Origin of the sequence: uncultured Sphaerotilus sp., from assembly GCF_963924895.1 — a bacterium.
Taxonomy (GTDB): domain Bacteria; phylum Pseudomonadota; class Gammaproteobacteria; order Burkholderiales; family Burkholderiaceae_C; genus Sphaerotilus.
In genome coordinates, this window is record NZ_CAWURG010000021.1 from 1 (window position 1) to 54,914 (window position 54,914).

A 54,914-nucleotide genomic window follows, 5' to 3' on the forward strand; every position below is an offset into this window, starting at 1 on the left:
CAAGCAGCTCCAGATCGGCGGGCGCGTGCGCCCGGCCCTGGTGGCCAAGGTGATCGGTCTGTTCCTGGCCGACACGCCGCCGATCCTCACCGAACTGGCCCAGGGCCTGGAGCGCAGGGACCAGCGGGTGGTCGAGCGTGCTGTGCACACGATCAAGTCCTCGGCCAACTCGGTGGGCGCGTTCGCGCTCTCGGAATTGGCCGGACTGGCGGAGGGCCACGCCAGGCGCGGATCGCTGGATGCCGTGCATGCGCATGTCAGCGAACTCCATGGGCTGTTCGACGCTGCGGCCGCGCAGCTGGAGGCTCTGCGCGGCGAACTGCTCCAGTCTCAAACCGACGCCGTCGCATCATGAAACCAGCAGACCGCTGCCAGACCGTGTTGGTCATCGACGACGACGCCATCGTCCGCCTGATGGCGACAGAGGCGTTGGGTGACGCTGGATATCAAGTCGTCGAAGCGCCCGACGCCGAGCGCGGCTTGGAGCAATTCGCCCGCGGTGGTGTCGACCTCGTGCTCTTGGATGTGATCTTGCCGGGGATGAATGGCTTCGAGGCCTGTGCCAAGCTGCGCGCGCATGTCGCGGGCGCGAATGTCCCGATCATCGTGATGACCGGGCTGGACGACCGGGGCTCCATCGCGAGCGCCTACGATTCCGGGGCAACCGATTTCATCACCAAGCCCATCACCTGGGATCTGCTGCCCTACCGCGTGCGCTACGCCCTGCGCGCCAGCGATGCGTTCCAGGAGACCTTGCGCAGCCGATCGCTGCTGAGCCGCTCGCAATCCATGGCCAACATGGGCAGTTGGGAGTGGCGCCGCGCCGACGACAGCATGGCTTGGTCCGATGAAATGCACCGCATCATCGGCACGACGTCCGGGTCAGTGGACGCGCCGGCTCGCACCATCCTGTTGACGCATGTGCATGCCGATGACCGGATGCTGGTCGAGCGGGCGATCGCTGGCGCCATGGACCACGGGCTGGCTTTCAGCATCGAGTTTCGAATTGTCCAGCCGAACGGGATGGTGCGCCGCTTGCTCGAGCAAACCAGCATCGAGCGTCTCGCCGACGAAACCATCGTCGCCGTGCACGGAATCCGTCGCGACATCACCGAGCAATCCGATGCCAATGAGCGCATCCGGTCCCTGGCGTTCTTCGATCCCCTCACGGGTCTGGCCAATCGATCGCTGTTTCGCAACATGGTCCAGCACCGGCTCGCCAATGGTTCGGGGCAGGGCACACGCTGTGCGGTGCTGATCGTGGACATTGATCGGTTCAAGCTGATCAACGAGACGCTTGGCCCGCAGATCGGCGACGAAGTCCTCAAGGCCGTCGGACTTCTGCTTCGCGACTGCCTCAGGGCGGCCGATCTGAAGGGATCGACCCGACAGGCACCTGCCGAGGAACGCATTGCCCGGTTGGGTGGCGACGAGTTCACGATTCTGTTGGGGGACATCGTCGATCCGCAGCAAGCCAATCAGGTCGCTCAACGCATTGTTCGCGTGCTTGGCGAACCGATCGTCGTTGGCGGGCATGAATTGACCGTGAGTGCGAGCATCGGCATCAGCATGACCCCCAACGACGGGCATGACACGGACTCGCTGCTGAGAAACGCCGGCACCGCGATGCACGCGGCCAAGCAGGACTTGCAACATCGAATCCGGTTCTACGACGGCGCCATGAGCGCTGCGATCAGCCACAAGGTCCTGATCGAGACGGAACTGCGTCGTGCCATTCCCCAAGGGCAATTGCGGGTGTACTACCAAGCGAAGGTCGACGTCCGATCTTCGCGTGTGGTGGGCGCCGAGGCGCTGCTGCGCTGGATGCATCCGGACCGAGGATTGACCGGACCGTTCGAGTTCATTCCGATTGCCGAAGAGTCCGGGCTGATCGTGCCCCTCACACAGTGGGTGATCAACGAAGTCTGCCGACAGTTGGCCGCATGGCGCACAGAAGGCCGTCGACTCGTTCCCGTATCGATCAATCTGGATGCGTCGAGTTTGCAGAGTCCGGTGCTGGTCGACGCCGTCGCGGCAACATTGAAGGAGCACGGCCTGCACGCATCGGCCATCGAGTTCGAGGTCACCGAGAGCAGCCTCATGCGTGACCTCGACCAGGCCAGCAGGACCTTGCAGGCACTGCGCGACATCGGCGTGAAACTGTCGATTGACGACTTTGGGACCGGTTATTCGTCGTTGACGTATCTGAAGCGCTTCCCGGTCGACGTCCTCAAGGTCGACCGAAGCTTCGTCAAGGATTTACCCGCCAACACCAGCGATGCGGCACTGACGACGGCCATCATTGCGATGGGCCACAGCCTCGATCTGGAGTTGGTCGCCGAGGGCGTGGAATCCTGGGAGCAGGTGGACTTCCTGGCAGCACGTCGCTGCTTCCTGGTGCAAGGGTTCTTGTTTGCAAAGCCATTGCCGCCGGCGGAGTTTGCCAACCTGGTCCAGTCGGGACCACTGGCACGTCGGGCGCCGAGATAGCGGGCACGCTCAACCGCGGTTCGCGGTGCTTGTCTGGCAACTGAGTTCCGCATGAGGCCAAAGGACGGCCAGGACGCCAACAACAAAAAGCCCCAAGCGACAACCACTTGGGGCTTTTTACTGACCAGTCCGACGCAGCCAGATCGTCAGAACGGAATATCGTCATCCATGTCATCAAACCCCGTCGACGACTTCGGCGCCGGAGCCGGTGCCGGCCGCGGCGCGGGCGCCCGCGGCGGCGCAGCCGGACGGGGTGCCGCCGCACGCGGAGCCGGGGCGGGCGAGTAACCGCCACCGCCACCACCACCACCACCCATGTCGTCGCCGTACTCGGTGCTGCCACCGCTGCTACGACCACCAGCACCGCCGCCGCCATCCTCGCGGCCACCCAGCATCTTCATCTCTTCCGCGACGATTTCAGTGGTGTAGCGGTCATTGCCTTCCTTGTCCTGCCACTTGCGGGTCTTCAGGCGACCTTCGACGTAGACCGGACGGCCCTTGCGCAGGTACTCGCCCGCCACTTCGGCCAGACGGTCGTACATGACCACCGAGTGCCATTCGGTTTCTTCGACGCGTTCGCCGCTGTCCTTGTTCTTCCAACTGCGGGCGGTGGCGATGCGCAAGCTGCAGATGGCCGAGCCGCTGGGGGTGTAACGCATCTCGGGGTCGCGCCCGAGGTTGCCGATGAGGATGACTTTGTTGACGGAGGCCATGGCCGCTCGCTCCTGTGGGTGCTGTGCTGTCCGGCGGCAGGACGCGGGGTCCGGGCCGGAATGTGTGACAAGTTGGGGGACAATTGTGCCGCACAGGGCGCCCGTGGCGCTCTCCCTCCGACTGGTGATGCCACCCCCCGACCGAACTTCCCTCTGGCGCACGCTGCGCGATGCGCTGTTGCAGGGGCGCCCCTGGATCGACCGCGCCGTCGTGCTGACCTATGCCGTGCTGACCGGGCTGGCGGTGGTCGGCTTTACGCTGCTGACCGAGCTGGCGACCGCGACCCATCTGCAGCTGCGCGGCATGGGCTGGTTCGGCGCCGGGCTGGCGCTGGTCTGGACGCCGCTGCTGACGGTGGCGGTGCTGATGTGGACCCGCCGCTTCGCCCCCGAGGCAGCCGGCTCGGGCATCCCGCAGGTGATCGCTGCGCTGCACGACGACATCGCGCCCGCACGCGCCTCGGCCCTGGTGTCGCTGCGGCTGGCGCTGCACAAGGTGGCGTTGACGAGCGCGGGCCTGCTGGCCGGCCTGTCGATCGGCCGCGAGGGGCCGACGGTGCAGGTCGGCGCGGGTGTGATGCAGCACGCGCGGCGCTGGCTGTCGCCCGCCAGCGGCATCGACGCGCACGATCTCATGGTGGCCGGCGCCGCCGCGGGCGTGGCCGCCGCGTTCAACACGCCGCTGGGCGGCATCGTCTTCGCCATCGAGCAGCTCACCCGCCGCCGCGACCTCCAGCACAGCAACCTCACCATCGCCGCCATCGTGCTGGCCGGTCTGGTGTCGATCTCGGTGTTCGGCAACCACAGCTACTTCGGCGCGCTGGTCGTGCCGCGGCTGGACTGGTCGCTGCTCGGGCCGGGACTGGTGGTGGCGCTGGCCTCGGGACTGGCGGGCGGGCTGTTCGCGCGGCTGCTGGTGGTCTGCGCGCAGGGCGGTGACCGGATCAGCCAATGGCGCGGGCGGTTTCCGCTGCGCTTCGCCGCAGCGTGCGGGCTGGCAGTGGGCGTGATCGGGCTGGTGACCGGCGGCGCCACGGCCGGCGCGGGCTACCACCCGACCCGCGCGCTGCTCGAATTCGGCGAGGACGGCCTGCCGCCGCTCTACACGCTGCTGAAGTTCGTGGCGACCTGGCTGTCGGCGTGGAGCGGCGTGCCGGCGGGGGTGTTTGCACCGTCGCTGGCGATCGGCGCCGGAGTGGGGCACGACGTGGCGCGGCTGGTCGGGCTGGCCGGGCGGCCGGAGGCGGTGGCGCTGGTGGCGCTGGGCATGGTGGGCTTCCTGTCGGCCTCGACGCAGGGGCCGATCACCGCGTTCATCATCGTGATGGAGATGGTCTCCGGGCAGGCGATGGTGCTGAGCCTGATGGCCTGCGCGCTGCTGTCGAGCGGGGTGGCGCGGCTGGTGAGTCCGTCGATGTACCTGGAGCTGGCGGTGCGCTGGGGGATGCCGGCGGTGGCGCCCGGCCGGGTGTCTCCCCAATCAGGGTGAGATCCGGCGCGGTGGGGCTCGCGTACCATCGGCGCCACCCATGAACGCCCTTGCCACTCTTTCCCCCGTCGCCCGCCAGGTCCTCGCCGAAGTCTTCGGCTACCCCGCCTTCCGCGGCCAGCAGCAGGCCATCGTCGACCAGCTCATCGGCGGCGGCGACGCGCTGGTGCTGATGCCCACCGGCGGCGGAAAAAGCCTGTGCTACCAGATCCCCGCCATCGTTCGCCACCGCGCGGGGCAGGGCGTCGCGATCGTCGTCAGCCCGCTGATCGCGCTGATGCAGGACCAGGTCGGCGCGCTGGACGAGGTGGGTGTCGAGGCCGCCTTCCTCAACTCGACGCTCACGCCGCAACAGGCTGCCTCGGTCGAGCAGGGCCTGCTGTCTGGCCGGCTGACCATGCTCTACGCCGCGCCGGAGCGGCTGCTGACGCCGCGCTTCCTCGCGATGCTGGAGTCGCTGCACGAGCGCGGCCAGCTCTCGCTGTTCGCCATCGACGAGGCGCACTGCGTCAGCCAGTGGGGCCACGATTTCCGCGAGGAATACCTGGGGCTGTCGGCGCTGCACGAGCGTTTCCCCGACGTGCCGCGCATCGCGCTGACCGCGACCGCCGACGACCACACCCGCGCCGACATCGTCGAGCGGCTGCAGTTGCAGGACGCCAAGCTCTTCATCAGCAGCTTCGACCGCCCGAACATCCGCTACACCATCGTCGAGCGCGACAACGCCCGCACGCAGCTGCTGCGCTTCCTGCGCGACGAGCACGAGGGCAATGCCGGCGTCGTCTACTGCGGCAGCCGCAAGAAGGTCGAGGAAACCGCCGCGTGGCTGCAGGACGAGGGCATTCCCGCGCTGCCGTACCACGCCGGTCTGGACGCCGGGGTGCGCAAGCGTCATCAGGACCGCTTCCTGCGCGAGGAAGGGCTGGTGATGGTGGCGACCATCGCGTTCGGCATGGGCATCGACAAGCCGGACGTGCGCTTCGTGGCCCACCTCGACCTGCCCAAGAACATCGAAGGCTATTACCAGGAGACGGGCCGCGGCGGGCGGGACGGCGCACCGGCCGATGCCTGGATGACCTACGGCCTGGCCGATGTCGTCAACCAGCGCCGCATGATCGACGAGAGCCCGGCGGCCGATGACTTCAAGCGTGTGCAGCGCGGCAAGCTTGACGCGCTGCTGGCGCTGGCCGAGGCGCACGACTGCCGGCGCGTGCGGCTGCTGGCGTATTTCGGCGAAGACAGCCAGCCCTGCGGCAACTGCGACAACTGCCTGCACCCGCCCGTCACCTGGGACAGCACCGACGCGGCGCGCAAGGCGCTGTCATGCATCTACCGCTTCGCCCAGCATGGCCGCGAGCACCACGGTGCGCGCAGCTTCGGCGTGGCCTACCTGATCGACGTGCTGCGCGGCAAGCGCACCGAGAAGGTCGAGCAGTACGGCCACGCCTCCTTGAGCACCTTCGGCATCGGCGCGGACCTGAGCGAGCAGCAGTGGCGCGCGGTGCTGCGGCAACTGGTGGCGCTCGGGCATGTCGTGACCGAGGGCGAGTACGGCACGCTGGCGCTGACCGACACGGCGCGCACGGTGCTGCGCGGCGACGTGCAGCTGCGCATGCGCACGCCGGCCGAGGCGCCACGCCGCAGCCGCTCGCGCACCCGCGGTGGCCCGGCCGCAGGCACCGACGCCGCGCCGCGCGGACCCAAGGTGGCACCCGCCGATCTGGACGAGCGGCAGATCGCCAGCTTCGAGGCGCTGCGCCAGTGGCGCGCCGACGTGGCGCGCGAGCACAACCTGCCCGCCTACGTCGTCTTCCACGACGCCACGCTGGCCGAGATGGCGCGCCGCCAGCCGGCGTCGCTGGCGGAGCTGGGCGGCATCAGCGGGGTCGGGGCGAAAAAGCTCGAGGCCTATGGACAGGCCCTGCTGCAAGTGCTGCAGCAGCAGCACGCGGGAGAAGCGTGATTTATTGGGGAATCCACACCCCTTGAATACGGGTTCCACGCGGTATCAATTGTTTCAAATGAAGTAGAAAGAAGGCTGTATTTCACGTGACTGCAAGGTCGCTCCGTGCACATGCCCAGCCGTACCAATCCGCCGTTTCTTCCCGCCGTGGTGCTGTCCTGCCTGGGCGCGCCGGAGGCTGATCTGAACCTCGTCCGCTCGCTGGGCGAGCAGGGCGTGCCGGTGATCGTGGTCTCCGAGGAGGTGCAGCCGCCGTCCAGCCGCTCCCGCCACTGTGTCGCCTTCCACCATGTGCCCGGCTTCAGCCGCGAGCCGGCGCGGCTGCTGGCGACGCTGGTCGCGTTGCAGCGCGAACACGGCGCGTTGCTGCCGGTGTTCCCCTCCGCCGATCCCGACCTGACAGCCTTGCTGGCGCTGGAGCAGGAACTGGCAGCGGTGTGCCGCTGCATCACGACGCCGGTCGAGGTCGCGCGGCTGCTGATGGACAAGAGCGCCTTCGGCGAGGCGGCCGAGCAGCTGGGCCTGCCGGTGCCCCGCACCTACAGCCCGCGCACGCTCGTGGAGGTCGAGGCGCTGAGCCGGGTGGTCGACTATCCCCTGATCCTCAAGCCGGCGCACCCGGTCGCCTGGAAGCACCCGGACGTCGAGCCCGCCGTGGCGCGGGCCAAGGCGCTGCTGGTGGACGAGCCGCGGGAGCTGATGCGGCTGTGCTGCATGCTCGCCCCGCACGGGCTGGAGGTGCTGCTGCAGGAATACATCCCCGGCCAGGACGAGGAGCACTACAGCGTGCACGCCTACATCGACCCCGATGGCCGCGCGCGCGCGAGTTACACCGCGCGCAAGTGGCGCACCTACCCGGTCCATGCCGGCAGCGGCTGCCATGTCGAGAGCGTGCACCAGCCGGCGCTGGAGGCCGAGGCGGTCGAGATCCTGCAGATGCTCGACTTCCGTGGCATCGCGAACATGAATTTCAAGCGCCACGCCCGCAGCGGCCGCTTCATGCTCATCGAGATCAACCCGCGCATCAGCCAGACCAGCCTCCTGGCGGCGCGGGCCGGGGTCAACCTGGCGTGGCTGGCCTACTGCGCCGCCTGCGACCGGTCACCGCTGCCGGTGCCTCCGAGGCGCTTCGGCCTGCGTTACCTGAATGCCGGGCTGGACTACCGCGCCTTCCGCACCTACCGCCGCCTGGGGGAGTGGAACTGGGGCGAATACCTGTCGACCGTGCTGCGGCCGGGGCTGGTCTACCAGTACGCCAGCGTCCGCGATCCGCGACCCTTGCTGCATCTGGTGCGGGCCTCGATCACCCGCCGGTTTTCCAGGCCGGCCGCGCCACAGCGCCACACGGCACCGGACAGCCACGCGCACCCGGGCCCGGTCGGCGATCTGCCCGGGATGATGGACCGGCCGGGATAAGCCGAAACGCTACTTGCGGATCTCGGTCACCGCCCCGCTCGCCGCCGCACCGACGGCCTGCGCGCCCTGGCGGGTGGTTTCCCAGGCACCGACCGCAGCGTCCTTCACCGTGCGGCCGATCTCGCGCCCGGTCTGACCTGCCGCCGCACCGACCTCGCGTGCACCGTGGGCCACGGCAGCGCCAGCCTCCTTCGCGTCCTTGGCCACCACCTGGCCGGAGGAGCGCGCCTGCTCGGTCATGCCCGGCCCGGACGGCTGCTGGGCACAGCCCGCGCAGAGCGCAAGCAGCAGCGCCGCGGCCAGGGCGGAGGTGAGGGCGGTGTGTGGTCGCTTCATGGGATTCATGTCCAGGGGAGGAGTCGTTCGATGGGGGTGTGCCACACCGGGTCAGCGCTGCACCAGCACGCTCACCCAGGCGCTGTCGGTGATCTGTCCTGCGTCGTCCACCGCCCGCGCGAGGTAACGCACGACGCCGCTGGGGCTGTCCGGCAGCACGGTGTCCCAGGCGTAGGGCAGGAAGGTGTCCGTGCCCAGCCGCACGACGGCGCCGTTCGGCTCGACCCGGTAGAACTCGACCCGCGCCACGGCGTAGTCGTCGCTCGCCGCGGCCGACAGCCGCACCGGATCACCGGCTCGGGCCGAGGTCACGCTGGTCACCAGCCCCACGCTGGGCGGCAGGTCGTCGTAGCCGCCGCCTTCCCAGCCCAGATAGAGGCCGCCGCCACAGCCGACCAGTGCGGCGGTGCTCAGAAGCAGCGCCAGAGCGGCGCCGCGTAGGGGAGGAAGCAGGGTTGACATGCGCCCGCATGCTACGCCCTGGCCTGCGGGCGGGCAATCAGACCGGCTGAACCCCAGTGTCAGTCCGCGTACCGGGTCTGCACGTACTCACCCGGCGCGGCAGCGACCACTGCGGCCGGTTCGATCGCCCGGGCCGGCACCGTGCCGCGGCTGTGCGTGCCGAGCCAGTCGTTCCACGCCGTCCACCAGGAACCCTCGTGGGGCACCGCGGCGGCCTGCCAGTCCTCCGGGCTTTGCCACGGGTCGGTGGCTGCGGTGACCCGCAGCGCGTAGTGGCGGTGCGGGTGGCCGGGTTCGCTGACGATGCCGGCGTTGTGGCCGCCGCTGGTCAGCACGAAGGTGACTTCGGTGTCGGACAGGCGCAGCAGCTTGTAGACGGACTTCCACGGTGAGACGTGGTCCTTTTCCGTGCCGACGGCGAAGATCGGCACGCGAATGTCGGACAGCGAGACCGGCGCCCCCTCGACGAGGTAGCGCCCCTCGGCCAGCTCGTTGCGCAGGTAGCAGCGGCGCAGGTACTCGCTGTGCATGCGCGCCGGCATCCGGGTCACGTCGGCGTTCCAGGCCATCAGGTCGTTGGACTGGGTGCGCTCGCCGAGCAGGTACTCGTGCATCTTCGTCGACCAGACCAGCTCGCGGGCGTGCAGGAACTGGAACGATCCCGCCATCTGCTTCCCGGTCAGGAAGCCCCGGTCGGCCATCATCGCTTCGAGCAGCTGCACCTGCGACTCGTCGATCAGCGCGCCCATCTCGCCCGGTTCGGTGAAGTCGGTTTCCGAAGCCAGCAGCGTCACGCTGGCCAGCGGCGCCTGCTGCACTGCGCTGGCGACCTGCTGCGGGCGGGCCAGCGCGGCAGCGGCCATCGACAGCAGCGTGCCGCCCAGGCAGTAGCCGCAGGCGTGCACGGGCTGGTCGGGGACCAGTTCGCGGATGCGGGCGAGGCTGTCGAACACGCCCCACTGCAGGTAGTCGTTCAGGCCGATGCCGGCGTCGCCCCGGTCGGGGTTCTTCCAGCTCAGGATGAAGACGGTGTGGCCCTGGCCGACCAGCCAGCGCACCAGGGAGTTCTCCGGGCTCAGGTCGAGGATGTAGTACTTCATGATCCACGACGGCACGATGAAGACCGGCGCGGCCTGCACCACGTCGGTGGCGGGCGCGTACTGGATCAGCTCGACCAGCCGGTTGCGCATCACCACCGCGCCGGGCGTGAGCGCCACCTCGGTGCCGGGGCGGTAGCTGTGTTCGGGCAGCGCCAGGGGCGTCAGGCCGTGCTGCAGGCGCCAGTCGTCGGCGGCGTTCTGCGCGCCCTCGACCAGATTGGCGCCGAGGCGCTCGCGGGTGACCTGCACCACCTCGGGGTTGAAGGGCAGGTTGCTCGGGCTGAGCGTGTCGAGCCACTGCCGCGCCATCGTGCGCACGACCTCGCTGTGGTGGCGCGTCAGGCCGGGCAACTGGGTGGCGTCGTCCCACCAGCGGGCGCTCTGCTGGTAGGCGTGCACCACACCCGGCCACGGCCACTGCTGCCACGCCGGACTGGCGAAGCGGGGGTCTGCGGCCTCGGTGCTGCCCTCGGGCGGGCATCCGCCGCTCGCGCAGTGGCCCAGCCACTCGACCACGCCGGCCTGCGCCTGCGCGGCGAGCCGCAGCGCCTGGCCGGGCTGGCTCATCAGGTGCTGGGCCCAGTCCTGCCAGGCCAGCGACAGCGAGATCGGCGACAGGCCGCTGGTCAGGGCTGCCGAGCGGGCATGGACCAGCTGGTCAAAGGCGGCAGCGGCTTCGGCCGGGGTCGGGCTGGCCGGTGCAGTCGTGTGGAGGCCGGGAAGGGCCGATTCAGGCAAGGAACGGGTGGCTTGCAGCACGGGGCATCCTGTGGCGGCAGTGGGAACAGGGTTGATTGAACCGCTTTGCGGCGCCCGTGGCATGACATCGCGCCACTTGCTTGAGCGAAGTCAACTCCGGGCCTCCCCGCGGACCCGTGCCACGCAACGGTCACAGACGCCGCCCAGACTGGTCGGCACAAGACCGGCAGGGCGCCCAGCTCCGCCGCAACCTGGGGATCTCCTTCCATGGACAAGCAAGCTGCCGTCGCTTCACTCGGCCAGACCTCCCTCCTGCGGCCCGCCTGGGTGCAGGCGGCGCTGGCGGCCAACGACCGGCTCAAGCTGGCGCTGACCCTGCTGCAGGCCGCCGCGGCCCATGCGCAACAGCCGGCCGAGCCGCTGCAGGACCTGCGCGCCGAATGCGCCGCGGCCGGTCTGAAGGGCCGCTGGCTCGACGAACTCCAGGCCGGCGCGACGCTGCAGGGCGAGGACCTCCTGCTGCCCGAGGCCGCACGGCTGGCGGCGTTGCTCCACGAGGAGCTGACCACCATGGCGCGGCCGGTCACGGGGCTGCCGGGTGAGGCGGACGCGGCCACCGATGCCGAGGCCACCGCCTTGCGCCAGCGCCGCGACCACTGGCTGCAGGACCTGGCCCGCTGGAAGGCGGACTGCGCACACGGCAGCGCCGCCCTCGGCCCCGACCACCTGCGCGCGCTGACCCACGGCCACCGCGGCAAGCGTGGCCAGCACGCCGACGACAGCCTGCACCTGCTGGTGATGGACCTGCACAAGGCGCTGAACCGCCTCTCGGCCACGCTCGCCAGCGAGGTGATCGACGGCGCCCACGCCTGGCAGATCGGCCCGCAGGACCGCCCGCGCATCGCCGCCTTCATGCGCGGTCTCGGCCGCACCCGCGCCCTCAAGCTCGACCACCCCGGCCTCGACACCGCCGCGACCCGCGACGGCGCGCACCTGCTGATCCAGAACGACATCGGCACCAACGACGCGCACGTGCTGGTGGTCCAGGTGGTCGATGGCGAGACCGTCGACGGTGCCTCTGCGACCCCCGGCATCCGCCTGACCTACTCCGACCTGCACAAGCCGCGCTTCGCCTTCTTCCAGGCGCGGCTGGCCGAGCTGGGCGCGCAGTGGTCGGCGCCGCAGTCGCAGGTCCGCGCCGATCTCAACGAGGGCGCGGCCTACCAGCTCGGCACGGCCACCTTCACCTGCGCCGACGAGGCCGCGCTCGCGCTGGCGCTGGAGGGCATCGGCGCCCGCATCGTCTTCCTGATCGACTGGAACCGCGCCCGCAAGCGCCTGCAGGCCTTCGTGGCCAAGCCGCTGGCGGTCGAGGTGCTGCGCGAGGCGGTGCAGCGCGAGGTCGGCCACCGCGCCTGGCTGGAGGCGGGCGGCGAGCAGCTCGTCTTCGACGCGATGCAGGACCTCGGCCCCGGCGCCTTCCGCATCGGCGACCGGCTGGACGCCGTGCTCGGCGAGGCGGCGGCGCAGGCTTTCCTGGTGGACGTGCTGGCGCTGGCCTGGCGCGCCCATGCGGCCCACCAGCCCGCCGCGCTGGTGGCCGACGAGACCCGGCTGCTGCTGACCCGCCAGATGCAGCAGCACCGCACCGAGTTCGATCTGCTGACCGAACACGCCGCCTGGGTGCAGGCCCTGGCCGAAGCGGTCCACGAGGCGCTGGCCGATGGCACGGTCGATGGTGGCGACGACCGCACCGAGGCCGCCGCCCGGTTGGGCGCGCGGGCCAAGACCTGGGAACGCCAGGCCGACCACCTCGTCATGCGGGCGCGCACCCAGGCCGAGCGGCAGCCGCGCTGGCGTTCGGTCGTCGCGCTGATGGAGCTGGCCGACGATGTGGCCGACGCGCTGGAGGAAGCCGCCTTCCTCATCACGCTGCTGGCCGAGCAGCGCCGCGGACACAGCCGCAAGCCCCTGCACGGCGAGGTCCGCGCCGCGCTGCAGGCGCTGGCCGAGACGGTGCTTGGCGCCACGCAGGACCATGTGCGGGCGCTCGCCATCCTCTGCGGGCTGGGGCAGGGCAGCGACGCGACCGACCAGGACGCCTTCGTCGCCGCGACCTGGCGCGTGCTGCAGGCCGAGCGGCGCTGCGACGAACTGCTGCGCGAGGCCCGCCGCGCGCTGTGCCGCCATGTGCCGGAGCCGGCCGTGCTGATGCTGGCCAGCGACCTGGCCGCCAGCCTGGAGCTGGCCTCCGACCGGCTGCTGACGCTGGAGTACCGCCTGCGCGATCTGGCCTTCCGCCGGGTCGAGTCCCCCAGCGTGCTGGGCTGAACCGGAGTTCGCCATGCCCACCCCCCTTGTCCCCAACCCTGTCCCCAACCCTGTTCCCACCCCTGCCTCCCCGCTGCCGCCGGAGGTCTATACCTTCGGCACCGCCGATGCCAGCCGCGCCGAAACACTCAGCCCTGCCCAGCTCGGCTTCAAGGCCTGGAACCTGCTGCGCATGGCCGAACTCGGCCTGCCGGTGCCGCCGGGGCTGGTGCTCGGCACCGCGTGGTGCCAGGCCGCGGCCGCCGCGCGCACGCCCGCGGTGTGGCGCGAGGCGCTGACCCGGCTTGAACAGGCCAGCGGGCTGCGCTTCGGCGACGCCCGCCAGCCGTTGCTGGTGTCGGTGCGCTCGGGCGCGCCGGTCTCGATGCCGGGGATGATGCAGACCCTGCTCGACATCGGCCTGTGCGAGACGACCCTGCCCGGCTTCCTGCGCCAGACCGGCCACCCGCGTCTGGTCTGGGACGCCTACCGCCGCCTGGTCGCCACCTACGGGGAAACCGTGGCCGGGCTGGACGGCGAGCTGTTCGAGACCGAGCTGCGCACGCTCGCCGGCCACCGCGACGAGCGCGACCTCGATTTCTCGGAGCTGCGCACCCTGACCCGGCGTTACCTCGCGCTCTACCGCGACCACGCCGGTCAGCCCTTTCCGCAGGACCCGCAGGTCCAGCTCGCCGGGGCGATCGAGGCCGTGTTCGCCTCCTGGCAGTCGCCGCAGGCGCAGGCCTACCGGGCCATGCACGGCATCGATGCCACGGTCGGCACGGCGGTCACCGTGCAGCAGATGGTCTTCGGCAATGCCGGGGGCGTCTCCGGGGCCGGCGTCGGCTTCACCCGCGACCCGACCAGCGGCGAGCCGGTGCCCTGGGTCGATTTCCTGCTCCACGCCCAGGGCGAGGACGTCGTCTCCGGCCGCCGCAGCGCGCACGGCCACCAGGGTCTGGCGGAGCGTGCGCCCGCGGTGTGGCAGCAGTTGCTCGCGGCGACCCGGCGGGTCGAGTCGGCGCTGGGCGACATGCAGGACTTCGAGTTCACGGTCCAGGACGGCCGGCTCTACCTGCTGCAGACCCGCACCGGCAAGCGCAGCGCCCGCGCCGCCGTGCGCATCGCGCTGGATCTGGTGGAGGAGGGCGTGCTCAGCGCGGCACAGGCCGCCGAACGGCTCGGTCCGGTCCAGGCGGCCGCCTGCGGCTGGACCCGGATCGTGGCGGCGACGCCGGGGGCGACCACCGCCGCCGCCGAGCCGCTCGCCCGCGCCGCCAGTGCCCAGGCGGGTGTCGTCAGCGGCGAGATCGCGCTCGACGAGGCCCGCGTGCGCGAGCGCCAGGCCGCGGGCGTGCCAGTGCTGCTGCTGCGCCGCGATGCCGAAACGCGCGACCTGTCTGCGCTGGAGCTGGCCGGCGGACTGCTGACCAGCCGCGGCGCCCGCACCGCGCACGCGGCGGTGGTCGCCCGCCAGCTCGGCAAGGTCTGTCTGGTCGGCTGCGAGGCGCTGCAGATCGACGAGGCCGCCCGCACGGTGCGCCTCGGCGAACGCAGCTTCCGTGAGGGTGAGGTGCTCACGCTCGACGGCAACGAGGGCGCGGTCTACGCCGGCGAGGTGCGCACCGAGACGGTCACCGACGCCAAACTGCTGGCGCGCTGGAAGCGGCTCGGTGCGGCTCAGCCCGCGGCCAGCAGCGCCCAGGCGGCCTGAGCGGCGACCCGGCCCTCGTCGGTCGGCACGACCCAGACCTCGACCGCGCTGCCCGCCGAGTGGATCGGCGCGATCTCGTCGCCGCGGGCCGCCGCGTTGGCCGCGTCGTCCAGGTCCACGCCGAGGTAATGCAGCGCCTGCGCCAGTGCCGCGCGCGTGGCGGCGTCGTGCTCGCCGATGCCGCCGGTGCAGACCAGCACGTCCACGCCGCCCAGCACCGCCGCCAGCGCACCGGCCTCGCGGGTCAGCCGGTAGGTGAACAGGTCGATCGCGGTGCGGGCCTGCGGGTTGCCGTCGTCCGCGGCGCGGCGCAGCAGGCGCATGTCGGCGGACAGGCCCGAGACGCCGAGCAGGCCGCTTTCCTTGTAGAGCAGTTGCTCGACCTGCGCCTCGGTCCAGCCCTCGCGCCACAGGTGCAGCACGACGCCCGGGTCGAGCTGCCCGCAGCGGCTGCCCATCATCAGCCCGTCCAGCGCCGAGAAGCCCATCGAGGTCGCCACGCTGCGCCCCTCGCGCGCACCACACAGGCTGGCGCCGCTGCCCAGGTGCGCCATCAGCAACCGGCCCCCGGCGCGCAGGCTGCAGCCGTGCAAGGTCTGCATCACGTAGTCGTACGACAGCCCGTGGAAGCCGTAGCGGCGCACGCCCTCGTCGTACAGCGCCTGCGGCAGCGCGAAGCGGGTTTCCAGCTCGGGCATGTCGGCGTGGAAAGCGGTGTCGAAGCAGCCGATCTGCGGCAGTGCCGGAAACGCCTTGCGCAGCGCCCGCACGCCGGCGAGGTTGTGCGGCTGGTGCAGCGGCGCGAGCGGGTTCAGGCTCGCCAGCAGCATCATGGCCGTGTCGTCGAGCCGGGTCGGCGCACGGTAGTAGCGTCCGCCATGCACGATCCGGTGCGCCACGGCGACGAGGTGCGCGTCCGGCGCCACGGCCGCGACATGCACCTGCACCGCCTGCAGCGCCACGTCGAAGCGCTGCGCCTCGTCCGCCGGCTCGGCCAGATCGACCGGGTCCGCGCCCGATGGACACAGCCGCAGCCGCCCGCCTGGTTGCAGGCCGTCGATCTGGCCCGCAGCGAAGGACGGGTGCGCGGCAATCTCGCCGGGCGTGTCGCCGCAGCGCGGGTAGAGCGCGAACTTCAGGGTCGAGGAGCCGGCGTTGATGACGAGGATGGAGTCCATGGCCGATTCTGTTCCTTTGCCGTTCAAGGTTCCGCTCAAGGATGCTGCGTGCGCCACGCCAGCGCGAGCCGCGCCGCCAGCGCCGCCGAGGCCAGCCGCGACGCTGCGCCCTCGGACCGGCTCGTCAGCGCGATCGGCACCCGCACGCCCAGCACGATGCCGCAGCTCGCCGCACCGGCCAGGTAGTCGAGCTGCTTGGCCAGCATGTTGCCCGCCTCCAGGTCCGGCACCATCAGGATGTCGGCGTCACCGGCCACCTCGGAGCGGATGCCCTTGATGCGCGCCGCTTCGGCCGAGATCGCGTTGTCGAAGGCGAGCGGGCCGTCGAGCAGGCCGCCGGCGATCTGGCCGCGGTCGGCCATCTTGCAGAGTGCGGCGGCGTCCAGCGTCGAGCCCATCTTCGTGCTCACCGTCTCGACCGCCGCCAGAATCGCCACCTTCGGCCGCGCCACGCCCAGCACCCGCGCCAGGTCGATGGCGTTGCTGATGATGTCGGCTTTCTCTTCGAGCGTCGGGGCGATGTTGATGGCCGCGTCGGTGATGAGCAGGGGCTTGGGGTAGGCGGGCACGTCGAAGCGGAAGACGTGCGAGATGCGGCGCTTGGTGCGCAGCGCGGGGGTGGCGATGACGGCGTGCATCAGCTCGTCGGTGTGCAGGCTGCCCTTGATGAGCATCTCGACCGTGCCGGCCGCGGCCAGTTCTGCGGCCCGTGCGGCGGCGGCGTGGCTGTGCTCGACCGCCTCGATGTGGACGCCGCCCAGGTCCAGCCCGAGTCCGGCCGCGACCGCCCGGATGCGCGCTTCCGGCCCGATCAGCCACGGCACGATCAGCCCGCGCCGCGCCGCCGCCATCGCGCCCCCGAGCGAGGCCTCGTCACACGGATGCACGACGCCGCAGGCGATCGGCGGCTGCCCGGCCAGCCCGGCGAGCAACTCAGTTGCCCAGCCATCCACCCACTCGGCCAGCCGCGCTGCGGGGTCGAACAGGTGCATGGTGGGCATTGCGGTGCGCGGGCGGCTGATCTTCTGCAGCGGCGCGCGCACCATCGCCTCGCCGCTGACGACCACCGCGCCGGCCTGGTTCGTGACGGTGCAGTCGAGCGTGAGGCGGTGGTGCTCGTCGTCGCGGGCGGTGACGGTGGCCTGGATGGTCAGCGTGTCACCGGCGCGCACCGGCAGGTGGAAGCGCAGCATCTGCGCCTCGTAGATCGTGCCGGGGCCGGGGAAGTGGGTGCCCAGCAGCGTCGAGATCAGTGCGCCGGCCCACATGCCGTGGGCGATGGTGCCGTGGAAGCGGGTGGCGTTGGCGTACTCGGCGTCGACGTGGGCCGGGTTGACATCGCCCGACACCAGCGCGAAGGCGAGGATGTCGTCCTGCGTCAGCGTGCGCACGATGCTGGCGCTGGCGCCGAGGGGCAGCTCGTCGTAGGTGCGGTTGGTGATCATGGTGTCGTTCATGCTGGTTCAGCGCACGGCGTGGAAGCCGGCGTCCACATAGATCGTCTGGCCCGTCATGCCGCTGGCGCCCGGGCCGACGAGGAAGGCGGTCAGCGCGCCGATCTCGTCGAGCGTGACCAGCCGCCGCAGCGGTGATTCGGCGGCGGCGGTCGCCAGCAGGCTGTCGAAATCCTCGATGCCCGAAGCGGCACGGGTCGGCACCGGCCCCGGCGAGACGGCGTGCACCCGCACCCCCTTGGCGCCGAGTTCGACCGCCAGATAGCGCACGGTCGATTCCAGCGCCGCCTTCACCGGGCCCATCAGCCCATAGTGCGGAATGGCCTCTTCGGCGCCGTGGTAGGTCATCGTCACCAGCGCGGAGCCGGTGCCCAGGTGCGGCTCGCAGAGCTTGGCGAGGGCTGCCAGCGAGTGGCAGGACACCGTCATCGCCCGGGCGAAGCCGGCGGCGCTGCTGTCCATGACCCGGCCGTGCAGCTCGGCCAGCGGCGCCCACGCGATGGAGTGGATGACGAAGTCGAGTCCGCCCAGCGTCTCGACCGCCTGGGCAACCAGATGCGCCAGTTCGCCTTCGATCTCGACGTTGCAGTCGATCAGCGGTGCGCCGAGCGTGTCGGCCAGCGGCTGGACATAGGGGCGGGCCTTCTCGTTGAGGCAGGACAGCACCAGCGCGGCGCCCTGCGCGTGGAGCGCCCGGGCACAGCCCCAGGCGATGCTGTGTTCATTGGCCACTCCGAGGACCAGACCGCGGCGGCCTGAAAGGGGAAGCAGGGATTCAGTGCGGGAAGTCATGGACATGTCGGCGTCCTCCTGAGCGAGAGCATGCACGCAGCGTTCCTGATCACCGTGACCACGCCATGACGCAGTGCAGCATTCTTGATGCAGCGCAATCTTCAGGCCGGTGTCCCACGGGCGGGTTTCAATGTGACACCCCGGTGACACGCTGGCTCACGGGGTGAGTTGTCACGAGATTGACACATGGCCGTTCCACAGTGGCGCCGGCGTCGGGCCCGGCAACGGGCGGGCGCTCCCTTCACTGTTTTCTCTCCCCGGGCGCTTCCCCTCCATGCACCACATCTTCATCGGGCTCGGTGGCACCGGCGTGCGCGTCTGGCAGGCGATGGAACGCCGCCGCCAGATCGATGCCGCCAGCGCCGCGACCCCGGGTCTGGCCCGTGCCCGCGCGCCCGCTGCCACCCCGGCCGCGCCCCTGCTGCTGATCGACACCGACGCCAGCCTGCACGACGACGAGGCGCCCGGCTGGAGTCTGGCCGGGCGCAGTCTGGCGCCGCAGCGGGCGCAGCGCCTGCTGCTGGCCTCGCCGCAGTTCGAGGCCCGCCGCGCCGACATCCTCGCGGCGCTGGCCACCACCACGCACCTGCCCGGAGACACCGGCCGCCCGTCCACCGTCCACCTGGTCGCCCATCCTGGCGAGCCGGTGGGCGCCGGGCTGCTGCTCGGTGTGCTGGACGCCTTGCGGGACCTGGTGCCCCCCGCCCACCTCCAGTTGCACCTGACGCTGTCGGAGCCGACGCCCCTGCTGGCCGCGCTGCAACAGCGCGCCGAGGCCGAGCCGCCGGGCTTCGACCGTTGCTGGCTGTCCACGCCGGTCGACGAAATTGGCGCGCGCACGACCGACGCTGCCCTGCGCCAGGAACGGCAGGCGCAGTGGCTGTTGCAGGCCTGGGCCGACGACACGCCGGTCGCCGATGGGCGGGCGGAAACCCCGCGCGGCGAGTTCGCGCTCTGGGGTCTGGCGGAGTGGCGCAGCGACCTGGTCGCGGTGCAGCGCCACCTCGGGCACGAACTGCTGTTGCGGCTGCTGGCGCAGTTGCGCTTCGACCACTGGCGGCCGAGCCTGGGCTATGTCCCGCATCCCGCCGCACTGCGTTCGGCGGCGGAAACCGTGCTGTCGGAGGATCCGCTGGCGTGGCCGGGCATGTCCGCCGACGACGCGGCCGGCCCGCAGGCGCCGACCCTCGCCGCCGCGCAACAGGAGTGGCAGCGCCTGGCCGCCCACTACCTGCAACTGGTGCAGCACTGCGCGCCGGCGCAGCGCCGGGCGGAGCTGCGCCAGCTGTTTGCGCTCGGCATTTCGGAGCGCTTTGGCGGGGCGGGGATCGCCGCGGCCTTCGAGGTGCCGGCATCCACCTTGCGCCAGCGCGCGGCGGGTGTGCGAACGCATGTCGAGACAGCGCTGTGGCAGGACTGGCGACTCGGCAGCGTGGCGCTGCGGGACGGCGTGGCGCGGGTCGCGGCCCTCGTCGCGCAGGTCGGGGCACGCCTGCACGACCTCGACCTCCGGCAGGCCCGCGACGACCAGCTCGTGGCCAGCCTGCGGCAGCAGGTGGACGCCGAAGCGGCACCGGCGCCCACGGCGGGCCGGTGGTTCGGGCTGCGGGACGAGGATCTGCGCCCGTACGCGCTGCGCCTGCAGGCCTGGGCGCAGGCGAGCACCGCACAGGCGCACACCGCGCTGCTGTGCCGGCAGTGGTCGGCGCTGCGCACGGAGGCGGCCGACCTGCACGACATGCTCGAAGCCGCCGATCTGACGCTGGCCGCGCTGGCCGGCGAGGCGGACGAGACGGCGGCGTCCGCGCTGGCTCCTCCCGCTTCAGGCGACGGGTTGTCGCTGCGCCTCGACACCCGCGAGCAGGTGCGCGCGCTGGGCAAGACCTGGGTGCTGGCGGAGGCCGCGCAGCGCGAGTCGGTGGCCTATCTGCGCGCTGATCTGTTCACGCGGCTCGGCGATGGCGCCAGCTTCCGCCTGTTCGCGCAGCACCTGGGCGAGCGGGCCGGCTGTGCCCGCCTACTGGCCGCCAGCACCCAGCGGCTGGCGCCGTCGGTGGTCGCGTCCGCCGCGCAGAGCGCCATGCTGGCGCTGGCACGGGCCTGGCAGGACGACCCGGCCGCCCGGCCCGTGGCGCTGCAGCGTCTGCGTGCGCAGGCGGTCGGCGGGGCGTGGTCGGTCGAGCCGGTCGGTACCGACAAGGCTGCCGGGGCGGCACCCATCATCGACGAAACGCTGACCTTGCCGCTCCCGCTGTTGCCTGCGCTGCCGGTGTTGCCGGACGCGGATGCGGCGGATCCCGTCGATCCGGCCGTGGCGCAGCGGGCCGCGGCCGATGCGCTGCGTGAGACGCTGCAGGCCGAGCCGGTGCCGTGGCCAATCGGCCGTCTGGACGTCCGGCTCGCGGCACCCCACAGCCCGGCCTCGAACAGCCTGGTGTGGCGCCGCCAGATTGCCCCGGTGCCGCTGGCCGCCCTGCGCGGCCTGCAGACCCCAGAACCCGCCGCCGCGGACCACGCGCCCGACCGCCGCCCCGGCCTGCTGCTGCTGGGCGAGGCACTGGGCCTCGTGCGCGAGGACCTCGGTGCCGGCGTGGTGCTGGTGCGGCTGGATGCGGACGGTTTCGAGGCCGACCGTGTGCTGCTGGGCGTGGACTGGAACACCGCGGCGACCGACATGCCTGAGCCCGTGCGCTGCTGGCTGCAGGAGGACGTGGACGCCGCGCTGCGCGCCGCCCCGGTCCGCCCGGACCGGCTGCGCGACGTGATGCAGCGCCGCGTGGCGCAGTTGCTCGCCGCCGCCGCACCCGAAGACGCCGACGGACTCCGCCAGCGCTGGACCGCGGCCGTCCAGACCGCCATGAATCTTCTTCCCACAGGACCCACCCCATGACCCAGATCCAGACACACGGTGTCTGCACCAACCTCCCCGAGTCCTGCCGGCTCGCCGCCAGTGGCCAGCCGCAGGCGCTCGACGCCAGCGGCGGCCGCTGCAGCGAGTGCGGTGCCACGCTGATGGCGCCTGCGGGCGCGCTGCGGTCCGCGTCGCCGCTGAAGTGGCTGCTGCCGCTGCTGGCGCTGCTGCTGGTCGGCGCGGCGCTGTGGTGGTGGCTGCACCGCGCCCCGGCGACCTCGGCCGCACCGGCCGTGGTGGCCAGCGCTGCGGCGGTGGTGGCTGCGGTGCCAGGCTCGGGTCCGCCCACCACCGGCGGTGATGGCGGCAGCACGGTCCGCCTGCACGGCTCCAACACGGTCGGCGCTGCGCTGGCCCCGGCCCTGGTCAAGGCCTTCCTGGCCCGCGAGGGCTACACCAGCGTCGAGCGCCAGCCCGGCGCCAACGCCGAGGAAAGTGTCCTGACCGGCCGCCGCCCCGATGGCGCCAGCCTGCGCGTCGAGCTGCAGGCCCACGGCACGGCGACTGCCTTCCAGTCGCTGGCAGCGGGCACGGCCGACATCGGCATGGCCTCGCGCGCCATCAAGGCCGACGAGCTGACGTCCACCAGCCAGCTCGGCGATCTCGCCGCCGAAGGCAGCGAGTACGTCATCGCGCTCGACGGCGTGGCGGTCATCGTCCACCCGAGCAACCCGCTGCAGCGCCTGTCGATCGCGCAGATCCGCGACCTGTTCAGCGGCCGCGTCACCGACTGGGCGGCCGTGGGCGGCCCGGCCGGCCCGGTCACCGTCTACGCCCGCGACGACAAGTCCGGCACCTGGGACACCTTCCGGGCGCTGGTGCTCGACAAGCAGCCGCTGCTGGCCTCCGCCCGCCGCCTCGAGGACAGCCGCGAACTCTCCGATGCCGTTGCCGCGGACCCGCAGGCGATTGGTTTCGTCGGGCTGCCTTATGCCCGCCAGGCCAAGACGCTGGCGGTGGCCGACGGCACGGCCAACGCGCTGCGCCCGAGCCGCTTCACGGTCGCGACCGAGGACTACGCGCTCTCGCGCCGGCTGTACTTCTACGTGGCGCGCAACGCAGCGCCGCTGGTGCGCAAGCTGGCCGACTTCGCCGTCTCCGACGAGGCCCAGAAGATCGCGCAGGCCGAGGGCTACATCGGCCAGATCCCCGAGGCCGACGAAGGGGTCGGCGCTGCGGCGGTCGACGCACTGCCGACCGAATACGTCCGGCTGACCCGCGGCGCGCGCCGGCTGGCGGTCAACCTGCGCTTCAAGCCCGGCGTGGACCAGCTCGACAACAAGGCCCTGCGCGACATGTCCCGCATCACGCGCCTGCTGGAAAGCCGCCTCGGCCCCTCGCAGCACCTGATGCTGCTGGGCTTCTCGGACGGGCAGGGCGATCCCTGTGCCAACCTGACGATCTCGGTGCAGCGCGCGCAGTCGGTGGCCCGCGACCTGGGCACCTACGGGCTCAAGGCCGCCGCGGTGCAGGGCTACGGCTCGGCCGCACCCGTGGCGACGAACGACACGCCGTCCGGCCGTGAGCGCAACCGCCGCGTCGAGGTGTGGATGAGCGAGCGGGCGGTCGAGCCGGTGGCGCCGGCCCGCTGCCAGAGCGGCACGCGGGGCGGGTAGTCGCGGGCGTCGAACGCACCCCCGCGAACAGGGGGGTGTGCGGAGGCCGTGCACCAAGGCTGGCGGGCCTCGTCAGTGGTTCAATCCCGTACCTCGCGCCGTGCTGGATCCGGGGGAGTTTTCCTCCCGGATCTGGCTGCGGTGCGACGACTCTGGGAGATTCCACAACATGACAATCAATGGTCAAGAACAAGACCATGCGTACCCGCCGCTGCCGCCAGGGCGCCCGGGCTGGGCATCCGCCTTCGGCCACGACCGCTGGGGCCACTGGGCCGACCTGACGGTCGGCGCGGTGTCGCAGCGGCTGCGCTACATCGCGGCCGGTGTGTTCCGCATGGGTTCGCCCGCGGGCGAGCCGGGCCGCAAGCAGGATGAAGTGCGCCGCGAGGTCTGCATCGAGGCGCCGTTCTGGATGGCGGACACCACCTGCAGCCAGGCCTTCTGGCAGGGACTCACCGGCCAGCAGCCGGGCTGGTTCCGTGGCGACGACCTGCCGGTGGAGCAGGTGAGCTGGGATGTGGTGAACGCCCGTTTTTTCTCCGAACTCAACCGCCGTGTGCCGGGCCTGAACGCCACGCTGCCGACCGAGGCGCAGTGGGAATATGCCTGCCGTGCCGGCACGGACACCGCGTACCACTGGGGTGACGGGCCGGTCACGCCCGACCGTGCCCACCACGAGAACGGCCTGCCGCACCAGCCGGTGCCGGTGCACTCGTTCGCGCCGAACGCCTGGGGGCTGTACCAGATGCACGGCAACGTCATGGAGTGGTGCGCCGAGGACGCCCGTGGCGAGGAGCGTGTGGTGCGTGGCGGTGCATGGAATGGCCACGCCAGCACGCTGCGCTCGGCCAGCCGTCTGGCGCGCAGCCGCTCCGCGGCGCGCAACGACCTGGGGTTCCGTCTGGTGGTGCCGGTGGTCTGAACACCAATCCTCACCGATTCGGCCGGAGATCCTCCGTAACATCCGGCATCACCACAGCACCCCCGGGAGACTCCCCCATGCCCAGCCCGATCCGCCTCGTCGTGCCGACGATCGCCCTGCTGGTGGCCGGATGGATCGGCCACGGCATCGGCGCCGCCCGACTGGAGGACACCCGCGCGAAGCTGCACGCGCTGGAGGCATCCGGCCAGACGGCCCTCGCTGCGCAGACCGTCGCCCGCCAGCAACTCGCGGATGCCCTGGAGGTCCAGCAGGCCGAACACGAAGCGCGCCTGGCCGCCCAGCGCAAGGCCTTCGACGAGCAGAAGGTCGAGATGGCCGAAGCCTTCGACGAGGTGCAGGAACGGCTGGAGTCGCTCAGCAGCCAGCGCCCGTCCAACGACGCGGAACTCAAGCGGGTGCGGCTGGAACTGGCCTCCGCCAGCATCGGCCCGGCCCGCGAGGAGCTGAACCGCCGCGAGGCCCGGCTCGTCACGCTGCAGGGCCAGCTCCAGCGGCTGCAGGCGGGGCTGAACTGCATGCAGGCGCCCGTGCCGGACGATGCCGTGACCCGGCTCAACCGCGTCAGCACCAGCCGCTCGGCGGCCCGCTGACCAGGACGATGACCATGCTGCACCGCCTCCCCCGTGTCCTCTTCTTCCCGCTGGCGGCCATGGCCCTGAGCCTGACCGGCTGCGCCTCGCATCCAGCCGCGCAGGTTCCGGCCTCGCTCAGGTGCGAGCCTCCCGCGGCGCTGCTGGCACCGTGTGCCGCGCCCGTCGCGCTCAAGCCCGGTCTGACCTACCGCGAGATGCTGGACGCCCACCTCGCCGACCGCCAGCAGCTCCAGCGCTGCGCCGCCCAGCAGGACGAATTGCGCCGGGCCTTGAACAGCTGCAATGCCCGGATCGATGCGCACAACGCCGAGCTGGTGAAGGCGGCCGCCCGCAAGCCCTGAGGCGGTGAGGCCGTGAATGACCAGTGCATGGAACTTTGTGCCTTCACAAACGTACTAACATTCCAGCATGTACAGACAGTTTGAATGGGATGCTGACAAGGCCGCCAGCAACCGGACCAAGCACCGCATCGACTTCGAAACGGCTGTGCGTGCCTTCGCCGATCCCTTCATGCTGACCGAACACGACCGCATCGAACACGGCGAGCGCCGCTGGCGCAGCCTCGGCATGGTGGACGGGCACCTGATCCTGTTCGTCGCCCACACCGTGCGAGACGAGGACGACGGCGTCGAAGTCATCCGCGTCATCTCCGCCCGCAGGGCTGATCCGAAGGAAAGGAAGCGCTATGAGCAAAACCGTTAAGTACGCGATCGACCTGGCCAACCTGCCGCCGCTGACCGACAAGCAGAAAGCCGATCTTGCCGCCTTGGCACAGATGCCCGACGAGCAGATCGACTACAGCGACATCCCGCCCACGCCAGACGAGTTCTGGAACAACGCCACCCGCGGGCGCTTCTACAAGCCGGTCAAGCAGGCGACAACCGTGCGGGTCGATGCCGACGTGCTCGCTTGGCTCAAGGGGCAGGGCAAGGGCTACCAGACCCGCATCAACGCCATCTTGCGCGAGGCCATGCTGCAGGCGCTCCAGAGGTCTGACCACGGGCCTGTGTGACAATCCGCCCCGTGGAGCCAGCCAGACCGCCGCTGGTGCAATCGCCGAAAGGCCGCACTGGAGGAAGGTCCGGACTGCATGGAGCAGCGTAGGAGGTAACGCCTCTCCGCCGTGAGGCGAGGATCAGAGCAACAGAGACGAGCCGGTTCAGTCCGGGTGAAACGGGCAATCTCTACGCGCAGCAACACCAAATAGGCCAGCATTGAGGCGGCTCGCTGAGCTGGCGGGTAGGTGGCACCGAGCCGGGTGGGTGACCCTCGGCCCAGATGAATGGCGGTCACGACAGGGCAACCTGTCGCACAGAATCCGGCCTATCGGCTGACTCCACACTTTTCAGAACACAGACCGGCCCCTGCCTGTCGCGCCCGGCGCAGGACCGCGTCACAGCGCGCGGCTACAGTGCGCGGATGACCGCCACGACCCTTGCTGCCGCGCCCACCTCTCGGCGCGACCACCTCGACTCCACCGCCGTGCTCAGCCTGCTGCTGTGCTGCTTCCTGTGGGGCCTGAACCAGGTCTCGATCAAGGCGGCGATGCCGGAGGTGCCGGCGCTGGTGCAGCTCGCGATCCGCAGCGTCGTGGCCTTCACGCTGCTGCTGGGCTGGATGCGCTGGCGCGGCATCCGCTGGTCGTTCACCGACGGGACCGGGTGGCCGGGGCTGCTGTGCGGGCTGCTGTTCGCGGTGGAGTTCGGGCTCGCCTTCGTCGGGCTGCAGTACACGACGGCCGCGCGCGGGGTCGTCTTCATCAACACCTCCCCCTTCATCGTTGCCCTCGTGCTCGCCGCCGCGCACCAGGGCGAGCGGCTGGCGCCGCTGCAGTTCGGCGGGCTGCTGGTCGCGTTCGGCTCGATCGCGCTGGCCTTCGGCGAGGGTGCGGTGGGCGGCTCGTGGAAGGGCGATCTGATGATCCTCGGCGCGGCACTCCTGTGGGGATTGACGACAGTGACGATCCGGCTGTCGACGCTGCGCAGTGCCGCCTCGGAGGTGACGCTGGCCTACCAGCTCGGCGTGGCGGCCGTGCTGTCGCCGATCGCGGCGGTTGTCAGCGGCTCGGCGTGGCCGACGCACTGGAGCGGGCTGGCGCTGGGTGCGCTGTTCTACCAAGGCGTCGTGGTGACGTTTGCCAGCTACCTGCTGTGGTTCTGGCTCCTCACGCGCTACCCGGCGACCAAGGTGCAGGCCTTCGTGTTCCTCACCCCGGTGTTCGGCACGCTGTGCGCCGGCTGGCTGCTCGGCGAGCGGATCACGCCGGCGCTGGTGCTGGCGCTGGTGGGGGTGGGCATCGGGCTGGCCATGCTGAACCGGCGCCGCGTGTGAAATTGACCCGGTCAGGGCCGAAACCGGTGTCGGCAAGTACCTGAAGTGCGGAAAATGCGCGCGACGGTTTCTTCTGCAGTTCCACCCCTGATCGCTTCCCGCGCCCTCTTGCATGCTGTCTTCAGAGACCCTGGTTTCCCCGGCGTACGAACGCATCCACACCATCCTCGACAAGCTGCACTCCGGCTTGCTGGTGCAGGACCGCCACGGCGCCGTCGAGTTCGTCAACCAGGCGTTCTGCGACCTGTTCCAGCTGACCCGTTCGCCGGAGTCGCTGCGCGGCCTCTCGGCACAGCAGATGCTGCCGCTGGTGTGCGGGGCGTATGCCGATCCGCAAGCTGCTGCTGCGCGGCTGGTCGCCATCGTGCAAGCCGACCAGCCGGTGCATGGCGAGGAGGTGGCGATGCAGGGCGGCGCGGTCATGGTGCGCGACTTCATCCCGATCCACGTGGCCGGACAGGCGATGGGCCACATCTGGGTCCACCGCGATGTCACGCAGCACCGGCAGGCCGAGGTGCAGATGCGGCTGGCCGCCCGGCTGTTCGATCGCACGGGCGAGAGCGTGGTGATCACGGACGCCGACCATGTGATCCAGGTGGTGAATGCCGCCTTCGAGCGGGACACCGGCTATGCGGGCCGCGAGGTCGTCGGCCAGCGCACGAAGCTGCTGGCGTCCGGGCAGCACGGGGCGCCGTTCTACGAGGAGATGCACCGCTCTCTGGACAGCCGCGGCTGGTGGCAGGGCGAGATCTGGAACCGCCACCGCGACGGCCAGATGCACCTGGCCTTCCTGTCGATCAATGCCGTGCCGGACGAGCAGGGCGCCGTGCAGCACTACATCGGCGTCTACAGCGATCCGGGCCGCTACGAGGCCTCGCAGCGCCGCATCGAATACCTCGCGACCCACGACGACCTGACCGGCCTGCCCAACCGTTTCCTGTTCAATGACCGGGTCCGCCAGGCCATCGGACGCGCCAGCGAGCGCGGCGAGCAGCTGGCCGTGATGTTCATCGACCTTGACGAGTTCAAGCTCATCAACGACACGCTCGGGCATGCCGTGGGCGACGAGTTGCTGCAGGTGATCGCGCAGCGCCTGCGTGACAGCCTGCGCGGCTGCGACACGGTGGCGCGGCTGGGGGGCGACGAGTTCGCCGTGCTGATCGAGCACACCAGCCTGCCCGAAGCCGAGGCGATGGCGCGGCGGGTGGTCGACCTGCTCGGTGCGCCGCTGGCCATGTCGGACCGGGTGCTCTACGTCGGGGCCAGTCTGGGCGTCGGCATGTTCCCGGCCAATGGGCAGGACAGCGCGGCGCTGCTGCAGGTGGCCGATGTGGCGATGTACGCCGCCAAGGCCAAGGGCAAGCGCACCTACCACTTCTACACGAGCGAGCTGCAGCTGAAGATGGACCAGCAGCTGCAGCTGGAGATGGGCCTGCGCTGGGCCATCGAGCGCGACGAGCTGCGCCTGCTCTACCAGCCGCAGGTCCATCTGGTGACGGGCGAGGTGGTCGGGATCGAGCCGCTGGTGCGCTGGCAGCGCCCGGGGGGCGCGTGGCTGATGCCGGCGGCCTTCATCCCGGTGGCCGAGCGCAATGGCCTGATCGACGGCATCGGCCTGTGGGTGGCGCGCGAGGCCTGTCGCCAGGCGGTGGCGTGGCAGGCGGCGGGCTACCGGGTGCCGCGCATGTCGATCAATGTCTCGGCGGCCCAGTTCCGGCATCCGGGACTGGCCGGATTGATGGCCCGGCTGCTGGCCGAACACGGACTGGACCCATCCTGCTTTGTCATCGAGCTGACCGAAAGCGCGCTGATGGCCGATCCGGAGAGCGCCCACCAGCAGCTGCGCCAGATCAAGCAGGCGGGCCTGCGGGTGTCGATCGACGACTTCGGCACGGGGCACTCCTCGCTGTCCTGCCTGCGGCGCTACCCGCTGGACGAGCTGAAGATCGACCGCAGCTTCATCGCCGATCTCGAACATTCGACGCGGGACCAGGAAGTGCTGCGCTCGATCCTGAATCTGTCGCGGGCGCTGGACCTCGACATCGTGGTCGAGGGGGTCGAGACGCGGGGGCAGTTGGCGCTGCTGCGCGAGCTGGATTGCCAGGTGGCGCAGGGTTTCCTGTTCAGCCGGCCGGTGAGCGCGGAAGCCGCTGTGCGCTGGCTGCCCCGCGCACCGGCTGAACGGGAGCGCTCAGACGCTGCCTGAGAGCTTGGCGACGAGCAGGTCCTGCTCGTTGCGGGGCGGCTCGGCGGCATCGGCGCCGCGGGGTTCATGGGCGAGGGGGTGCACCTCGAACCCGTCCTCGCTGCCTTCGCAGCCGTCACGCCGAGCCCGCATGCCGCCGCGCAGGAAGCGGTTGACGTGGCCGCTGGGCCTCGGCGGCAGGAAGCGCGCGAGTTCCGTGAGCGCCATCTGGTAGACGTCGCGCTTGAACTCGATCACCACCTCCAGCGGCACCCAGTAGTCGTGCCAGCGCCAGGCGTCGAACTCCGGGTGCGTGGAGGCGCGCAGGTTCATGTCGCTGTCGCGTCCGGTCAGTTGCAGCAGGAACCAGATCTGTTTCTGTCCTCGGTAGTGGCCGCGCGCGTCGCGGCGGATGAAATGCTCCGGTACCTCGTACCGCAGCCAGTCACGTGTGCGCGCGAGAATGCGCACATGCTCAGGAAACAACCCCACCTCTTCGTGGAGTTCTCGGAACATCGCCTGCTCTGGCGATTCACCATACTTGATGCCACCTTGCGGGAACTGCCAGGAGTGGGTGCGGATGCGTTTGCCCCAGAACACCTGGTTCCGCTGGTTGAGCAGGACGATGCCGACGTTGGGCCGGAAGCCTTCACGGTCAAGCATAATCAGACCCCAATTTTCACGTTGGATTCATTATTGCACTGGGCTTGGTGATCGCAACCCCGCGTATCACCCGACAAGAACAGTGATATCTCCCCAGTCTGTCCCGAGCCTGCTGCCTGCCCCATGAAAGCCTCCCAGTTCTTCATCGCCACCCAGAAAGAAGCCCCCGCCGACGCCGAGGTGGTCAGCCACAAGCTCATGATGCGAGCCGGCATGATCAAGCGGCTAGGTGCAGGCATTTACAACTACATGCCCATGGGCCTGCGCGTGATCCGCAAGGTCGAGGCCATCATCCGCGAGGAGATGGGCCGCTCGGGTGCCGTGGAGATGCTGATGCCGGTGGTGCAGCCGGCCGAGCTGTGGCAGGAGACGGGCCGCTTCGACAAGATGGGCCCGGAGCTGATGCGCGTGAAGGACCGGCACGGCCGCGACTTCATCATCCAGCCGACCAGCGAGGAGGTCGTCACCGACGTCGCCCGCCAGGAGCTGCGCAGCTACAAGCAGCTGCCGAAAAATTTCTACCACATCCAGACCAAGTTCCGCGACGAGCGCCGGCCCCGCTTCGGCATCATGCGCGGGCGCGAGTTCACGATGAAGGACGCGTACTCCTTCGACCGCAACCCGGCCGCGGCAGCGAAGAGTTACGAGACGATGTTCGCTGCCTACAAGCGCATCTTCGACCGCTTCGGGCTGCAGTACCGCGCCGTGGCCGCCGACACCGGCGCCATCGGGGGCGACCTCTCGCACGAGTTCCAGGTCATCGCCGACACCGGGGAAGACGCGATCGTCTACTGCCCGACCAGCGACTACGCGGCCAACATCGAGCTGGCCGAAGCTGTGGCGCTGACGCCGGAACGGGCTGCGGCGACGCAGGCACTGGCCAAGACGCCGACGCCGGGCAAAAGCACCTGCGCCGACGTGGCCGTGCTGCTGGACCTGCCGCTGGCGCAGACGGTGAAGTCGCTGGTCATGGCCACCGACGAGGTCAACGACAAGGGCGACATCGTCAAGTCCACCGTCTGGCTGTTGCTGGTGCGCGGCGACCACGACATGAACGAGGTCAAGGTCGGCAAGGTCGAGGGTCTGAAGGCGGGTTTCCGCTTCGCCACGCTGGCCGAGATCGAGGACCATTTCGGCTGCAAGCCCGGCTACCTCGGTCCGATCGGCCTGAAGAAGCCGGTCAAGGTCATCGCCGACCGCACGGTGGCGAACATGGCCGACTTCGTCTGCGGCGCCAACGAGCCCGACTTCCACCTGACCGGCGTGAACTGGGGCCGCGACCTGCCCGAGCCGGACCTCGTCGCCGACATCCGCAACGTCGTCGCGGGCGATCCCTCGCCGGACGGGCAGGGCGTGCTGGCGATCCAGCGCGGCATCGAGGTCGGCCATGTGTTCTACCTCGGCACCAAGTATTCCAAGGCGATGAACGCGACCTTCCTCGACGAGACCGGCAAGCCGGCGCACTTCGAGATGGGCTGCTACGGCATCGGCGTGACGCGCATCCTGGGCGCGGCCATCGAGCAGTCGCACGACGCCCGCGGCATCGTCTGGCCGGACGCGATCGCCCCATTCACGGTGGCGATCTGCCCGATCGGCTATGACCGTTCTGCGGAGGTGAAGGCTGCCGCTGACGCGCTGCACGACGAGTTGCAGGCGGCAGGGATCGACGTGATGCTCGACGACCGCGGCGAGCGACCCGGCGCGATGTTCGCCGACTGGGAGCTGATCGGTGTGCCGCACCGCGTGGTCCTCTCCGACCGTGGGCTGAAGGAAGGCCAGCTCGAATACCAGGGTCGCCGCGACGAGGCAGCCACCAAGGTGCCCGCCACCGACGTGGCCGCCTTCGTGAAAGCCCGCTTGCAGGCATGAACCCGCGCCGCCGCACGCTGCTCGCCTGGGCAGGGAGTGTCGGCCTGACGGGCTGGACGCCTCCGGCGCATGCGGGCGGTCAGGCGGAAGAGCCGCTGGCCGACTCGGTGCGCACCGCGCTGGCCTCGGCGGTGGCCGGCGATGGCGCGCCGCCGCGGCTCGACTTCCCGACGATGGAGGCCCGGCTCGCGCACCTGCGCTGGCTCGGCGCGATGAGTCCGCGGCTGGTCAAGCGCAAGCCGGATCTGGACGTGCGGCGCGAGTTCCTGGAGACCGTCTGGTACGAGAGCCGCCGCGCCGGGCTGGACACCGCACTGGTGCTCGGGCTGATCGAGGTGGAAAGCGGTTTCCGCAAGTACGCGATCTCCAGCGTCGGCGCGCGCAGCTACATGCAGGTGATGCCGTTCTGGGCGCGCCTGATCGGCGATGGGGACGTGAGCCGGCTGTTCCACCTGCAGACCAATCTGCGCTTCGGCTGCGTCATCCTGCGCCACTACCTCGACCGCGAGAAGGGCGATCTGTTCCTGGGGCTGGGGCGCTACAACGGCAGCCGCGGGCAGGCGCCGTACCCGAACATGGTGATGGCGGCGCGGCGGCGCTGGGAGTACAACGAGCCCCCGCTGGCCACCGCCTCTGCACGCTAAGGGGCACTCCGCTACACTCGACCCGCCATGTCCCGCCGACTGCTGTTCACCCTGTTTGCTGCGCTGCTGCTGCTCTGTGCCGGTCTGTCCGGCACGGCACGGGCGGCCGTGGCGGCGGTGAATCTGGTGGAGCGGGCCGCGGTCACCGCCGTCGAGACCGACAACTGTTGCGCACAACACCCCTCCGGCGCGCACAGCCCGGCCGCACCGCAGCCCATGGTGGACGCCGACGGCACGGTCGAACTGGCCGACGTGCCGCTGCTGCCGGTCAGCACGCCCTCGCTGGCGGTCTTTCTGGGTGCTCACCTGCCGCCGCGACCCGTGCTGCACGCAGGCCACCCCACGCCCTGTCTCGACGGATTGCTCCGCCCGCCATCCCGGCGCGCCTGACGGTCTCCCGCACCCGGGTCACCGGGCTGCGGTCCTTTCGCATTCCCCCGTTTTGTTCGTCGAGCCTGCCGTTCTGGCGCTCGATCCCTCTGGCCTTCCAAGGAGTTCCTGCCATGTCCGATCTATTCCAGACCCGCGGCTTCGGCGCCGTGGCGATGCCCAGCGTCGCCGAGCGCAACCGCGTCCTGCGCAACACCTACTGGCTGCTCGCGCTGTCGATGATCCCCACCGTGCTCGGCGCCTGGATCGGCGTCAGCACCGGTCTGGCCCGCATGATGTCGCCGATGGTCGGCCTCATCGTGTTCATGGCCGGCGCGTTCGGTTTCATGTACCTCATCGAGAAGAACAAGAACTCGGCCGCGGGCGTGCCGCTGCTGCTGGCCTTCACGTTCTTCATGGGGCTGATGCTGTCGCGTCTGGTCGGCTCGGTGCTGGGTCTGGCCAACGGTGCCAGCCTGATCATGATGGCCTTCGCCGGCACGGGCACGATCTTCCTGGGCATGGCGACGCTGTCCTCGGTCATCAAGCGCGACCTCGGCTCGATGGGCAAGTTCCTGTTCATCGGCATGGTCATGCTGCTGGTGGCGGGCATTGCCAACGTCTTCCTGCAGTCGAGCGCGCTGATGATCACGCTGTCGGTGCTGGCGATCGGCATCTTCTCGGCCTTCATCCTGTACGACCTGAAGCGCGTGCAGGACGGCGAGGAGACCAACTACATCACCGCGACGCTGAGCGTCTACCTGAGCCTCTACAACGTGTTCCAGTCGCTGCTGTCGCTGCTGGGCATCTTCGGCGGCCGCGACGAGTGACGCCACCCACAGCCTGACCGCCGTGGGGCGGAAGGCTCAGAGCCCGTCCCAGGCCTTGGGGCGGGCCCGCTGCACGCCGCTGAGCTGCAGCACCCGCTCGACCGTCTCGTCGACCAGCTCGGCAATGGTCTGCGGCCGGTGGTAGAAGGCCGGCAGCGGCGGGAAGATGATGCCGCCCATCTCGGTCACCGCTGTCATGTTGCGCAGGTGCGCCAGGTTGAACGGCGTCTCGCGCACCATCAGGATCAGGCGGCGCCGCTCCTTGAGCGTCACGTCGGCGGCGCGGGTGAGCAGGTTGTCGCCGAAGCCATGCGCGATGGCGGCCAGCGTCTTCATCGTGCAGGGCGCCACCACCATCGCGGCGGTGTCGAAACTGCCGCTGGCGATGCACGCGCCGATCTCGCCGGGGGCGTGGGCGCGGGTGGCCAGTGCTTCGAGCTGGCGGCGGTCGAGGCCGCATTCGTGGTGGACGTTGAGCACGCCGGACGGCGTCACCACCAGATGCGTCTCGACTCCAAGATCGCGGGCGCGCTCCAGCAGCCGCACGCCATACGCCGCGCCCGAGGCGCCGGTGATGCCGACGACGAGGCGCTGGGGCACCTCAGGCACAGGGGCTGTCAAGGGCAAGCGCTCAGGCCGCCGGCTTGACGGACTGCACCAGCTCCTGCAGCTCGCCCGCTTCGTACATCTCCATCATGATGTCCGAGCCACCGACGAACTGGCCGCCGATGTAGAGCTGCGGGATGGTGGGCCAGTTGGCGTAGTCCTTGATGCCCTGGCGGATTTCCGGGTCTTCCAGCACGTTGACCGTGGTGAGCGGACCGACGCCGCAGGCCTTGAGGATCTGGATCGCACGGCCGGAGAAGCCGCACTGCGGGAACTGGGCCGTGCCCTTCATGAACAGGACGACGGGGTTGCCCTTGACGAGTTGGTCGATGCGTTGCTGTGTGGACATGGTGCAGAAGGGGGAGAGGGAGGATCGGTTGGTGGAATGCAGGAACAACCCCGATTTATACGGCAAAGCGCGTGCCCGGGCCGCGGTCAGGGCACTTGCCGCCATCAGACCCACTGAAATCGCCAGCCGATGGCCTCAGAACGCGTACGACACGCCCAGCTGCAGCACCGGCGTCAGGCGCAATTCGCGGATCAGCTCGCCGACGCCGGCCGGGCTTTCCAGCGCGTGCCCCAGCGTCAGATCGCTGCCATGCGCCTGCACACCGATGTCGGCCGACAGCCCCCAGCCACCCCAGCGGTTGGCGCTGACGCCGCCGGTGCTGTAGCCGAGGCCGACGTAGGGCGTGGCGCGCTGTCGGGTGGTTCCGAGCCGGACATCGTGGTTGCCGGTCACGCCGGCTTGCAGACCCCCGGTGGCCCGCAGGCCCAGGCTGGGCGCGAAGTAGTAGTCGCCGACCAGCTGCCAGCGCAGAGGGCTGGCGAAACTCCGGATCGACCCTGCAGGCAGGCGCAGGCCTTGTTGTTGCCCCACAAGGTCCTCGATGCTGGTCGGTCCCGCTGCCGCTGCCAAGGCTGTGCCTGCGGCGGCCATGCTGCAGAGCGCCAGCAGGGCAAGAGACAGGGTGTGTGCGGTGCGGTCCATGGTGTCCTCCAGTCGGCGCGGGCTTGTTGAATCGCCGTTGAAGTCCATGCTACGCCCGTCTCTCCGCGTGTGTTTGCGACCTTGGGACAGGTCCTGCTGCCGGGTGTCCGCTGGCGCGGAATGGCGGGAGGATTTGTGCTTTTCAGTGGCTCACGCAGTGGGCCGCATGGCGCCGGTACAACGCCAGTGGCCGGCGAGGTCGTCGCGCCGGTCCGTGGCGCGCCAGCCGGCCTGGGTCAGCAGCGCGGCCACGGCCGGACCCTGGTCGTGGCCATGTTCCAGCAGCAGCCAGCCGTCGGGCTGCAGGTGGGCGGGGGCGTCGGCGATGAGCTGCCGGATCGCGTCCAGCCCGTCGGCGCCCGAGGTCAGCGCCAGCGTCGGTTCGTGGCGCAGCGCGGGCAGGTGCGCGTCGCCCTCGGCGATGTAGGGCGGGTTGCTGACGACGAGGTCAAAGCGTTCACCTTCGACCGGCGCGAACCACGCCCCCAGCCGCCAGCGCACCGGCAGCCCGAGCCGCTCGCCATTGGCCTGCGCGACGGCCAGCGCGGCGGGGCTGAGGTCGACGGCGCTGACCACGGCGTCCGGCTGCCGGTGCCGGATCGCCAGCGCGATGGCGCCGCTGCCCGTGCCCAGATCGACTACCGCCGCGCCAGGCGGCCGCGTCGCGATCAGCGCCAGCGCCCAGTCCACCAGCGTTTCGGTGTCCGGCCGCGGGTCGAGCACGTCGGGGGTGACATGCAGCAGCAGGCCGTGGAACTCGTGCTGCCCGGTCAGGTAGGCCACGGGCACGCCCTCGGCGCGGCGGGCGAGCCAGTCCTGCCAGCGGGCCTGCTGCGTGGCGTCGAGCGGCGCATCGTCGTGGGTGAGCAGCCAGGTGCGCGAGCGGTCGAGCAGCGCGCCGAGCAGCACGTTCGCGTCGCTGCGCGGCAGGCCGTGCGTGCGGGCGAGCGCCAGCGCCTCGGCAACCTTCATCCCTGCGCTTCCATCTCGGCCAGCAGTTCCGCGGCGCGGGCGGCCTTGAGCGCGGCGATCACATCGTCCAGCTCACCCTCCATCACCGCGCCGAGCTTGTAGAGCGTCAGGTTGATGCGGTGGTCGGTCAGGCGGCCTTGGGGGAAGTTGTAGGTGCGGATGCGGTCGCTGCGGTCGCCGGAGCCGATCAGGCCCTTGCGGGTGGCGGCGTCCTTGGCCTGACGCTCCAGCCGGTCCTTGTCGCGCAGGCGGGCGCCGAGCACGGCCAGCGCCTTGGCCTTGTTGCGGTGCTGGCTGCGGTCGTCCTGGCACTCGGCGACGAGGCCGGTGGGGATGTGCGTCACGCGCACCGCCGAGTCGGTCTTGTTGATGTGCTGCCCGCCGGCGCCGCTGGCGCGGTAGGTGTCGATGCGCAGATCGGCCGGGTTCAGCGTCACTTCCTCGGCCTCGTCCGGCTCGGGCAGCACCGCCACCGTGCAGGCGCTGGTGTGGATGCGGCCCTGCGTCTCGGTGGCGGGTACGCGCTGCACGCGGTGACCGCCGGACTCGAACTTCAGCGCCTCGTAGACCGCGTCGCCCTCGATGCGCACGACGACTTCCTTGTAGCCGCCCAGGTCCGAGTCGCTGGCGGACATGATCTCGGTCTTCCACCCCTGCCGCTCGGCGTGGCGCAGGTACATGCGCAGCAGGTCGCCCGCGAACAGCGCGGATTCGTCGCCGCCGGTGCCCGCGCGGATTTCCAGGAAGGCGTTGCGGTCGTCGTCGGCGTCGCGGGGGAGCAGGGCGGTCTGCAGCTCGGCGTCGATGGTGGCGATGTCGGTCTCGGCGGCGGCGATCTCGTCGCTCGCCATGTCGGCCATCTCGGGGTCGTCGAGCATCTGCCGGGCGTCGGACAGGTCGCGTTCGCGCTGCTGCAGCCGCGTCCAGCGCTCGGTCAGCCCCGAGACGCGGGCGTGTTCGCGGTTCAGCGCACGCAGGCGGTTGATGTCGGAGACGACCTGCGGATCGGCCAGCGCGGCGTCGATTTCGGAGAGGCGGACGAGCTGGCGGTCGAGTTGCAGGCGCAGGAACGGGGTCATCGGGGGGCGTTGTCGCCGCGCAGGAAGAGCCGCGTCACCGCCTCGATCATCCGCGCGCGCTGCTGGGGGTCGGCGTTGTGCAGCTCGGCGAGGGCGCCGTGCAGCATCTTCTGGGTCAGGCTGCGCGCCAGCGCTTCGAGCGCGTCGTCGGGGGACGCGCCCTTGGCGAGCAGCTTGCGGGCGCGCGCCACTTCGATCTGGCGCCAGTGTTCGGCCTGGGCGTTGACGGCCTGGATCAGCGGCACGGTGGCACGCTGGTCGAGCCAGTGGACGAAGTTCTGCACGCCGGATTCGATGATCGCCTCGGCCTGCGCGACAGCCGCCTGGCGCTTTTCACCCGCGGTCTGCACCACGGCGGACAGGTCGTCGACGGTGTAGAGGTAGACGTCGTCGAGCTGCGCCACCTCGGGCTCGATGTCGCGCGGCACCGCCAGATCGACCATGAAGATCGGGCGGCGGCGGCGGGCCTTCAGCGCGCGCTCCACGGCACCCAGCCCGATCAGCGGCAGCGTGCTGGCGGTGCAGGAGATGACGGCGTCGAACTCGTGCAGCCGCGCCGGCAGGTCCGACAGGCGCATCACCTCGGCGCCGAACTGGCTGGCCAGCTTCTCGCCGCGCTCCAGCGTGCGGTTGGCGATGGTGATGTGCCTGGGGGCCTTGGCGGCGAAGTGGGTCGCGGCGAGTTCGATCATCTCGCCCGCGCCGACGAAGAGGATGCGGATCTTGCTCAGGTCCTCGAACAACTGGCCCGCCAGCCGGACGGCGGCGGCGGCCATGCTGATCGAGTGCGCGCCGATCTCGGTGGAGGTGCGCACTTCCTTGGCGACCGAGAAGGAGCGCTGGAAGAGCTGGTGCAGCGTCGTGCCGAGCGTGCCTGCGGTGTCGGCCTCGCGCACGGCCTGCTTCATCTGGCCGAGGATCTGCGCTTCGCCGAGCACCATCGAGTCCAGCCCCGAGGCGACACGGAATGCGTGGCGCGCGGCTTCCTGGCGCTCCAGCACATGGGTGTGGCGCAACAGTTCGTCGGCCGAAACCTTGCCGTGGGCGGCCAGCCATTCGAGCGTGGGGCGTACCAGCGCGCGGCTGTCGCCGGGGCCGGCGGCGATGTACAGCTCGGTGCGGTTGCAGGTGGACAGCAGCGCGGCTTCCGGCGCGCCGCGGTGCAGGCCGTCGCGCAATCCATGCAGGGCGGCCGGAATCTGCTCCAGCGTGAACGCAAAACGACCGCGCAGGTCGACCGGCGCGGTGTGGTGGTTCAAGCTGAGGGCAAAGACGCTCATGGCGCGATTGTAAGATTCCGCGCCTTCGTCCACACAGCCCGCTTTTTCCACTTCCACAGCCTTCAACGGGAATCCATGGGTCCGCTCGACGCAATCTGGCATTTGTTCAACTTCCTGCTCGCACCGATCGGCCTCGCGCTGATCGCGGCGTCGCTGTGCAAGCTGGCATGGTGGCGTCCTTTGCGTGCCGTGCGCTGGACCCGTCTGGCGCTGCCGGCGGCCGGTGTCGCAGTCTTGATCCAGATCATCTTCCTCGTGTGGCTCGGACGCGACGGACGGATGCTCACCTACGGCGCCCAGGTCGTGGGCACCGCGCTGGCGCTGTGGTGGACGGCGTTCGGGCCACGCCGCCGGGGCGCTTCAGCCGGCTGAGGTCACCCCGCTGCAGCGCGGGTGGGCCTGCCAGGGGTCGCGGTCCTCGCCGCCGAAGGTGCGCAGCAGGAAGTCCCAGAAGGCTCGCGTGCGCGCCGGCACATGCTTGCGGGTGGGCATCGTCAGCCAGAGTCCGAAGCTCATCGCGTGCCAGCCGGGCAGCACGCGCTCCAGCGCGCCCTCCTGCAAGGCATCCTCCACCACCAGCGACATCAGCCCGGCGATGCCCAGCCCGGCCAGCGCCGAGGCGTAGAGCGTGTCCGTGTGGGCTGTCGTCAGCAGCGGCCGGCGTGGCGGGCTCACGCGGACGGCCGTGCGGCCATCCTCGTGCACGAAAGTGACGTCGCGTTGCACCATGGACGTGGGCGGCAGCAGCAGGTGGTGCTGCTCCAGCGCCTGGGGCGTGTCGGGTCGGCCGGCGCGCTCGAGGTAGCCCGGGGCGGCGCACAGGATGACCTCGCTGCGCGCGAGTCGGCGGGCGATGAAGTCGCCTTCCGGGGCGTCGCGCAGTGCCATCACGGTGATGTCGTGGCGGTCGTCCGGGCCACTGAACTCGATGGTGGAGGTGAGCGAGAGCGTGACCTGCGGGTACTCGGCGTGGAAGGCGGGCAGGTGCTTGGCGAGCTGGTGCACTGCGAAGGCCGAGGGCACCATCACCCGCAGGTGCCCCTGTGGGGACTCCGAGACCGACTGCACCTGCGCCTCGGCCTCGTCGAGATCGGCCAGGATGTGCCGCACCCGCTCCAGGTAGCGCTCGCCGGCCACGCTGAGCGCCAGGCTGCGGGTGGTGCGTTGGATGAGGCGTGCACCGAGGTGTTCTTCGAGTTCCGCGATCAGCCGGGTGACGACCGCGGGGGCCAGATCGAGGGCACGGGCGGCGCCCGCGAAACTCCCCTCGTCGATGACGCGGGCGAAGACCCGCATCGCGCGCAATTGATCCATGGATCCTCCCTGTACTGCATGAGCTGCCTGCGTTCGCGGAAGCGGCAGGTCTTCGAGACGTCGAGAGCTTGTGGGCGCTCTTCCATGACGCTGTATTTCAACAGAAGTACGCCGAGATGTCGGGGTTTGAGCCGCACGATGGCAACAGTTACCGTTTTCGAGCCCTTGCAAGTGAAAAAGCTGGAAACGCGAGGCCTCCGGGCCGGCTGAATCGGCCAGCTGCCCGGTCAGGCGACGTCGCGGACGATGCCCTCCTCGATCCGCAGCGCGCCCAGCGCCACCAGCTCGGCCAGCAGCAATTCGCCGCTGGCACGCCGCGATCCCGTGAATCCGGCCCGTTCGAGGGTCGTGACGACCAGCGGGGTGTGCTCTACCCAGTCCAGCAGGTCCTCCAGCGCCTGCCAGCCCACTTCCATCAGGTGGTACTTCAGCAGCACCTTGGCGGCGTGCCGGGCGTGCATGGCCGGATTGGCGACAAATTTCGCCAGTCGCAGCCGCGCACGCTGCAGCGCCGGACCCACGTCGGTGAAGGCGCCGCCGTGGCCGGGGATGACCAGGCGGACATCCAGCTGCCCGATCAGGTCGAGCACGGCCGCCACCTCGTCGAAGGCGTCGATGCCGTCCAGTTCGGGGAAGACCACGCCGAAGCCGTTGTGCCAGAGCGCGTCCGCGGAGACGAGCACCCCGGCCTCCGCGTCGAACAGCATGATCGAGGCCGGGTCGTGGCCCGGCGCGGCCAGCACGTCCCAGCACCGCCGACCCACCCGCAGCACCTCGCCTGGTCGCAGCACCCCGTCGTGCCGGAAGCGGTCGCAGCGCTGTCCGGTGATGCGGTAGGTGAGGTCGTCCAGATCCCAGCGGGTGACGGCGTCGGCTTGGCCTGGCGGAATCCAGAGGCTCGCCCCATGGGCCGCCTGCAGCGCCGCGTTGCCGCCGCAGTGGTCGGAGTGCAGGTGGGTGTTGACGATGCGGGCGAGCGGCTCGTCGCCCAGCGCGTGTGCCACCAGGGCCACGGTCTGCGCGGCGTGCACGCTGTGGCCGGTGTCGACGACGGTGGCCCCTTCGCCTGGGGCGCCGTGCAGCACGATGTTGTTGGCGGAGAGCCAGCCGCGCTCCAGCAGGGTCAGGCCATCAGGGAGGGGTGCGGTCGTCATGCTGGCGTTTCGTCAAGTGGGCTGGAGTCGTGATTTTCCCCATGAAGTGGCCAGGGCGCTGTCACCTGCGATCTGATGGCGACGAGGCGGACAGACCGCGAACAAAGTCTCGGATTCCAGCGGTCCGACCTACCCGATTGAGGGGTGTCACGGACAGGGGCCGTGGCTAACATGGAACGTTTGACGAGCCGTCTCCCCATCGAACGGCCGATCGATCATCCACCAGGGCAGGAGCGGCACGTGCGGCAATTCAAGGTGTACAGGCATCCCTCGGGCGAACTCGAGAGCATCCGGCCGGGCTGGTCCTGGCCGGCCTTCTTCCAGGGCTGTGTCTGGGCGTTTGCCCGCAAGCTGTGGTGGCAGGGTGCCGGGGAGGTGATCGGCCTGCTGCTGCTCTACGTGCTGACCGAGGCCGCCGGACTGGTGGTGCGCTCAGCGGTCCTGGGTCTGGCCGTGGTCGCCAGCCATCTGGTGTTCGGCCTGCGCGCCCATGCCTGGCAGGCGCAGCACCTGCTGAGCCGGGGCTACAAGCACGCCGACACGGTGACGGCCAACGACCGCAGCGGCGCGCTGGCGCTCTCGACCCGGTACCGCGGCTGGCGGTCGCCGGGTTCCCTCAGCCGGCAGTGAGCACCTCGCCGCGCAGCGAGTGCGGCATGGCGCTGACGATGTTCACGTCCAGCATCTGACCCACCAGCCGCGCCGGGTTCGGCCCGCCGGGGAAGTTGACGATGCGGTTGCACTCGGTGCGGCCCATCAGCTCGGTCGGGTCCTTGCGGCTCGGGCCTTCCACCAGGATGCGCTGCACGGTGCCGACGCGGCTGGCGCTGATGCGGCGCACGTTCTCCTCGATCGTCGCCTGCAGGTGCTGCAGGCGCTTGAGCTTCACGTCGGCCGGCGTGTCGTCGTGCAGCGCAGCGGCCGGCGTGCCGGGGCGCGGGCTGAAGATGAAGCTGAAGCTCGAATCGAAGCCGATGTCCTCGATCAGCTTCATCGTGCGGGCGTGGTCGTCGTCGGTCTCGCCGGGGAAGCCGACGATGAAGTCGGTGGAGATGCTGATGTCCGGGCGCACCGCGCGGATCTTGCGGATCGTGCTCTTGTATTCCAGCACGGTGTAGCCGCGCTTCATGCCCGACAGGATGCGGTCGCTGCCGTGCTGCACGGGCAGGTGCAGGTGGTTCACGAGCTGCGGCACCTTGGCATAGACGTCGACCAGGCGCTGCGTGAACTCGTTCGGGTGGCTGGTGGTGTAGCGGATGCGCTGGATGCCGGGGATCTCGGCGACGTACTCGATGAGCATCGCGAAGTCGGCGATCTCGGCCGTGCCGCCCATTTTGCCGCGGTAGGCGTTGACGTTCTGGCCGAGCAGCGTCACTTCCTTGACCCCTTGGTCGGCGAGCCCGGCCACCTCGGTCAGCACCTCCTCGAACGGCCGGCTGAACTCCTCGCCGCGCGTGTAGGGCACGACGCAGTACGAGCAGTACTTCGAGCAGCCTTCCATGATCGAGACAAACGCCGAGGCGCCATCCACGCGAGCCGGCGGCAGGTGGTCGAACTTCTCGATCTCGGGGAAGCTGATGTCCACCTGCTGGCGGCCCAGCCTCTTGCGCTGTTCCAGCAGCTGCGGCAGGCGGTGCAGCGTCTGCGGGCCGAACACCACGTCCACATAGGGCGCGCGCTCGATGATGGCCGCGCCTTCCTGGCTCGCCACGCAGCCCCCCACGCCGATCATCACGCCCTTGGCCTTCAGGTGGCGCACGCGGCCGAGGTCGCTGAACACCTTCTCCTGCGCCTTCTCGCGCACCGAGCAGGTGTTGAACAGGATCAGGTCGGCCTCTTCGGGGTCGTTGGTCGGGGTGTAGCCCTCGGCGGCGTGCATCACGTCGGACATCTTGTCCGAGTCGTACTCGTTCATCTGGCAGCCGAAGGTGCGGATGTAGACCTTCTTGCCGGCGGGCACGGGCGCCTTGTCGGGCGTGGCGGTGGTCGGGAGATCGGTATCGGTGGACATGGCAGTCGTCGCAGTCAGGGCAGGGGGTTCGGGGAAATCCGCCGGAATCTGCCTGTGCACGAACGCCTGTGCCTGCCTCGGCTGGAGCGGGCAGGAACGTCTCGCCATCGGGCGAAGAGGAGGCGCAGCGCTGCGTGGTGTAGATCCAGGGGCCGCGATCGGGATTTTAGCGGCTGGGGGCCAGCACGTGCCGGACGCTGCTGCGCTGGCGTTCGCGTCAAAAGAACTAAACGGGTTCGTTGGCGGATCCATGCAGTACCAAATCGTGACCAACGGTAGTAAAAGTGACGGCAAGGCTCAATTTGTGAGCCACTGGTGAACGAATTGCACTGCTGGCCATGTTCAAATCGGGGCCGTGTGTGGGATTTGATGCATTTTTGAAAATATCGATTTTTCCAATTCCGGGGAATGACCTTTCAGTTGTGCTAGGCGGGTGGGCGCGAATTTTCGCGGCTTGGTTTCCCCGGTTCACGGGGCACCGGTCGGTACCAGTGCCGGACGCCCGGTGCATATGGTTACCATCGATTGAACCAAAGTGCATCGGCCTCCTCGCGCAGCCTGTTGATCCGAACCTCTGCAGTCCTGGATGAAGTTGCCGATATGAATTGGTCGAACTGGTCACAAAACGCTCAGCAGCAGCCACGATGGGGGCACCGCACCATGCGCTTCGGCCGTACGAAACAACGGGGCGACCCCGTGCAGGAGCACATCGACTGTCTGGTGGGCTCTGGCACCACCGTGACGGGTGATCTGACGTTCGCGGGCGGCTTGCGCATCGACGGTCACGTCGAGGGCGATGTCATCGTGTCTTCCGTCAATCCAGGGACACTGGTGATCGGTGACGGGGGCAGTGTGGCGGGGGATGTCCGGGTGTCGCACCTGATCGTGTTCGGCCGGGTGCTGGGGGCGGTGTATGCCAGCGGACTGGTCGATCTGCGCATCAGCGCCCAGGTGGCCGGGGATGTGCACTACGGGGCGATCGAGATAGAGAAGGGCGCGGTGGTCGAGGGCCATCTCGTCAAACACAAGATGGCGGGTGCAATTCAATGAACGGTGTTCAGTCGGTGACCGGGGGGTCGGACCCCATGTTCGTGTTCGCCCGCGCAGGGCGTCTGGACTGCCCGTCGAGCACGGATGTGCACGATGCCTGGCGCCATTTCTCGACGCAGATCGCGCGGGATCCACTCGACATCGAAGCCCACACGCGCCGGGTGCTGCTGGCCAGCCGCCCGCCGCTGACCGACCGTGCCTTCGGGGCGCTGGTGGACCTGTTCCTGGCGCTCGGCGACCGCGGGCGCTCGCTGCGCCGGCAATTGCTGGAGCAGGCCATGCCCTGGCTCGATCCGGACGACGCGCATTTCCTGCGCACCCACCTCGATACCGAGCTGCCGCGCGGGGCCCAGTTGCCGACCCAGCGCTGGTCGGTGCTGGACACTGCGGTGCTGGGCTCGCTGAACATGGTGGGATTACAACGCCGCGAGGTCGCGCAGGAGACACCTTTCCAGCAAGCCATGTCGTTACTTGAATACGGCGACCTGGCTGGCGCGCGTGGCATGCTTGAGGTCGCGCTGCTGGATGAACCCGACAACGAAGAGGTCAACCGCGAGTTGCTGGCGATCTACCAGCACAGTCGGGACGACGCAGGCAAGGCCGAGATGGCCGACAAGCTCGTGGCCCGCCACGGCGCGCTGCCTTCGGGGTGGTCTTGAGACGCTGTCCGGCGTTTCGAGCAGATACCCCCGCCGATCGATCTATGACCTTGAGCCTGTAGTCAGTGGAAGCCACCAAGCTGCATACCCGATTGAAGGTAGTCCTTCTGTCTTTGCCCCCACGCACCCAGGCGGTGCTGGATTTCTTCTTTTCCAGCACTGGGCGCAGCAGCTTCGCGCCCTCGAGCGAAGACGCGGCCGAAGTGGCCATCTTCGACTTCGACACGCTTGAATCGCGCCAGCACTGGGACGCGTGGCATGCCCGCCGCGGTGGTCCGGGCATCGCGCTGTCGACCCAGTCCCAGGACGTTCCGTCGGCCATCTGGGTGCAGAAGCCCGTGACGCCCGCGGCCCTGCTGGCGGCGGCGGCGGAGTTGCGCACGCGGCGCTGGAACAGCCCGGTCGCGGTCGCGCCGACCCCGGCGCCTGTGCCCGCCCCGGCGCCGGAGCCGGTGGTGGCCGTGCCAGTGGCTGCGGCGGTCGTTGCGGCCGCGCCGGCGTCGATCGTCGCGGAGCCGTCCACCTGGACAGAAAGCCCGGCACCGGCACCGCGTCCGGTCACACCCGTTGCCGCCGTGGCCCCGGCGGTCCGGCCGGTGCCGCCGCCCCCACCCAGCAGCGGACTGGGCGGGCTGATTCGCCGGTTCTTCGGCAAGGCTGCGCCGGCGCCGGTGGTGGTCCCGGTGCCGATGCCTGCACCAGCCCCTGCGCCGGTGTCCGTGGCTGCCCCGGTACCGGCTGCACCCGCACCAACACCCGTGGCCGCGCCTGTGGTCGCCGCTCCTGCGCCGGCTCCGGTGCCGGCTCCGGTGCCTGCGCCCGTTGCTGCGCCCGCGCCGGTGGCACCGCCAGCGGTGAAACCGGTGGTCAAGCCCGCCCCGGCTCCCGCGCCCAAACCGGCGCCAGCCCCGGCACCGGCCGCCCCTGCGCCCGCGCCGGCACCGGCACCGGCCGTGTCGGCCCCGGTGCATGACGCCCACGGCCACCGCCGCCCCCGGCCCGAAGAGCTGGTCGACGAGGCCCGCTACTGCGGCCTGCGCGCGGACGTGACCGAGGCCGCGCAGCTGGCGGACGCGGGCCTGCGCTACGACCCGGCCCAGCATCTGGTGGGCGTGCTCAAGGACGCCTACCTCGTCAGCTGCAAGTGGCAGGTGCCCACGCACCTGGACAGCCCGGCCGGCCGCATCACCGTCGATGGCACGACCAACCTGATCTACTGCGAATTCACCGCCGAGCAATTCGCCGGTCTGGTGAACCAGCCGCTCGACAAGCGCCCGAAGACACGTGCCTTCAGCCGCCAGGAGTTCGCCGATCTGCAGGGCACGCTGGAGCAGAAGGCGCTCGTGCAGCGGCTGGACCATGTGCTGTGGCAGACCGCGCTGGAAACCTCGGCGGGCCGTCTGCCGGTCGGTGTGGATCCGGTGGCCCCGGTCTACCTGAAGCAGTGGCCCAACCTGACACGGCTGCACCGCACGCCGCACGCGCTGCGCATCGCGGCACTCTGGACCACCAAGGGCGCTGGGCTGCTGGAGACAGCCCAGACGCTCAAGATCGCCCAGCGGCATGTGTTTGCGTTCTACAACGCGGCACTGGCGCTGGACCTGATCACGGAGGATGGCGCGCAGGTCCGCAGGGCGCAGCGCAAGACCAAGAACAACCGCGGTCTGCTGACCCGCTTGTTCGGTTGGCTGAACAAATAAGCCTGATAAGCAACATGGCCCAAACCGATCACAAAATCATCTTCACCGGCCCTGTCGGTGCAGGCAAGACCACGGCCATCGCCTCGATCAGCGACATCGAGCCGATCCGCACCGACGAACATGCGTCGGACATGACCCAGAAGCGCAAGTCCGCCACCACCGTGGCCATGGACTACGGAATGATCCGTCTGGGCCCGAAGGAGAAGGTGCACCTGTACGGCACGCCCGGCCAGGAGCGCTTCGACTTCATGTGGGACATCCTGACCAAGGGCGGCATCGGCCTGGTGCTGCTGCTGGACAACACGCGCCCGACCCCCTTCGAGGACATGCGCTTCTACATCAAGGCGTTCAAGGAGTTCATCGACGGCACCCGGCTCGTGATCGGCGTGACGCAGATGGATGCCCGCCCGACGCCCACCATCGACGAGTACGTGCGCCAGCTGGCCGAGCTGGACGTGTCCGCGCCCATCTTCGAGGTGGACGCCCGCCAGCGCACCGATGTCTCGACGCTGATCGAGGCGCTGCTGCTCCAGATCGATCCGACCCTCTGACCCCGGGACCACCGCGCCATCCATGGACCACTACACGCTCACCGGCGAGTTCTACCTCCACCCGACGCCGGCGGGTGCCTACTACGCCGCCAGCCGGCCCACCCGCGACCCGGCGCGGCTGTTCCTGCAGCGGCTGCTGCGCGAATCCGAGACGCCGCGGCTGACCGCCGACCTGGTGCAGGACTGGATGTCGATGAGCCAGCAGGACGCGCTGGAATTCATCTACCGCCTGCAGTCCTCCGGCTTCGTGCAGGGCCTGCCGATGCACGTGGAGGTACCGCCCGACTCGATCGAGGCGATGCTGCCGCCGCTGCTGACCCAGCTCTCCGACGAAGGCAAGGCGATTCTGGCCGACAAGCGCGGCCTGTACCTGGGCACCGCCGGCTTCGCGCACGAGACGGCCGAAGAACTCGCCGCCCTCGGCGGTGACCTGGCCAGCGTCCACGAGCGCCATGCCCGCCTGCTGCACGGCAACATGCGCCTGCGCAGCGACGGCTGGGGCATGGTGAACGCTGCGGGCTACTGCGAGGTCGGTTTCTGGCCCCTGTACTTCGGCGACGACTACTTCATCCTGATCGTCAACGGACTGCCGCGTTTCAACCAGGAAGCCTTCACCACGCTGGTGTGGACCCTGGGTGTGCGCTACGGCAACACGGCCATCTGAGGCCTGGTGCTGCAGCTGCGCTGCGTCCTGCTTGCTGACCCTCTTCCCTCACTCCCCGATCTCCATTTTTCTCTCGAAGGAACTGCTCCATGCGTGAAGACCTGCTGAACTCGATCCTGAGCGAACTCAACGGATCCACCGCCGACATCGAAGCCTCGGCCGTGCTGTCCACCGACGGTCTGATGATGGCCTCCATGCTGCCCGCCGGCATGGACGAGGACCGCGTCGGTGCGATGAGCGCCGCCATGCTGTCGCTGGGTGACCGCACGTCGCGCGAACTCGCCCGCGGCGAGCTGGAGCAGGTGCTGGTCAAGGGCGCCAAGGGCTATGTGCTGATGACCTACGCCGGCCGCGACTCGGTGCTGACGGCGCTGTGCAAGCCGAATTCGCGCCTGGGCCTGATCTTCCTCGACGTCAAGCGGGCTGCGGACGCCATCAGCAAGGTCATCTGATCGGTCTGTCGAGATCGAGGGAAATCGATGATGACCGATATGAGAGAGGCTGACCTGGTCCCGACGGCGACGCCGCGCGAACTGACGCTCAGCTACTTCGATGGCCGCACCCGGCGCGTGCTGGTGGTCGACGAGGAGGTCCCTTATCCGGACGGCAAGCTGATCGTCTCGCGCACCGATCCCACCGGGACCATCACGCACGCCAACCAGGCCTTCGTGGACATGTCGGGTTACGAGCGGGACGAGCTGATCGGCGAGAACCACTGCATCCTGCGCCACCCGGACATGCCCGCAGCGGCGTTCCGGGACCTGTGGGACACGGTCGGTCGCGGCAGCAAGTGGCAGGGCTATGTGCAGAATCTGCGCAAGGACGGCGCCCACTACTGGGTCTTCGCCACCGCGATCCCCAATGTGCGCGACGGCCGCGTTGTCGGGTACACGTCGGTGCGCCGCAAGCCGTCGCGTGCCAAGGTCAAGGAATACACCGCGCTGTACGCGCGGATGCGCGCCGAGGAGCTGAAGTGACCCTGGAACTGACCGTCAGCCCCGACTTTTCGCCCGAGCACATCGCCGGCTGGTATGTCTTCAACACCTGGCTGCAGCGCAAGCTCGGCGTGCGCATCCACCTGGAGCTGTACGAGGACTTCTCGGCCCAGCGCCAGGCGATCGCCGCCGACAAGGTCGACCTGATCTACGCCAATCCCTACGACGCGGCCATGCTGGTGCGCGAGAAGGGCTTCGTGGCCATTGCCGCGCCGCGCGACAAGGCCGACGAGGTGGTGATCGCCGTGCCGGTGGACTCGCCCGTGCAGTCGGTCGAGGAACTGCAGCCCGGTCTGCGCCTGGCGGTGACCCGCGATCCGGACGTCAACCTGATCGGCATGATCCTGCTGGAATCGGCCGATCTGACCCGCGACAACACGCAGACGCAGCAGGTCTCGACCTACGTCGTGCTCGCCCGAACCTTGCTTCAGGGCAAGGCCGATTGCGGTTTCTTCCTCAAGGAGGCGTTCGATGATCTGAGCGCCCCGATCCGCCGCCAGCTGCGCCCGGTGATGACCAGCCAGATCAGCCTGGTGCACCACGTGCTGCTGGTCGGGCCGCGCTGCGCCGAACTGCGCGAGTCGCTGCAGACGCTGGTGCTGGGCATGGCCGAGCCGGGCTCGGATGGCCGGGCCACCTTGCAGGCGCTGGGTCTGAGTGGCTGGGACAAGCAGGATCAGGAAGACACCGAATTCATGATCGACCTGATGGACACCTTGATGGTGTGAAAACGGACATGTTGCCACCCCCCCTGAAGCGTCACCTTCTCTCCCTGGCGCTGGCCCTGACGGTCGGACCGGTCCTGGCCCAGACGGCGGCCGCGCCTGCGGGTACTGGCACGCCTGCCGCGTCCAGCTCGCGCACGACGGTGGAGCAGGACAATCTCTGGGACATCGCCGGGCACCTGGCCCCGGCCCTGGGGGCAACCCGCCAGCAGGTCATGGTGGCCGTGCTGCGCCGCAATCCGGAAGCCTTCGTCAAGGGCAACATCCACCGCCTGCGCCGGGGTGTGCCACTGGTGCTGCCCGGACGTGACGAGGTGCTGGCGGAGGACCGTGCAGGCGCGGTCACGCTGGTGGCGGACCATCTGAAGGCGATGCGCGGTGGCCAGGTGCTGGCACCGCTGCCGGTGCTGGTGCGCCAGGGGCCGTCCGCGCCGCCTGTGGCCCCGCCCGCGCCGCCAGCGCCGCCAGCGTCCGCGCCGCCTGCGGTGGCGCCGGCCCCGGCCCCGGTGATGCCTGCATCCGCGCCGGTCCCTGCGCCGCCGCCTCCGGTCAAGCAGCCGGCTTCTTCACCCACGCCTGCCCCTGCGCCAGTGCCAGTGCCAGTGCCAGTGCCAGTGCCAGTGCCAGTGCCAGTGCCAGTGCCAGTGCCAGTGCCAGTGCCAGTGCCAGTGCCAGCACCGGTGGCCTCGGCCCCGACGTCCGCGCCGACGCCGGAGCCGGTTCCAGTGCCGGCCGACAGTGCCTCGGACGCGGCCAGTGCAGCAGCAACCCCCGGTGGTGGCTCCTCGGTGCCGCGGGTGCTGCCCTGGCTGCTCGCGCTGGGGGGTCTGGCGGGGGGCGTGATCCTGTGGCGTCGCCGGCGCGCCGGCTTCCAGCCGGACACGCCGCAGGAGTTCACCAACTCCCTGAGCGCCACCCGCACCGGTGGTCCGCGGGTGTTCGACATCTCGAACGCCGCGGCCGAGATGGCCCGTTCGATGGAAACCTCGCAGGCCGCCACCCAGCTGGTGCGCAGCGAAACCGCGTCGGATGACGAGGTGGACGTGAGCCGCCTCGCCGAGCAGGCGGCCATCAAGCTCGAGATCGCCCGCGCGAGCATCGAAGTGGGCCGCACGGAGGATGCCCGCGTGATGCTGCAGGCCGTGGTGCGCGAGGGCTCCGGGCGCCACTCGGCGGAAGCCGCCGAGATCCTCGGGCGCATGGGCTGACGCCCACACCGCAGGTCAGATCAGTTGTCGGGGCGAAAACTGACGGGCCTGCGGGATCTGGTCGGCGGCACGGACGGCCCGGGTGAGCACCTGGTCCGCGTCCACCGGGCCGAGCGCCTCGCACATCGCCACATAGAACTGGTGCACCAGCTGCGACAGTTCCTGGGGCGTTCCTTCGATCACCCAGGTGGACTGCATCGGCTGGTTCCAGGCGTCGCGCACCTGCTTGCGCACGGGCTGCGACAGCCGGCCCTGGTCCAGTTGCTCCAGTGCGCCACTGCGCAGGTCCGACAGCGCTCTCACATGGCTGCGCTGCACATCGGCCAGCGCACTGCGCAGCAGTTCGGCACAGACCGCCCGGTCCGGTGAGGTGGGCGGGGCGGCGGTCGGCGCGGGCGCCGAGCCGATCTGCATCAGCGGCCAGGGGTCCATCGGCAGCTCGTTCTCGGGCAGCTTCAGCGCCTTGTAGTAGGCCTCGTAGAGCTTCTTGCGGCTGGCGGCGTCGATGTCGTGGCGCGCGGCCACCTGGTCGATGTAGCCGATGATGTCCGACACCGACTCGCCGCGCATCGACTGGTGCTGCATGCGCAGCGCGTCGAGCAGGGCGTCTTCCTCCAGCAGCGGCGACAGCACGGCGTAGGCGGCGCGGCGCCGCTGGGACAGGGCTTGGGTGGCCATCGGGTCAGGCTTCCTTGTGCAGCTGGCCCGGCGAGTCCTGGAACTCGGGGTAGCCGATCTCGTGGTGCTCGGTGAAGTCGAGACCGCGTTGCTCGTTCAGGGTGGGCGCGCGCAGACCGATCAGCTTGTCCACCAGCTTGAAGCAGACATAGGCCATCGGGAAGGCCCATGCAAAGGCGGCCACGGCGCCGAGCACCTGCACCATCACGCGGCTGCCGTTGAAGAGGTCGCCCTCGAAGAACAGGCCCGCAGCGATCAGACCCCAGGTGCCGCCCAGGCCATGCACCGCGATGGCGTCCACGGTGTCGTCGATGCGCAGCTTGCGCAGGGCTTCCGCCCCCCAGGTGGTCAGTGCGCCAGCGATCAGGCCGGTGACGATCGCCGTGACCGGGTTCAGCGTGGCCGCACCGGCGGTCAGCGCGACCAGACCGGCCAGACTGCCGTTGACCGAGGCGCTCATCAGCACCGGACGACCCGTGAGGCGCATGAAGGCCAGCGCGCCGATGCCGCCCGCACAACCGCCGAGGTAGGTGTTGAGCAGCACGGTGCCCAGCTGGCCGCTTTCGACGCCCGCGATCGAACCGCCATTGAAGCCGAACCAGCCCAGCCACAGGATGAAGCCGCCCAGCGCCACCATCGGCAGGTTGTGGCCGGGAATGTCACGCACCTCGCCGTTCTTGCCGAAGCGGCCCAGGCGCGGACCCAGGGCCAGCAGACCTGCCAGCGAGCACCAGGCGCCCACCGAGTGCACGGCACCGTCACCGGCCAGATCGACGAAGCCCATGGTCTTGAGCCAGCCGCCCGGGTTCCAGGCCCAGTGGGCGTAGACCGGGTAGATCACCAGCGCCATGAGTGCGGCGAAGGTCAGGTAGGCGCCGTAGCGCATGCGCTCGGCCACTGCGCCGGAGACGATGGTCACCGCGGTCGTGGCGAACATCATCTGGTAGAGCAGGCCGACCGTGTCGGTCGCGCCGAGCTTCTGCGGGGCGAAGCTGCCGCCGCCGATCAGGCCCTCGACCGACGGGCCGAAGGCGAGACCGTAGCCGACCACCCAGAAGCTCACCCCGATGAAGCAGGTGCCGAGGTAGATCTTCATGATCACGTTGATCGAGTTCTTGGCGCGCGAGAGGCCGCCCTCGACCAGCGCGAAGCCGGCCTGCATGAAAAACACGAGGGCAGTGCAGATGCCCACCCAGACGAGGTTGATCAGTTCGTTCATTGGCACGCGCCCCGCGATTTTTGAGTCCCTGCCAGACGCAAGGGCAATGCCAGTCAATTCAGGGACTTACCGCGGCTTGAAGTGAAAAAATCACGGCGCAATGGGTGCGAATTGTCACGCTGGCTCATGCCTGCACCACATCGGCGTGCACCTATGTGGTGTTTGCGCCAGAAATGCTCACGCGGGGAAGACGCCGGTCGACAGGTAGCGGTCGCCGCGGTCGCACACGATGAAGACGATGGTTGCATGGCGCACCTGCTGCGAGAGCTGCAGCGCCGCCCAGCAGGCCCCGGCCGCGGAGATGCCCGCGAACAGGCCTTCCTCGCGGGCCATGCGGCGCGCCATGTCCTCGGCATCGGCCTGGCTGACGAGCACCAGTTCGTCCACGCGGCGCGGCTCGTAGATCTTCGGCAGGTAGGCCTCGGGCCACTTGCGGATGCCGGGAATGCGCGAGCCCTCGGACGGCTGTGCACCGATGATGCGCACTGCCGGGTTCATCTCCTTCAGGTAGCGCGAGGTGCCGGTGATGGTGCCGGTGGTGCCCATGGCGCTGACGAAGTGGGTGATCTGCCCGTCAGTGTCCTGCCACAGCTCGGGGCCGGTGGTCTCGTAGTGGACGCGCGGGTTGTCGAGGTTGGCGAACTGGTCGAGCACGCGGCCCTTGCCGTCGCGCTGCATCTGTTCGGCCAGGTCGCGGGCGTATTCCATGCCGCCGGCCTTGGGCGTCAGCACGAGTTCGGCGCCGAAGGCTTTCATCGTTTGCGCACGTTCGATCGACAGGTCCTCCGGCATGATCAGCACCATGCGGTAACCGCGCACCGCGGCGGCCATCGCCAGCGCGATGCCGGTGTTGCCCGAGGTGGCCTCGATCAGCGTGTCGCCGGGCCGGATCTCGCCGCGCTCCTCGGCGCGGCGGATCATGCTGATGGCGGGGCGGTCTTTCACCGAGCCGGCCGGGTTGTTGCCTTCGAGCTTGGCCAGGAGGACGTTGCCACGTTCGGCGGCGGCTGCACCGGGCAGGCGCTGCAGCCGCACGAGCGGGGTGCGGCCGATCACGTCTTCGATGGTCTGGTAGGCGGGCATGGGATCTGTCTCCGGAGGTGGCGCAGCACCGATGCGGCACATTTTGGCAGCAAGACGCACCGCGCGCTGCACAGGGCGGGGCCTCTGGTTCGTCATGCCATAATCACGGCTTCGCGCACCACGCAGCGCGACACCCACCTGCCGGAGTGGCGAAATCGGTAGACGCAGCGGATTCAAAATCCGCCGCCCTCAACAGGCGTGCCGGTTCGAGTCCGGCCTCCGGCACCAGTGATCAGGCTCACCGCTCTCCCTCTTCAGAGAGTCTTTCCATGCCCCAGCTCCCCCCCGTCACCAAGGCCTTGATGCTGATCTGCACGGCGATGTACTGCCTGCAGATGCTCGCGGGGTACTGGGTCGAAACGCTGTTCGCACTGTGGCCGCTGGGCAGCGGGCCGTTCATGCCGTGGCAGCTGATCACCTATGCCTTCCTGCACGGCAGCATGGGGCACCTGTTCTTCAACATGCTCGGCCTGTGGATGTTCGGCGCCGAGCTGGAAACGGTCTGGGGTCGCCAGCGCTACCTGCAGTTCCTCGGCGCCAGTGCGCTGGCGGGCGGTGTGGTGCAGTTGCTGGTGGTCAGCCTGGATGTCACCGGGGGTGGGCCGACGCTGGGGGCTTCCGGCGCGCTCTACGGCCTGCTCATGGCCTTCGGGATGATGTTCCCGGACCGCACGATCATGCCGCTGTTCCCGCCCATCCCGATGAAGGCCAAGGTCTTCGTGATGGTCTTCGGCGGGATGGAGTTGCTGTTCGGACTGGCGGGTTCCAGTGGGGTGGCGCACTTCGCCCACCTGGGCGGCATGCTCGGCGGCTGGCTGATGCTGCGCTTCTGGCGCGGCCTGCCACCGTTTCCGCCGAAGCGCCGCCGCCGCTGATGTGACGCGACCTCAGGCCAGCAGGCCGGTGGTGACGTCCGGGTAGCGCAAGGCGACCCGCAACTCCCGCTTCATCCGCCGGTTGTCCAGCCGGCGCGATTCGCTCATGAAGCTCAGCAGCATCGGGCTGAGCTGCGTGCGCGCTGCCTCGCGCGAGATCCGCGGTGGCAAGGGCAGTCCGCACAGCCGGGCGGCCAGATCGAAATAGTCCCCCATCTTCAGTTCCGTGTCGTCGCAGGCGTGCCAGATGCGCTGTGGCCGTCCCCGCAGCAGCGCCGCAATGCACAGGCGTGCCAGATCGTCGGCGTGGATGTGGTTGGTGTAGACATCATCCTCGGCGCACAGCACGGGGGTGCCGCGCGCCAGCCGTTCGCGGGGATGGCCGCCTTGTCGGTCGCCGGCGTAGATGCCGGGGATGCGCAGGATCGACGCTGTCACGCCTTGGCCGACCGCCCAGCGGCGGATGGACGATTCGGCGGCGACCCGGCGCCGGGCGCGGGCGTTGACGGGCGCGACGGTGCGGGTTTCGTCGAAGCGTGCGCCGCCGGTGTCGCCGTAGACGCCGGTGGTGCTGCCATAGACGAGCTGGCGGCAGACGCCATGCCGGCCGAGTGCCTGCAGCAGGTGCCGGGTGCGGGGGTCGTCGTCGCCGCTGCCGGGTGGTGGGGCCAGATGCAGCACACGCGGGGCGAGGGCGCCCAGGCGGCGCAGCGAGGCCGGTGCGTCCAGATTGCCGAGCAGGGGTGTGACGCCCAGCGCGCGCAGGCTGGCGATCCGCTCCGGCTGCGAGGTCAGTGCACGCACGGTCCAGCCGCGGCCCAGTGCCCGGGCGACGCGCTGGCCGACGTCGCCACAGCCGACGATCAGCAGGCGCGGCTGGCGCATCCGGCGCAGGGGCCGCGGGGCAGTGGATCGGGCGGCGCGCAGGCGGGCAGGGTGGGGCATGGTTCGGGTTCTTTCGGATCGGTGCGGCACAATCTCGCCCGCGGCGACATGGCCGCGGACATCGCCGGGACGGCCAGAGGATACG

The 54,914-nt window shown here is 69.9% G+C and carries 53 protein-coding genes, 1 tRNA gene and 1 other RNA gene; 34 read left to right on the forward strand and 21 right to left on the reverse strand.

The window, feature by feature from the left end:
* Positions 1-355, forward strand: a 355-nt coding sequence (locus AABN02_RS08670) for an Hpt domain-containing protein (protein WP_338414529.1), incomplete at its 5' end; no start/stop codon positions are given.
* Entirely contained in the window at positions 352-2,490 is a 2,139-nt protein-coding gene (locus AABN02_RS08675) for an EAL domain-containing protein (RefSeq protein WP_338414530.1), read from the forward strand. The genes AABN02_RS08670 and AABN02_RS08675, both read left to right, overlap by 4 nt.
* Positions 2,491-2,636: 146 nt before the next feature.
* Here AABN02_RS08675 and AABN02_RS08680 read toward each other — a convergent pair whose 3' ends face one another.
* Positions 2,637-3,203 (reverse strand): single-stranded DNA-binding protein, encoded by a 567-nt coding sequence (locus AABN02_RS08680; protein ID WP_338414531.1) that lies wholly within the window; start codon positions 3,201-3,203, stop codon positions 2,637-2,639.
* Between the two features lie 127 nt (positions 3,204-3,330).
* Here AABN02_RS08680 and AABN02_RS08685 point away from each other — a divergent pair, with 127 nt between their 5' ends.
* From AABN02_RS08685 to AABN02_RS08695, 3 genes are all read left to right on the forward strand, one after another.
* The gene (locus AABN02_RS08685; RefSeq protein ID WP_338414532.1) at positions 3,331-4,692 is read left to right on the forward strand and encodes a chloride channel protein; all 1,362 of its coding nucleotides are present in this window, start codon (positions 3,331-3,333) and stop codon (positions 4,690-4,692) included.
* 40 nt (positions 4,693-4,732) lie between these two features.
* On the forward strand, positions 4,733-6,655 hold the full coding sequence (recQ, locus tag AABN02_RS08690) for a DNA helicase RecQ (protein WP_338414533.1): 1,923 nt from the start codon (positions 4,733-4,735) through the stop codon (positions 6,653-6,655).
* Between the two features lie 111 nt (positions 6,656-6,766).
* Positions 6,767-8,071 (forward strand): ATP-grasp domain-containing protein, encoded by a 1,305-nt coding sequence (locus AABN02_RS08695; protein ID WP_338414534.1) that lies wholly within the window; start codon positions 6,767-6,769, stop codon positions 8,069-8,071.
* A gap of 9 nt (positions 8,072-8,080) precedes the next feature.
* Here AABN02_RS08695 and AABN02_RS08700 read toward each other — a convergent pair whose 3' ends face one another.
* Genes AABN02_RS08700 through AABN02_RS08710 form a run of 3 tightly spaced genes read right to left on the reverse strand, consistent with a single transcriptional unit; the run spans position 8,081 to position 10,728 of the window.
* Positions 8,081-8,407 carry a hypothetical protein gene (locus AABN02_RS08700; RefSeq protein WP_338414535.1) on the reverse strand — a complete coding sequence of 109 codons (327 nt, stop codon included), beginning with the start codon at positions 8,405-8,407 and terminating at the stop codon, positions 8,081-8,083.
* A 51-nt stretch (positions 8,408-8,458) separates the two neighbouring features.
* Positions 8,459-8,869 carry an Ig-like domain-containing protein gene (locus AABN02_RS08705; RefSeq protein WP_338414536.1) on the reverse strand — a complete coding sequence of 137 codons (411 nt, stop codon included), beginning with the start codon at positions 8,867-8,869 and terminating at the stop codon, positions 8,459-8,461.
* A 59-nt stretch (positions 8,870-8,928) separates the two neighbouring features.
* Positions 8,929-10,728: an alpha/beta fold hydrolase gene (locus tag AABN02_RS08710; protein WP_338414537.1), complete on the reverse strand. Its 1,800-nt coding sequence runs from the start codon at positions 10,726-10,728 to the stop codon at positions 8,929-8,931.
* A 207-nt stretch (positions 10,729-10,935) separates the two neighbouring features.
* On the opposite strand from AABN02_RS08710, the gene AABN02_RS08715 reads away from it, so the two are divergent.
* A complete protein-coding gene (locus tag AABN02_RS08715) occupies positions 10,936-12,999 on the forward strand; it encodes a phosphate transport regulator (RefSeq protein WP_338414538.1) in 2,064 nt (687 codons plus the stop codon).
* 13 nt (positions 13,000-13,012) lie between these two features.
* Entirely contained in the window at positions 13,013-14,692 is a 1,680-nt protein-coding gene (locus AABN02_RS08720; RefSeq protein WP_338414539.1) for a PEP/pyruvate-binding domain-containing protein, read from the forward strand.
* On the opposite strand, the gene AABN02_RS08725 is transcribed toward AABN02_RS08720, so the two are convergent.
* From AABN02_RS08725 to fabI, 3 genes are read right to left on the reverse strand one after another with little or no spacing between them, the layout of a single operon-like run.
* The gene (locus tag AABN02_RS08725; RefSeq protein ID WP_338414540.1) at positions 14,659-15,870 is read right to left on the reverse strand and encodes an acetate/propionate family kinase; all 1,212 of its coding nucleotides are present in this window, start codon (positions 15,868-15,870) and stop codon (positions 14,659-14,661) included. The genes AABN02_RS08720 and AABN02_RS08725 overlap by 34 nt on opposite strands.
* A gap of 35 nt (positions 15,871-15,905) precedes the next feature.
* Positions 15,906-17,327 (reverse strand): bifunctional enoyl-CoA hydratase/phosphate acetyltransferase, encoded by a 1,422-nt coding sequence (locus AABN02_RS08730; RefSeq protein WP_338414541.1) that lies wholly within the window; start codon positions 17,325-17,327, stop codon positions 15,906-15,908.
* 6 nt (positions 17,328-17,333) lie between these two features.
* Complete coding sequence (fabI, locus tag AABN02_RS08735) at positions 17,334-18,122, reverse strand: enoyl-ACP reductase FabI (protein ID WP_338414542.1); 789 nt, start codon at positions 18,120-18,122, stop codon at positions 17,334-17,336.
* 268 nt (positions 18,123-18,390) lie between these two features.
* Between fabI and AABN02_RS08740 the strand changes: the two genes are divergently transcribed.
* The 10 genes from AABN02_RS08740 to AABN02_RS08785 all read left to right on the forward strand — a co-directional run bounded on the left by AABN02_RS08740 (position 18,391) and on the right by AABN02_RS08785 (position 28,716).
* Entirely contained in the window at positions 18,391-21,006 is a 2,616-nt protein-coding gene (locus AABN02_RS08740; protein WP_338414543.1) for a hypothetical protein, read from the forward strand.
* Positions 21,003-22,643 (forward strand): phosphate ABC transporter substrate-binding/OmpA family protein, encoded by a 1,641-nt coding sequence (locus AABN02_RS08745; RefSeq protein WP_338414544.1) that lies wholly within the window; start codon positions 21,003-21,005, stop codon positions 22,641-22,643. Before AABN02_RS08740 ends, AABN02_RS08745 begins: the two co-directional genes overlap by 4 nt.
* A 169-nt stretch (positions 22,644-22,812) precedes the next feature.
* On the forward strand, positions 22,813-23,565 hold the full coding sequence (locus AABN02_RS08750) for a formylglycine-generating enzyme family protein (protein WP_338414545.1): 753 nt from the start codon (positions 22,813-22,815) through the stop codon (positions 23,563-23,565).
* Between the two features lie 77 nt (positions 23,566-23,642).
* Positions 23,643-24,176, forward strand: coding sequence for a hypothetical protein (locus AABN02_RS08755; RefSeq protein ID WP_338414546.1), 534 nt, complete (start codon positions 23,643-23,645; stop codon positions 24,174-24,176).
* A gap of 14 nt (positions 24,177-24,190) precedes the next feature.
* Positions 24,191-24,520, forward strand: coding sequence for a hypothetical protein (locus AABN02_RS08760; RefSeq protein ID WP_338414547.1), 330 nt, complete (start codon positions 24,191-24,193; stop codon positions 24,518-24,520).
* 67 nt (positions 24,521-24,587) lie between these two features.
* Positions 24,588-24,881 (forward strand): BrnT family toxin, encoded by a 294-nt coding sequence (locus tag AABN02_RS08765; RefSeq protein WP_338414548.1) that lies wholly within the window; start codon positions 24,588-24,590, stop codon positions 24,879-24,881.
* On the forward strand, positions 24,865-25,191 hold the full coding sequence (locus tag AABN02_RS08770) for a BrnA antitoxin family protein (protein ID WP_338414549.1): 327 nt from the start codon (positions 24,865-24,867) through the stop codon (positions 25,189-25,191). Before AABN02_RS08765 ends, AABN02_RS08770 begins: the two co-directional genes overlap by 17 nt.
* 13 nt (positions 25,192-25,204) lie before the next feature.
* Positions 25,205-25,521: RNase P RNA component class A (rnpB, locus tag AABN02_RS08775), an RNA gene on the forward strand.
* A gap of 77 nt (positions 25,522-25,598) precedes the next feature.
* A complete protein-coding gene (locus tag AABN02_RS08780; RefSeq protein WP_338414550.1) occupies positions 25,599-26,510 on the forward strand; it encodes a DMT family transporter in 912 nt (303 codons plus the stop codon).
* 112 nt (positions 26,511-26,622) lie between these two features.
* The gene (locus tag AABN02_RS08785; protein WP_338414551.1) at positions 26,623-28,716 is read left to right on the forward strand and encodes an EAL domain-containing protein; all 2,094 of its coding nucleotides are present in this window, start codon (positions 26,623-26,625) and stop codon (positions 28,714-28,716) included.
* Here AABN02_RS08785 and AABN02_RS08790 read toward each other — a convergent pair.
* Positions 28,702-29,358 carry an RNA pyrophosphohydrolase gene (locus AABN02_RS08790; protein ID WP_338414552.1) on the reverse strand — a complete coding sequence of 219 codons (657 nt, stop codon included), beginning with the start codon at positions 29,356-29,358 and terminating at the stop codon, positions 28,702-28,704. The genes AABN02_RS08785 and AABN02_RS08790 overlap by 15 nt on opposite strands.
* A 123-nt stretch (positions 29,359-29,481) precedes the next feature.
* Between AABN02_RS08790 and AABN02_RS08795 the strand changes: the two genes are divergently transcribed.
* From AABN02_RS08795 to AABN02_RS08810, 4 genes are all read left to right on the forward strand, one after another.
* Entirely contained in the window at positions 29,482-31,227 is a 1,746-nt protein-coding gene (locus AABN02_RS08795) for a proline--tRNA ligase (RefSeq protein WP_338414553.1), read from the forward strand.
* On the forward strand, positions 31,224-31,871 hold the full coding sequence (locus AABN02_RS08800) for a lytic transglycosylase domain-containing protein (protein ID WP_338414554.1): 648 nt from the start codon (positions 31,224-31,226) through the stop codon (positions 31,869-31,871). The genes AABN02_RS08795 and AABN02_RS08800 overlap by 4 nt, the downstream gene beginning before the upstream one ends.
* A 27-nt stretch (positions 31,872-31,898) precedes the next feature.
* Positions 31,899-32,261: a hypothetical protein gene (locus AABN02_RS08805; protein WP_338414555.1), complete on the forward strand. Its 363-nt coding sequence runs from the start codon at positions 31,899-31,901 to the stop codon at positions 32,259-32,261.
* 113 nt (positions 32,262-32,374) lie between these two features.
* Positions 32,375-33,070, forward strand: a complete 696-nt coding sequence (locus AABN02_RS08810) for a Bax inhibitor-1/YccA family protein (RefSeq protein ID WP_338414556.1) — start codon at positions 32,375-32,377, stop codon at positions 33,068-33,070.
* Positions 33,071-33,106: 36 nt separating this feature from the next.
* Here AABN02_RS08810 and AABN02_RS08815 read toward each other — a convergent pair whose 3' ends face one another.
* The 6 genes from AABN02_RS08815 to hemA form a co-directional block, all read right to left on the reverse strand.
* A complete protein-coding gene (locus tag AABN02_RS08815) occupies positions 33,107-33,670 on the reverse strand; it encodes a UbiX family flavin prenyltransferase (RefSeq protein WP_338414557.1) in 564 nt (187 codons plus the stop codon).
* Between the two features lie 31 nt (positions 33,671-33,701).
* Positions 33,702-34,025, reverse strand: coding sequence for a Grx4 family monothiol glutaredoxin (gene grxD / locus AABN02_RS08820; RefSeq protein ID WP_338414558.1), 324 nt, complete (start codon positions 34,023-34,025; stop codon positions 33,702-33,704).
* 135 nt (positions 34,026-34,160) lie between these two features.
* Positions 34,161-34,667: a hypothetical protein gene (locus tag AABN02_RS08825; protein ID WP_338414559.1), complete on the reverse strand. Its 507-nt coding sequence runs from the start codon at positions 34,665-34,667 to the stop codon at positions 34,161-34,163.
* 150 nt (positions 34,668-34,817) lie between these two features.
* Positions 34,818-35,639 (reverse strand): peptide chain release factor N(5)-glutamine methyltransferase, encoded by an 822-nt coding sequence (prmC, locus tag AABN02_RS08830; protein ID WP_338414560.1) that lies wholly within the window; start codon positions 35,637-35,639, stop codon positions 34,818-34,820.
* Positions 35,636-36,718: a peptide chain release factor 1 gene (gene prfA, locus AABN02_RS08835; RefSeq protein WP_338414561.1), complete on the reverse strand. Its 1,083-nt coding sequence runs from the start codon at positions 36,716-36,718 to the stop codon at positions 35,636-35,638. The genes prmC and prfA overlap by 4 nt, the downstream gene beginning before the upstream one ends.
* Positions 36,715-37,998: a glutamyl-tRNA reductase gene (gene hemA, locus AABN02_RS08840; RefSeq protein WP_338414562.1), complete on the reverse strand. Its 1,284-nt coding sequence runs from the start codon at positions 37,996-37,998 to the stop codon at positions 36,715-36,717. Before hemA ends, prfA begins: the two co-directional genes overlap by 4 nt.
* Before the next feature lie 75 nt (positions 37,999-38,073).
* Here hemA and AABN02_RS08845 point away from each other — a divergent pair, with 75 nt between their 5' ends.
* Positions 38,074-38,370, forward strand: a complete 297-nt coding sequence (locus AABN02_RS08845) for a hypothetical protein (RefSeq protein WP_338414563.1) — start codon at positions 38,074-38,076, stop codon at positions 38,368-38,370.
* Here AABN02_RS08845 and AABN02_RS08850 read toward each other — a convergent pair.
* A complete protein-coding gene (locus AABN02_RS08850; RefSeq protein ID WP_338414564.1) occupies positions 38,359-39,312 on the reverse strand; it encodes a LysR family transcriptional regulator in 954 nt (317 codons plus the stop codon). The two genes, AABN02_RS08845 and AABN02_RS08850, sit on opposite strands and share 12 nt — an antisense overlap.
* Before the next feature lie 227 nt (positions 39,313-39,539).
* Positions 39,540-40,466, reverse strand: a complete 927-nt coding sequence (locus AABN02_RS08855) for an MBL fold metallo-hydrolase (protein WP_338414565.1) — start codon at positions 40,464-40,466, stop codon at positions 39,540-39,542.
* Between the two features lie 240 nt (positions 40,467-40,706).
* Between AABN02_RS08855 and AABN02_RS08860 the strand changes: the two genes are divergently transcribed.
* Positions 40,707-41,096 (forward strand): DUF2628 domain-containing protein, encoded by a 390-nt coding sequence (locus AABN02_RS08860; protein WP_338414566.1) that lies wholly within the window; start codon positions 40,707-40,709, stop codon positions 41,094-41,096.
* Here the strand turns inward: AABN02_RS08860 and miaB are convergent.
* On the reverse strand, positions 41,083-42,477 hold the full coding sequence (gene miaB / locus AABN02_RS08865) for a tRNA (N6-isopentenyl adenosine(37)-C2)-methylthiotransferase MiaB (RefSeq protein WP_338414567.1): 1,395 nt from the start codon (positions 42,475-42,477) through the stop codon (positions 41,083-41,085). The genes AABN02_RS08860 and miaB overlap by 14 nt on opposite strands.
* A 525-nt stretch (positions 42,478-43,002) precedes the next feature.
* On the opposite strand from miaB, the gene AABN02_RS08870 reads away from it, so the two are divergent.
* From AABN02_RS08870 to AABN02_RS08910, 9 genes are all read left to right on the forward strand, one after another.
* The gene (locus AABN02_RS08870; protein WP_338414568.1) at positions 43,003-43,527 is read left to right on the forward strand and encodes a polymer-forming cytoskeletal protein; all 525 of its coding nucleotides are present in this window, start codon (positions 43,003-43,005) and stop codon (positions 43,525-43,527) included.
* 35 nt (positions 43,528-43,562) lie between these two features.
* Positions 43,563-44,186, forward strand: a complete 624-nt coding sequence (locus tag AABN02_RS08875; RefSeq protein ID WP_338414569.1) for a hypothetical protein — start codon at positions 43,563-43,565, stop codon at positions 44,184-44,186.
* 113 nt (positions 44,187-44,299) lie between these two features.
* Positions 44,300-45,886 (forward strand): hypothetical protein, encoded by a 1,587-nt coding sequence (locus tag AABN02_RS08880; protein WP_338414570.1) that lies wholly within the window; start codon positions 44,300-44,302, stop codon positions 45,884-45,886.
* 14 nt (positions 45,887-45,900) lie between these two features.
* Complete coding sequence (locus AABN02_RS08885; RefSeq protein WP_322587055.1) at positions 45,901-46,437, forward strand: ATP/GTP-binding protein; 537 nt, start codon at positions 45,901-45,903, stop codon at positions 46,435-46,437.
* A gap of 22 nt (positions 46,438-46,459) precedes the next feature.
* Positions 46,460-47,101 carry a hypothetical protein gene (locus AABN02_RS08890; protein WP_338414571.1) on the forward strand — a complete coding sequence of 214 codons (642 nt, stop codon included), beginning with the start codon at positions 46,460-46,462 and terminating at the stop codon, positions 47,099-47,101.
* Positions 47,102-47,190: 89 nt separating this feature from the next.
* Complete coding sequence (locus AABN02_RS08895) at positions 47,191-47,553, forward strand: roadblock/LC7 domain-containing protein (RefSeq protein WP_179632736.1); 363 nt, start codon at positions 47,191-47,193, stop codon at positions 47,551-47,553.
* A 30-nt stretch (positions 47,554-47,583) separates the two neighbouring features.
* Positions 47,584-48,078: a PAS domain-containing protein gene (locus AABN02_RS08900; protein WP_338414572.1), complete on the forward strand. Its 495-nt coding sequence runs from the start codon at positions 47,584-47,586 to the stop codon at positions 48,076-48,078.
* Positions 48,075-48,824, forward strand: coding sequence for a phosphate/phosphite/phosphonate ABC transporter substrate-binding protein (locus AABN02_RS08905; protein WP_338414573.1), 750 nt, complete (start codon positions 48,075-48,077; stop codon positions 48,822-48,824). The genes AABN02_RS08900 and AABN02_RS08905 overlap by 4 nt, the downstream gene beginning before the upstream one ends.
* 8 nt (positions 48,825-48,832) lie before the next feature.
* Positions 48,833-50,029 carry a FimV/HubP family polar landmark protein gene (locus AABN02_RS08910; protein WP_338414574.1) on the forward strand — a complete coding sequence of 399 codons (1,197 nt, stop codon included), beginning with the start codon at positions 48,833-48,835 and terminating at the stop codon, positions 50,027-50,029.
* A gap of 15 nt (positions 50,030-50,044) precedes the next feature.
* Here AABN02_RS08910 and AABN02_RS08915 read toward each other — a convergent pair whose 3' ends face one another.
* The 3 genes from AABN02_RS08915 to cysM all read right to left on the reverse strand — a co-directional run bounded on the left by AABN02_RS08915 (position 50,045) and on the right by cysM (position 53,009).
* Complete coding sequence (locus AABN02_RS08915) at positions 50,045-50,707, reverse strand: hypothetical protein (protein WP_338414575.1); 663 nt, start codon at positions 50,705-50,707, stop codon at positions 50,045-50,047.
* A 4-nt stretch (positions 50,708-50,711) separates the two neighbouring features.
* A complete protein-coding gene (locus tag AABN02_RS08920; protein WP_338414576.1) occupies positions 50,712-51,926 on the reverse strand; it encodes an ammonium transporter in 1,215 nt (404 codons plus the stop codon).
* Between the two features lie 177 nt (positions 51,927-52,103).
* Positions 52,104-53,009: a cysteine synthase CysM gene (gene cysM / locus AABN02_RS08925; protein ID WP_338414577.1), complete on the reverse strand. Its 906-nt coding sequence runs from the start codon at positions 53,007-53,009 to the stop codon at positions 52,104-52,106.
* A gap of 140 nt (positions 53,010-53,149) precedes the next feature.
* Between cysM and AABN02_RS08930 the strand changes: the two genes are divergently transcribed.
* Both AABN02_RS08930 and AABN02_RS08935 read left to right on the forward strand, forming a co-directional pair.
* Positions 53,150-53,237, forward strand: a tRNA-Leu gene (locus AABN02_RS08930).
* A gap of 41 nt (positions 53,238-53,278) precedes the next feature.
* Positions 53,279-53,884 (forward strand): rhomboid family intramembrane serine protease, encoded by a 606-nt coding sequence (locus AABN02_RS08935; protein ID WP_338414578.1) that lies wholly within the window; start codon positions 53,279-53,281, stop codon positions 53,882-53,884.
* A gap of 12 nt (positions 53,885-53,896) precedes the next feature.
* On the opposite strand, the gene AABN02_RS08940 is transcribed toward AABN02_RS08935, so the two are convergent.
* On the reverse strand, positions 53,897-54,829 hold the full coding sequence (locus AABN02_RS08940; protein WP_338414579.1) for an SDR family oxidoreductase: 933 nt from the start codon (positions 54,827-54,829) through the stop codon (positions 53,897-53,899).
* Positions 54,830-54,914: the final 85 nt, after the last annotated feature.

What these genes read in the sequence shown, in the direction of transcription:
- AABN02_RS08680 (WP_338414531.1), bottom strand. Translation starts at nt 3,203, where the DNA reads ATGGCCTCCGTCAACAAAGTCATCCTCATCGGCAACCTCGGGCGCGAC.
- miaB (WP_338414567.1), bottom strand. Translation starts at nt 42,477, where the DNA reads ATGTCCACCGATACCGATCTCCCGACCACCGCCACGCCCGACAAGGCG.
- prfA (WP_338414561.1), bottom strand. Translation starts at nt 36,718, where the DNA reads ATGACCCCGTTCCTGCGCCTGCAACTCGACCGCCAGCTCGTCCGCCTC.
- AABN02_RS08695 (WP_338414534.1), top strand. Translation starts at nt 6,767, where the DNA reads ATGCCCAGCCGTACCAATCCGCCGTTTCTTCCCGCCGTGGTGCTGTCC.
- AABN02_RS08760 (WP_338414547.1), top strand. Translation starts at nt 24,191, where the DNA reads ATGCTGCACCGCCTCCCCCGTGTCCTCTTCTTCCCGCTGGCGGCCATG.
- fabI (WP_338414542.1), bottom strand. Translation starts at nt 18,122, where the DNA reads ATGTCCATGACTTCCCGCACTGAATCCCTGCTTCCCCTTTCAGGCCGC.
- AABN02_RS08940 (WP_338414579.1), bottom strand. Translation starts at nt 54,829, where the DNA reads ATGCCCCACCCTGCCCGCCTGCGCGCCGCCCGATCCACTGCCCCGCGG.
- AABN02_RS08755 (WP_338414546.1), top strand. Translation starts at nt 23,643, where the DNA reads ATGCCCAGCCCGATCCGCCTCGTCGTGCCGACGATCGCCCTGCTGGTG.
- AABN02_RS08920 (WP_338414576.1), bottom strand. Translation starts at nt 51,926, where the DNA reads ATGAACGAACTGATCAACCTCGTCTGGGTGGGCATCTGCACTGCCCTC.
- AABN02_RS08730 (WP_338414541.1), bottom strand. Translation starts at nt 17,327, where the DNA reads ATGAACGACACCATGATCACCAACCGCACCTACGACGAGCTGCCCCTC.
- AABN02_RS08790 (WP_338414552.1), bottom strand. Translation starts at nt 29,358, where the DNA reads ATGCTTGACCGTGAAGGCTTCCGGCCCAACGTCGGCATCGTCCTGCTC.
- AABN02_RS08785 (WP_338414551.1), top strand. Translation starts at nt 26,623, where the DNA reads ATGCTGTCTTCAGAGACCCTGGTTTCCCCGGCGTACGAACGCATCCAC.
- cysM (WP_338414577.1), bottom strand. Translation starts at nt 53,009, where the DNA reads ATGCCCGCCTACCAGACCATCGAAGACGTGATCGGCCGCACCCCGCTC.
- AABN02_RS08890 (WP_338414571.1), top strand. Translation starts at nt 46,460, where the DNA reads ATGGACCACTACACGCTCACCGGCGAGTTCTACCTCCACCCGACGCCG.
- AABN02_RS08745 (WP_338414544.1), top strand. Translation starts at nt 21,003, where the DNA reads ATGACCCAGATCCAGACACACGGTGTCTGCACCAACCTCCCCGAGTCC.
- AABN02_RS08810 (WP_338414556.1), top strand. Translation starts at nt 32,375, where the DNA reads ATGTCCGATCTATTCCAGACCCGCGGCTTCGGCGCCGTGGCGATGCCC.
- AABN02_RS08700 (WP_338414535.1), bottom strand. Translation starts at nt 8,407, where the DNA reads ATGAAGCGACCACACACCGCCCTCACCTCCGCCCTGGCCGCGGCGCTG.
- AABN02_RS08740 (WP_338414543.1), top strand. Translation starts at nt 18,391, where the DNA reads ATGCACCACATCTTCATCGGGCTCGGTGGCACCGGCGTGCGCGTCTGG.
- AABN02_RS08900 (WP_338414572.1), top strand. Translation starts at nt 47,584, where the DNA reads ATGACCGATATGAGAGAGGCTGACCTGGTCCCGACGGCGACGCCGCGC.
- AABN02_RS08795 (WP_338414553.1), top strand. Translation starts at nt 29,482, where the DNA reads ATGAAAGCCTCCCAGTTCTTCATCGCCACCCAGAAAGAAGCCCCCGCC.
- AABN02_RS08935 (WP_338414578.1), top strand. Translation starts at nt 53,279, where the DNA reads ATGCCCCAGCTCCCCCCCGTCACCAAGGCCTTGATGCTGATCTGCACG.
- AABN02_RS08765 (WP_338414548.1), top strand. Translation starts at nt 24,588, where the DNA reads ATGTACAGACAGTTTGAATGGGATGCTGACAAGGCCGCCAGCAACCGG.
- AABN02_RS08825 (WP_338414559.1), bottom strand. Translation starts at nt 34,667, where the DNA reads ATGGACCGCACCGCACACACCCTGTCTCTTGCCCTGCTGGCGCTCTGC.
- prmC (WP_338414560.1), bottom strand. Translation starts at nt 35,639, where the DNA reads ATGAAGGTTGCCGAGGCGCTGGCGCTCGCCCGCACGCACGGCCTGCCG.
- AABN02_RS08720 (WP_338414539.1), top strand. Translation starts at nt 13,013, where the DNA reads ATGCCCACCCCCCTTGTCCCCAACCCTGTCCCCAACCCTGTTCCCACC.
- AABN02_RS08910 (WP_338414574.1), top strand. Translation starts at nt 48,833, where the DNA reads ATGTTGCCACCCCCCCTGAAGCGTCACCTTCTCTCCCTGGCGCTGGCC.
- AABN02_RS08915 (WP_338414575.1), bottom strand. Translation starts at nt 50,707, where the DNA reads ATGGCCACCCAAGCCCTGTCCCAGCGGCGCCGCGCCGCCTACGCCGTG.
- hemA (WP_338414562.1), bottom strand. Translation starts at nt 37,998, where the DNA reads ATGAGCGTCTTTGCCCTCAGCTTGAACCACCACACCGCGCCGGTCGAC.
- AABN02_RS08675 (WP_338414530.1), top strand. Translation starts at nt 352, where the DNA reads ATGAAACCAGCAGACCGCTGCCAGACCGTGTTGGTCATCGACGACGAC.
- AABN02_RS08715 (WP_338414538.1), top strand. Translation starts at nt 10,936, where the DNA reads ATGGACAAGCAAGCTGCCGTCGCTTCACTCGGCCAGACCTCCCTCCTG.
- AABN02_RS08885 (WP_322587055.1), top strand. Translation starts at nt 45,901, where the DNA reads ATGGCCCAAACCGATCACAAAATCATCTTCACCGGCCCTGTCGGTGCA.
- AABN02_RS08895 (WP_179632736.1), top strand. Translation starts at nt 47,191, where the DNA reads ATGCGTGAAGACCTGCTGAACTCGATCCTGAGCGAACTCAACGGATCC.
- AABN02_RS08805 (WP_338414555.1), top strand. Translation starts at nt 31,899, where the DNA reads ATGTCCCGCCGACTGCTGTTCACCCTGTTTGCTGCGCTGCTGCTGCTC.
- AABN02_RS08855 (WP_338414565.1), bottom strand. Translation starts at nt 40,466, where the DNA reads ATGACGACCGCACCCCTCCCTGATGGCCTGACCCTGCTGGAGCGCGGC.
- AABN02_RS08685 (WP_338414532.1), top strand. Translation starts at nt 3,331, where the DNA reads ATGCCACCCCCCGACCGAACTTCCCTCTGGCGCACGCTGCGCGATGCG.
- AABN02_RS08850 (WP_338414564.1), bottom strand. Translation starts at nt 39,312, where the DNA reads ATGGATCAATTGCGCGCGATGCGGGTCTTCGCCCGCGTCATCGACGAG.
- AABN02_RS08750 (WP_338414545.1), top strand. Translation starts at nt 22,813, where the DNA reads ATGACAATCAATGGTCAAGAACAAGACCATGCGTACCCGCCGCTGCCG.
- AABN02_RS08875 (WP_338414569.1), top strand. Translation starts at nt 43,563, where the DNA reads ATGTTCGTGTTCGCCCGCGCAGGGCGTCTGGACTGCCCGTCGAGCACG.
- AABN02_RS08705 (WP_338414536.1), bottom strand. Translation starts at nt 8,869, where the DNA reads ATGTCAACCCTGCTTCCTCCCCTACGCGGCGCCGCTCTGGCGCTGCTT.
- AABN02_RS08780 (WP_338414550.1), top strand. Translation starts at nt 25,599, where the DNA reads ATGACCGCCACGACCCTTGCTGCCGCGCCCACCTCTCGGCGCGACCAC.
- grxD (WP_338414558.1), bottom strand. Translation starts at nt 34,025, where the DNA reads ATGTCCACACAGCAACGCATCGACCAACTCGTCAAGGGCAACCCCGTC.
- AABN02_RS08845 (WP_338414563.1), top strand. Translation starts at nt 38,074, where the DNA reads ATGGGTCCGCTCGACGCAATCTGGCATTTGTTCAACTTCCTGCTCGCA.
- recQ (WP_338414533.1), top strand. Translation starts at nt 4,733, where the DNA reads ATGAACGCCCTTGCCACTCTTTCCCCCGTCGCCCGCCAGGTCCTCGCC.
- AABN02_RS08770 (WP_338414549.1), top strand. Translation starts at nt 24,865, where the DNA reads ATGAGCAAAACCGTTAAGTACGCGATCGACCTGGCCAACCTGCCGCCG.
- AABN02_RS08800 (WP_338414554.1), top strand. Translation starts at nt 31,224, where the DNA reads ATGAACCCGCGCCGCCGCACGCTGCTCGCCTGGGCAGGGAGTGTCGGC.
- AABN02_RS08725 (WP_338414540.1), bottom strand. Translation starts at nt 15,870, where the DNA reads ATGGACTCCATCCTCGTCATCAACGCCGGCTCCTCGACCCTGAAGTTC.